Here is a 54,618-nt window from a genome sequence, read left to right as displayed (position 1 = left end):
CTGCTTCGTGCAGCGGACTTCGTTGAGGCTGGCACTGTTCGGCCCGTACCGCCACGGGTGTACTTGGTCTCCGCTGCTTCGTGCAGCGGACTTCGTTGAGGCATAGACATGCCACCCTCGACGGCCTCACAGATCAACGTCTCCGCTGCTTCGTGCAGCGGACTTCGTTGAGGCTCGTCAACGCGCACCACGGTCACCTCCTCGTCCTGTCTCCGCTGCTTCGTGCAGCGGACTTCGTTGAGGCGCCAGCAGCCGGACCGCAACCGTGGTGGTCTGTGTGGCTCCGCTGCTTCGTGCAGCGGACTTCGTTGAGGCATAGACATGCCACCCTCGACGGCCTCACAGATCAACGTCTCCGCTGCTTCGTGCAGCGGACTTCGTTGAGGCGACGCTCGATCCGGTCATCGAGGTGAAGGGCAAGGTCTCGGTCAAGTCCCCGGAAGTGGTGTAACGACCTTCAAGGCATGAGAGTCAGGCCAGGGTCGGCGTCACCTCCGTGCTCATCACGGTGCCCGGCTCCGGTGCCAAAGCCTCACGGCACCGGGCGAGCAGCTTCAGGCCGAGATACCGGCGGCCCTGAAGCCCATTCATCGGTCTGCTCAGCCAGCACCGCTCCTACCAGGCGGATGACCGCGTCTCGGTTCGGGAAGATCCCTACCGAGTCCGTGCGGCGCCGGATCTCCCGGTTCAGGCGCTCGGCGGGGTTGTTCGACCAGATCTGGGACCACACGTCCTTCGGGAAGCCAGTGAACGCGAGGATGTCCTCTCGTGCTGCATCGAGGTGCCCAGCCACCGCGGGCAGCCGATCGGTCACGTAGTCCAGCAGCCTGTCGAACTGGGCATGCACCGCTGGCCCGTCGGGCTGGTCGTACACGCTGTGGAGCATGGCCTTCACCGCCGGCCACATGCTCTTCGGGGTCACGGCCATCAGGTTGGCCGCGTAATGGGTGCGGCAGCGTTGCCAGACTGCGCCGGGCAGGTTCGCGGCCACCGCTTCGACCAAGCCACGGTGAGCGTCCGAGGTCACCAGCGCTACCCCGGTCAGGCCACGGGCCACCAGATCGGCGAAGAACTCGTTCCACGCCGCACCCGTCTCCGTGGTGGCCACCCTCAGGCCGAGGACCTCACGGCGCCCGTCCGCGTTGACCCCGGTGGCGACCATGGCCACCGCGTTGACCACACGCCCGCCCTCTCTGACTTTCATGGTCAGGGCGTCGGCGGCGCAGAACACGAACGGGCCGGCCTCGCCCAGCGGGCGGTGACGGAAAGCCTCGATGTGCTCGTCGAGCTCTTGGGCCATCCGGCTGACCTGGGACTTCGAGAGCGAGTCGATGCCCAGCTGCCGTACGAGCTTGTCCATGCGGCGGGTCGAGACCCCGGCCAGGTAGCAGTCCGCGACCACGGTGATCAACGCCGACTCGGCACGTTTGCGGCGCTCGAGGAGCCATTGAAGGGAAATATGTGCCGGTCCGGAGCTTGGGGATGGCCACGTCGATCGTGCCGGCGCGGGTGTCCAGGGGTTAGTGCCGGTAGCCGTTGCGTTGTGCGGTACGGCTCTGGGAGACCTGGCCGTACTCGGCCCCGCAGACCGCGTCCGCATCTGCACACAGCAGCGCGTTGATCACGGTCTGCAGCAGATGGCGCATCAGATCGGCAGAGGCTTGACCGAGCGCTTCGCGCAGAAGCCGTTCAGGGTCGACAATATGAGAAGCGGTCATCGTGGGATGTCCCTTTCGAGAGTGCTTTGGAAGGTTCACTCGAAGGCTCCCACGGTGACCGCGTCCGTCTCGAAGATGGTCGTGGCCACCGGGGAGGGTTACACCAATATCAGGGACTCAACTGAGCGGCCATGCTCGCGAAGACGCACCACGGGGCCGGTCACTGACTCCAGGCGGCTTTCGTTTTCCTCCATTGCCGGCTGGGGCCGGGAAGGTCTGATCGAGCACACATACTGAGGCACGCAGTACATCTGTCCGACCTATACAAGTGCGTTCTTCATCGCCATCGCCGGGGTGCACGCTTCAGCGAGCACGGTGGGCGGCTCCTACGACAACGTCCGGACCGAGAGTGTGAACGCGCTCTACAAAGCCGAACTCATCCATTCCAAGCGGAACGGGAGTCCGTTGAGGCGGTCGAGCTGGCCACCACGGGCTGGGTCCAACGGTGGAACACCGCCCGCTGTCACGAAGGGCTCGGCTACTGCGCTACGTCACGGTCGCGGCGGCCTACACTCTCGACCGAGACCTAGGGCCCGCTGCATTCTGACCTCGGAACGAAACCCGAGGCGCTTCAGTTCCTCCTGAGTCGCGTGGTGAGTGTTGTCGGGTGGGGTCAGTCTTGGTTGCTGAAAGCTGCGTCGAAGGAGGCTTCGGGGGTCTTCCAGAGCAGGGATCGGACGTACTGGACGGCTTCGGCGGCGCCGTGGAGGCGGTCCATTCCGGCGTCCTCCCACTCGATGGAGATCGGCCCGGTGTAACCGATGGCGCGCAACGCCCGGAAGGCGTCTTCCCACGGCACGTCCCCGCGGCCGGTGGAGACGAAGTCCCATCCGCGTCGAGGATCACCCCAGGGAAGATGCGAGCCCAGGACCCCGGCCCGGCCGGCGGGCGGACGCAGGCGTGTGTCCTTGCAGTCGACGTGATAGATCCGGTCAGCGAACTCGACGATGAATCCGACCGTGTCGATGCCCTGCCACATCATGTGGCTGGGGTCCCAGTTGAAGCCGAAAGCGGACCGGTGATCGATCGCCTCCAGGGCCCGGACGCTGGTCCAGTAGTCGTAGGCGATCTCGGAGGGGTGGACCTCGTGGGCGAAGCGCACGCCCTCGCCGTCGAAGACATCGAGGATCGGGTTCCACCGGGCAGCGAAGTCCTCGTAGCCAGCTTCGATCACCGAAGCCGGCACTGGGGGGAACATCGCCACGTATTGCCAGATCGATGAGCCGGTGAAGCCCACCACGGTGTCCACTCCGAGTCTGCGGGCCACCTTTGCGGTGAGTTTGAGCTCCTCGGCCGCACGAGTTCGGACGCCTTCGGCCTCACCGTCGCCCCAGATGCGGGAGCCGACGATGGCCTGATGGCGGAAGTCGATGGGGTCGTCGCAGACGGCCTGCCCCGTGAGATGGTTGGAGATCGCCCAGACCTTCAGGCCATACCGATCGAGGATTTCCTTGCGCCCGGCCAGATAGGTGTCGTCCTCAGCCGCCCGCCACACATCGAGGTGATCGCCCGAGCAGGCGATCTCCAGCCCGTCATAGCCCCACTCGGCGGCCAGCCGGGCCACCTCCTCGAAGGGCAGGTCAGCCCATTGGCCGGTGAAAAGGGTGACGGGGTGAGAGTTCTCGTGAGTCATCATGGGCTCCGTTTCGAGTACGTCAGCGAATTCTTCGCGCTCTAGACACGCGTCGGTTGGTAGGTGGGGTGTTCCCCGCAGTGGGTGGGTCAGTGGACGTCCACCCAACGGCCGGAGGCGGCGGAGGTGAGGACCGCGTCGGTAAGAACGGCTGCACGCAGGCCGTCGTCGAAGGTCGGCAGCCCATCCACTTCCTCGCCTTGGGCGGCCCGGTAGGTGTCGGCGACGAAGGAGGTGAAGGCGTCACGCCACCCTTGGGGATGTCCCCCGGGCGACTGGTCATAGGCCATGGACAAAGGTGACGCATCTTCGTCGGCTCGATGCCAGATCCGCGTCTGCTCCCGCCCGCCGATCCACAGGGTGTTCGGCTCCTCCTGGTGGAACTCGTAGGAGTGCTTGGGGGTGTCCACGGCGATGCGCAGGTCGTTCTTGTGCCCCGGGGACACCTGCGAGATCGCGGAGCTGCCCACAGCGCCCCCGTCGAGCCGGAAGACGAACACAGCGGCGTCCTCGGTGCTCACCGGCTCCGAGCTCGTCCCACGGGTGTCGTAGACGGTGGACAGGTCGGCGGTGAGCGAGGTGATGCGTTGGCCGGTGACGAACTCCATGAGATCGCACAGGTGCACTCCGATGTCGGCGAAGGCTCGGGACTGACCGCCCTGAGCGGAGTCCACCCGCCAGTTCGTGTCCCAGGGACGGGACAGCCAGTCCTGCAGGTAGTTGCCCCGCACCAGGTGTGGTTCGTCAGCGCCTGAGGCCAAGCGAGCCCGCAGTTCACGGACGGAGGAGTAGAAGCGGTAGCCGAAGGGGACCGTGGCCACAAGATCGGTGGCTCGCCATTGATCGACCATGGCCTGCGCGTCGTCCCGGCGCGTGGCCAGCGGCTTCTCGCAGATCACGTGCTTGCCGGCAGCCAGGGTGGCACGCACGAGATCGGGGTGGGTGTCGTTGGGGGAGCAGATGTGCACCACCTCGACGCGGGGATCTTCGATGAGTTCCAGGGGAGTGGAGTGCACCTCACGGGCCCCCGTCTGCAGCCCTGCGCGCTGTCCGGAAGCGACGTCGCGGCTGGCTGCGGCCAGCACCTCGTGTCCGGCGGCGCGGACGGCGTGGGCGTGGACGCGGGCGATCATGCCCCCGCCGATGATTCCTGCACGCATCGGTTACTTCTTTCGACCCAGGGCCACGGCGAGGATGATGATCACGCCGCGGACGATGTTCTGTTGACTGGTGTCCAGACCCGCCAGCACCAGACCGTTGTTGATCACACCGATCAACAGCGCCCCGATCACGGATCCAACGACAGCCCCACGGCCGCCGAACAGGCTGGTCCCGCCGAGGATGACCGCTGCGATGACCGACAGTTCGTCGCCGGTGCCCCACTGGTAGCGGCCGGATTCCAGGCGCCCGGCGTAGAGCATGCCCGCGATCGAGGCGGCCACGGCCGAGGCCATGAGGACACTGAAGATGATTCGACGCGTGCGCACACCGCTGTAGATCGCTGCCTGCTCGTTTCCGCCGGTGGCCAGCACCCGACGACCGTAGGCGGTGCGGTGCATGACGGTCGCCCCGAGGACGGTGGCGATGACGACCCAGATGAGCAGGGACGGGATCGGGCCGATGGACCCACCGCCGAAGAAGGCGTTGAACCCGGAGGAGAGGATCGGCTGGGGGGCGGAGCCGGTGATCCACATGGCCGCGCCCGCAGCGATACCCATCATTCCTAGGGTGACAAGGAACGAGGGAATCCGGGCAAAGGCCACCAGGCTGCCATTGATCAGTCCGACGAGCACGCCGGTGCCGATCCCGGCCAGGGCGCCGACGATCGGGCCACCAGCGGCTACACCCATGGCTGCCGTGACACTCGCCAGTCCTGCGACGGCGCCGACGGACAGGTCGATCTCCGCGGCGGCGATCACGAATGTGACCGCCACAGCCATGAAGGCGATCATGGCTGTCTGACGGAAGATGTTCAGCAGGTTCTCCACGGTGGCGAAGCCAGAGTCGTGCAAGAAGAGGACGCAGATTCCGTACACCAGGACCAGGCCGATGTAGATGATGTAATCGCGCCAATCCACCGAGCGCTTGCGGGCTGGAGCGCTCGCGCGTGCGGGGGCTGAAGTGGGGGCGGAGGTGGACATGGTCAGACTCCCTGAATGGTCAATTGGAGCGACTCTTCGTCTTCGATCTCGGAGCGGTCCAGGGTGGATTGGAGGTGGCCCTTGCGGAGGACCAGGATGCGGTCGCTGACGGCTAACAGCTCGGTGAGTTCCGAGGAGATCAGGATCACCGATGTGCCGGTTCGGGATAGTTCTCGAATCAGCGCGATGACCTCGCCCTTCGTACCGATGTCGATGCCGGCCGTCGGCTCGTCCAGGATGAGGATCTTGGGGTCGGTCGAGACCCAACGGCCGAGGACGACCTTCTGTTGGTTGCCCCCGGAGAGCAGCCGAATCTCGAGGTCGGGACTCGCACCTTTCACTTCGAATTTCTTCAGCACCTCGGAACCGAACCGTCGTGAGCGCCGCTCGTCTATGAGCGGGCCTCGGCGGAATCGATCCAGCAGCGGCAGAAGGAGGTTGTCGCGGACGCTGTGCGAGAGCACCAGGCCCTGTTCACGGCGGTCTTCAGGCACGAGAGCGAATCCGGCTTCGATTGCCGAGATCGGAGTCGTGATGGAGACCGGCTCGCCGTCGATGAGAATCTCTCCGCTGCGATGCTTGTCGATGCCGAAAAGAGCGTGCGCAATCTCGGTGCGGCCTGAGCCCATCAGGCCGGCTAGTCCGATGACTTCGCCGGGGTGGACGGTGAAGGAGATGTCCTCCAAACCGCGATCCGTGGACAGCCCCTTCACCTCCAGCCGTGGAGTCCCCGATCGGTCCACGTCGTGGGCCTCGTAGGTCAGCGCATTCTCCAACCGACGACCGATGATGGCCTCGACGAGATCTTCCGGGGGGATGTTCTCGGCGTAGTCCGTCAGCGCCACGGCACCGTCGCGCATGACGGTGATCCTGTCGGTGATCCGGTAGATCTCCTCCATCCGGTGAGAGATGTAGACGATGCCCATCCCCTGGGATGTCAATCTCGTGATCAGCGCGAACAGAATCTCGGATTCTTTCTTCGACAAGCTCGCGGTCGGCTCATCGAGAATGAGCACCCGGGCATCCTGAGAGATGGCCTTAGCGATCTCGGTCAGCTGCCAGTACGCCGTGCTCAGCCGGTCGAGGGAGGCTCTGGGGTCGATCGGCAACTGGAAGGTCTCGAAGATCTTCTCCGTCTCACGCTCCATGGCCTCCTCATCGATCAGCCCCAGGGAGGTTCGGGGTTCACGGTTGAGGAAGACGTTTTGGGCAACGCTCAAGGTGGGGACCAGGCTGAACTCCTGGAAGACCATGCCCACCCCCGCCTCACGGGCAGCGATCGGGGAATCGATGGTCACCGGACGCCCGTCCACACTGATCTCCCCGGCGTCGGCGCTATATACGCCTTGGAGGATCTTCATGAGCGTGGACTTGCCGGCGCCGTTCTCCCCAGCGAGGGTGTGGACCTCACCGGCCAGCACTTCAAAGTCCACTCCCTTCAACACCCGGTTCGCGTCGAAGGCCTTTTCGATGCCCTGCATTGACACGGCGACGGTCCTCGTCGCAGGTGAAGAAGGGGCCACGGCTGTGCTCGACATGATTACTTCAGCCCGTCCACGGTCACCCACTGTCCGCTGTTGGAGGACTCCAGGATTGCGTCGGCGATCTTCTCGATCTGGTAGCCATCGGCGAAGTTGGGGCTGGCTGGGGTGCCGTTGACGATGGCGTGGAAGAGATCGTGGGTTTCGATGATCTTGGTTTCGCCGTATCCGATGCCCAGGGCGGGGATCGGCCACAGTGCATCGCCGTGGGGGTGGGCGGGGCCGGTGTAGATCGTACGGAAGCCTCGCTCGGCAGGATCATCGGAGGCGAAGACCACCTGCAGCTGGTCTCGCTTCTCGTAGTCGAAGGCGATGGAGCCTTCGGTGCCGTGGATCTCGAAGGTCAGGAAGTTGTTCCGGCCCCAGCCGTTGCGGGTGGCTTCGATGCTGCCAATGGCGTCGTTGTCGAAGCGGAGCATGGTCATGACCTCGTCGTCGACGTCGACGGTGTCCTTCGGGGCCTTGGCGTCACCGCCGGCACCGAGCTTGTCGACGGTGCCGCTGGGCACCGGCCGCTCCGTGATCCAGGTGCGGGCCTGGGCGCTGACCGCGCTGACCTCGCCCACCAGGTACCGTGCGATGTCCACGACATGGGTGCCGATGTCACCCAAGGCGCCGCTGCCGGCCACGTCTTTGCGGAAACGCCAGGACAGAGGGGAGTCCGGGCTGGCCGACCAGTCCTGAAGGTAAGTGCCGCGGAAATTGAGGATCTTACCGATGCGCCCTTCGTCGATGAGCTTCTTGGCGTAGGTGATGGCAGGGGTGCGGCGGTAGTTGAAAGCGACCATAGTGGTCCGGTCCGAGGCCTGTGCCGCCTCGTACACAGCCTTGGCTTCTTCGGCACCGCGGGCCAGAGGCTTCTCGGAAATCACATGCTTACCGGCCTGAAGAGCGGCGATGGCGATCTCTGCGTGCAGATGGTTCGGAGTGGCGATGTCGATCACGTCGATGTTCGGGTCCTCGACGGCCTCGCGCCAGTCCGTGCCCGAACGGTTCCACCCGTAGCGGGCCGCAGCGTCTGCAGCGGACTCCTCGTTCACATCGATCAGCAATTCTCGCACCGGTCGGGCCGGGGCTGGCCAGAAGAACATCGGCATGGTCGCGTAGGCCATGGAGTGCGCCTTGGCCATGAATCCGGCTCCGATGATGGCGATCTTCAGCTCTTGCATTGTTGTTGCTCCGTTTCTTGGATTGACTCAGATGTCAGCTCGTGGGCGGGGTGCATTCGAGGAAGGACTCCTGGATGGCCTCAGGAACCTCCTGGTGGTAGATGTCCTGCCAGGCATCCAGCAGATTGCCGTGGTGCACCGGCAGGGCGGCGAGGGCTACGTAGGGTGGTGCATCTTTCTCGAGCAGTCCGTAGGCAGCCAAGGTTGCCTCGGCCACACCTTGGTCGTAGGGGCGTTGAGCGCCCAGCCCGGCCACGCCGCTGTTCTGGGCCATGGAGATCGCCACGTTCAAGCCGAGATCCTCAGTGGTGATCTTGACGTCACCGCGTTCGGCGGTACGCACGGCGGCCATGATCCCCTCGGTGGGCACGTCCCAGACACCCCAGAGGCCGTCGATGTCATCCTGGTGTCTCAGGAGCATCGCATTGGCGGCGTTCTGTGCCTCTCCGGCAAGGTCCGAACCGGAGATGCCTCGCTCGTCGATGATTTTGATCCCCGGGTATTCGTTTCGGATGGTTTCGGTGAACCCCTCGTAACGCTGATTCGTCACGAAGAAGTCGACCCCGTACTTGATTACCCCGATGTTCCCCTCACCCTGCAGTGCCTGGGCCATCAGATGTGCGGCGACGACCCCGTTGCCGTAGTTGTCGGCGGAGACTGCGGAGATGTAGTCCTCCCCTGCTTCGAAGCCCACCGGAATGTTGTCCATGAACACCAGGTCGATCCCGGCTTCGGCAGCCCGGCGATAAGCACCGGCCGTTGCCACGGCATCTGTGGGGATCGAGATCATGATGTCGGGCTTGCGGGCGATCATGTTCTCGATGTCCGAGACCTGCTTGCTCGGATCCTGGCCGGCGTCGGTGACTCCGATGACCTCGATGCCGAGTTCGGAGAACCGTGTTTTCAGCCCGTTGAGCTGTGCGGCCGTCCAGTCGTCGCCGGTGTAGTGCATGACGATGGCCGCGGTGGCCTTCTTCGCCTTGACCTGGTTGACCTCGTCGTCAGTCAACTCCAAGGTGTCGGCGGAGACCGGATCTTCCCCCTGGGGTCCCTTGCTGAGGACTTCACCCTCCAGGTCCGCGAGGGCTTCCTGGGCCGGGGCATGCTCGGGGAGCAGGCATGCGCTGTTCTCGGTGGCGGGGGCACATGCCGTCAGGGAGATCGTCAAGGTCACCAAGCTCGCTGTCGCCGCCAGACGGGCTCGGTGGCTCACAGTCCGAGCCCTCTCAGGTACTGGCGGCTTCGCTGAGCAGCTTCCCCCGGATCGCCGTCGTAGTAGTCCAGCTCCACGACTAGCCAGTCGTCGTAGTGTGCCTCCTGGACTGCATCGAGAATGTCCCTGAAGTTCAACTCCCCATCCCCCAGCGGAAGGAAGCGACCGCTGGTGGAGTCGTAGTCCTTCAAATGCACCAGCGTGAGGCGGTCGGAGTACCTGCGCACGGCCTCAGCCGGGTCCCCACCGCCGGCGGCCAGGTGGGCGGTGTCGGGGCAGAAGCCGATGCCTGTCTCCGCGAAAACGGTCTCCAACTGCTCGGGGGACTGCACGATCGTGCCCAAATGCGGGTGGAAACATGCGCGCAGGCCGTTGCTGGCGGCGATCTCTGCCACGGTGTCCAACGCACCACCAAGCCGCTTGTAGTCATCGTCGCGGATGCCCTTGGCCCGAATCGCGCCACCACCCAGGACAAGGTGACCGGCCCCGGCCGCCGCGGCGAGTTCGGCCGTCGAGCGGACCTTGTGCAGCTCATCCTCAAGCGCGTCCGCGTAGATGAAGCTTCCTCCGGTGTAAACGCTGACCAAGTCGAGTTCGTGGTCGGAGAGCCTGGACTGGAGCTCTCCCAGGTTGGAGGAGAAGTCGTGGAGGTTGCCCTCGAACATCTCCACCCCGGAGTATCCGGCCTGCTGGATGGGGGCGAACGAGTCGGTCACCGTCCCCGCTGAGCGGTAGTAGAGGTCCTTGATGCTCGTGACGCCGGTGGGGTCGCCGATGACTCCGCCCCACGTGATCGAGTGGTATGCCAACTTCACTGTCTGCTCCTTGAGGTGTGACCGCACTCACGTGATGTTCTCTTCGCGTGCAGACTATTGCCGCCCATAGACAGAAGTCAAGGGTGTCTACCTGCCGTTCGGCTCAATTGGGTGTTGGGTAGAAGCATGCCCAGTCGCGCTCTGTTGTCCGGCACGGACGCCAACCTCGCCCGAAGCGCTGCCCTCACCTTGGAATTCATCCGTCGAGACGGGCCTCAGAGCCGGCCAGACCTGGCGACCAAGACGGGGTTGGGCCGCACTGCCCTCACTCAGCGCCTCACCGTCCTGCAGGAAGCAGGTCTGGTGATGGAGGGCGAGTACGGGGAGTCGACCGGTGGACGTAATCCCAGGCTGTTGCGCTTGAACGCGTCAGCCGGGCTCATCCTCGGCTTGGAGCTCGGAGCCACCTCGTTCACGGTCGGCGTCACGGACCTGGATGGCAGCGTGCTGGCCCTGCGCAATGCAGTTTGTGAGATCGCATCGGGACCCGAGCCTGTGCTGTCCCGGGTGGAGAAGGTGCTCAAGGACATGCTGGCTGAGGCACGTCTTTCGCAAGGGGATGTCTGGGGCGTCGGGGTAGGGCTACCTGGCCCCGTCGAATACGCCACGGGGTGCCCGATTGAACCGCCGATCATGCCCGGATGGAACAACTACCCCGTCCGAGAGCGACTTACGGCCGCGTTCCAGGCACCCGTATGGGTCGACAATGATGTCAATGTGCTGGCCCTCGGTGAGCTCAGATCCAAGCGGGAACTCCGGAGGCAGGATTTCATCTACGTCAAGGTCGGCACCGGCATCGGTGCGGGGCTCGTTTCGACCGGACGGCTACACCGCGGTGCGCAAGGCAGCGCCGGAGACATCGGCCACGTAGCCGTGGCGGAGGCCGAGAACGTGGCGTGTCGTTGCGGCAAGTATGGCTGTCTCGAGGCCATTGCCGGCGGCGGCGCACTGGCTCTCCAAGGGGTGCGCGCCGCACAGAATGGTCGCAGCCCTATCCTCCAGAGACGATTCGCCGAGACGGGGAACGTCACAGCCCGCGATGTCACCGTCGCCGCTCGCAGTGGTGATCACTTCTCGGTGGAAGCCCTCACACGCAGCGGCAAGACCATCGGTTCTGTCCTCTCGACACTCGTCAACTTCTTCAACCCGTCGATCATTCTGATGGGCGGAGGCGTCGTTTCAAGTGGCGGGCAGTTGTTGGCGAGTATCCGTGAGACTGTCTATCAGCGTTCCCTACCCCTGGCCACGCGGGATCTGGTCATCCGCCCGGCTCATCTGAACAGCACCGGCGAAGGCGGAGTCATCGGCGCGGCCCACCTGGCACTCGACGAGCTCTTTGATCCGGCCACATTCCAACGCCTCATCACTCACGGGCCACCACGAAGTGTGGAGGAGCTGCACAGTGGGACTGGTTCCGTTTAGAGCGTGGAGCTCTCATCCTCATGGACGACGGGGCGGCGCGGATCGGCACACGAAAGTCGTGGCCTTTCGCCCAGACGCCGTGAGTAACGAACTCCTGCCGGCGCCTCCGCCCCGCACGGCCAAGGACGTCTCCCCGGCCGCCTCAGGACCTCCGCTCGTACAGGCCCAGCGCGTCCCAGGCCACCCAGCCGCCCTCGGCGAGGGTGAGCTCCACAACGTTCTCGCCTCCGGTCAGGGCCCCGGCCGGCAGTGCGAACTCGTGACGCGAGCGCACCAGCGTGGATCCAGGCAGCGTCGCGTCGCCCTCGCGGGAGCCGCGCGTCGCACCCTTCGCCAGCTCCACGGAGCGTACGTCTTGCCCGTTCACCGCCACGTCGAGACGTCCGCCCAGGCGCGTGGTGTCCACGAACCACAGGGCCAGGTCGACGTCACGCTGCGGGGCGGCGTCGAGGGGTACCGTCCACCGGGTGCGGTAGGTCTTCCGGCCGGCCCAGGCGTCGCCCGGACCCGGCAGCAGGTACGGCCACGCCTCCTCTGGGGTGTCCACGCCCTGGACGTAGTCGATCACGGCCGTCGGGTAGGCCTTCGGGATCTGCCCGTACTCGGCGGGGGAGAAGCGCAGCTCGAGGGACTTCCCGTCGAACTCGCCGATCCGCGCCAGCTCACGGCCGGTCGCGGTCACGGAGGCCTGGGACTCGCCCACCACCGCCGATGACGGACGGCCGCGCCGGCCGGCGTCGGACACCGCGACGATGACGTACCGGAAGGCCTCCCCGGCGGGGTCGAGGCCGTGGTGCACGAAGCGCGGATATACGGTCTTGCCGACCAGGTACGTCTCGTCGGGCCTTGCGTGCCTGCCGGTGGTCGGCAGGGCGTACACGCGGTAGTGGTCGATCAGCGGCTCCCACGGCAGGGGCGTCCAGGTCAGCTCGACGCGGGAGACGGCGCCGGTGGTGGCCACGCCCGTGACGGTCTGCGGCTTCTTGCTCATCGGTGCTCTCCTCAGTCCTCGATCAGGCGGCTGGTGCCGGCAGGGGTGGTGAAGCGGGCGCTGAGCTCCTTGGGCGCGGTGTCGTCCGACTCCACCCACGGCACGATCCAGAACGAGGACGTCAGCTGCTCCGGTGTGAACCTCAGGTGCAGGTAGCCGCGCCGCCCGTCGTAGTGGCGCACGTAGTCGTGCTGCACCCAGTCTGGTGTGTACTTGTCCGTCTTCGCGCCGTCGCCGTCGGAGGCCGCGGACGTCGTCACCAGCTCGACGCCGGCCGGCCCGGCCGGCAGTCCCGCCGCCTCGCCGCGCAGTTCGGCGGCCACGTGCTTGTGGATGTCCCCGGTGAGCATCACGGCGTTGCCTGCACGCCTCATCTCCGCCAGCAGACGGCGCCGGGCGGCCGGGTACCCGTCCCACTGGTCAGTGCGGTCGTCGGTGATCGGCGCGAGCACGACCCCGCCGGCCAGCACGTTCCACCGGCTCTGGGACGTGCGCAGCCGCTCGGTGACCCACCGCTCCTGGGCCGCGCCCAGCATGGTGCGGTCCTCCCGCACCCGGTCCGCCTCATCCACCGGCGGGGCGTCCCGGAACTGGCGGGTGTCCATGAGCGTGATCCGAGCCAGAGACCCGACCTCGAGCCCGGCGAGGATGTCCGACTCCGGCCCCTGCGGCAGGGCGTCGATGTCCACGGGAAGGTTCTCGTAGAAGGCCCGGTAGGCGACGGCGATGCGGTGTGCGAACAGCTCGGCGGGGATGCCGGTGGAGGAGGCGGCGCCCACGTAGTCGTTCTGCACCTCGTGGTCATCCCAGATGGCCACGGCGGCTGCGCGGGCGTGCAGCGCCTGCAGATGCGGGTCCGACTTCGTCAGGGCATACCGCAGCCGGTACTGCTCGAGGGTCTCGATCTCCACGGCGTGCGCGGGGGTGACCTCGGCTCCCTGACGCCACAGGTTCGCGGCGGTAATGCCGTACTCGTAGATGTAGTCGCCGAGGAAGATGGTGAGGTCCAGGTCCTCTTCCTGCGCCAGATGGCGGTGCGCGGCGAAGTGGCCGTGGTACCAGGCCTGGCAGGAGATCATCCCGACGGTGAAGCGCTCGGTCGCTGCCCCGGCAGCCGGAAGGGTGCGGAAGCGCCCCACCGGGCTCTTCTGCGGCCCCACCGAGAAGCGGTAGAAGTAGTCCGTTGCGGCCTTCAGCCCCTCGACCCGGGGGTGCACGGAGTGGGCCAACTCCGGCTGCGCCAGGGCCGTGCCGCGCTTGACGATCCGCCGGAAATCCCGGGTCTCGGACACCTCCCACTTCACCGGAGCGGACCGCAGCGGCATGCCGCCGTGCCCGTCCTCCGCGAGCGGCTCCGGCGCCAACCGGGTCCACAGCACGGCACCGTCCTCCCGTGGGTAACCGCTGGCGACGCCGAGACCGAACAGATTCTCCCGATGCGGCAGTGGGTCCGCGGAGGCGACGTCCGGCGCGTTGACCCCGAGGGCGAGGACGGCGGCGCTCGCTCCGCTGAGGCCGAGCAGGCGGCGACGGCTGAGGGTCGGGGAAGGAGAGGACATCGTGGCCTTTCATCCGTGCGTCTCGAGCAGCCCGGGCGGGCAACACACGGCACCGTAGGGCCCGGGTGTGAACGGCGGCGGAACATGCGGTGGCCTCCCGAGAACAGGACGGGACCGGCCTGGGCATTGCGCGGACCCCGGCTTAGGCTCGACAGCGGCGGAGTAGCACCGGCGCCCCGACGGCGTCCGCCGCCCCGCCCCCACCCGCACCGACGTTCTGGAGGACCCTGCCATGACCGCCACCGCACTGCTCGCCGGCCGCACCGCCCTCGTCACCGGAGGCACGCTGGGTATCGGCTTCGGCATCGCCACCCAGCTGAGGGAGCACGGCGCGAAGGTCGCCGTCACCGGACTCACCGACCAGGAGTGCGCCCAGGCCCGAGAGGCCGGGTTCTCCGCCCACGTCCTGGACGTCCGCGACCGTGAGGCGTGCACGCAGGTCGTCGCCGACGTCGTCGCTGAGTTCGGTGGGCTGGACGTGCTCGCCTCCAACGCCGGCGTCTACCCGCAGTCCTCGATCGAGGAGATGACGGACGAGGACATCGACCTCATCTTCGACATCAACGTCAAGGGCACCATCCACGCCGTCCAGGCTGCCCTGCCGGAGCTCATCGCCTCCGGCCGGGGTCGGATCGTGGTCACCAGCTCGATCACCGGCAACTACACCGGCTACCCGGCCTGGTCCCACTATGGCGCCACCAAGGCCGCCCAGATGGGATTCGTGCGCTCCGCTGCGATCGAGCTCGCCCGCAAGGGCGTCACCGTCAATGCCGTGCTGCCGGGCAACATCGTCACCCCGGGCCTGGAGGCCATGGGTCAGGAGTACCTGGACGACATGGCCACGTCCGTGCCCGCCGGCTTCCTCGGCGAACCCGAGGACATCGGCGCCGCCGTCGCGTTCCTCGCCTCGGACGGTGCCCGCTATGTCACCGGTCAGGGCATCGTCGTCGACGGCGGCCAGATCCTTCCTGAGGAGCCCGCGGCTCTCGAGGGCATCTGAGCATTCTCGCCGTCGCCGGGATCGCCGCGGCGGCCGTGGCCCTGCCGGCCGCGATCGTCGGGATCGCGGCGATGCTGGTCATCGCCGCTCTGGCCGGCGGTGCCCGGTCTGCTCAGTCATGGCCGACGTCTCCGTTCAGCTCGAACGCGCCCTTGCCGTCCAACGTCTCCCGGATGATGTCTGCGTGACCAGCGTGGCGGGCGACCTCCGCGGCGAGGTGCGCCAGGCACCAGCGCGCCTGCCAGTGCGTGAGGTCCTCGGGGTGCCAGGGCGCCGGCGGCACGGGGACCAGCGCGTCCAGGTCCGTGACAGCGTCGATGTTGGCCTGTGTGAGTGCCACGCACCGGTCGAAGTGGGCGACGACGTCTGCCAGGGGCCGGCGGTCCGCTATCGTCGCGTCCAGGGACAGATCCGCGCGCATCTCCTCCGGCAGCTCCGGCTGCCCGGGTGCCGCCGCCGCACTGGCGGACCAATAGACACCCACGGCGGCGGTGTGCAGCAACAGGCCGGAGAGGTTCAGCTCCGAGACGGTGGGAGCGGCGTGTGCCTGCTCGTCGGTGAGGCCGGCGACGGTGGTCCGCATCTGGGCGAGCTGCTGCAGGGCGAAGGTGCGCAGCACGGCATGCTCTCCGGCGGCGTTCGGGGTCAGGAAGCCCATGGTGATTCCTCCTGGGAACGTCGGCACCCGGCGGGCCCGGGCGATGACTCCACCGTCCCGGGTTCCGAGGACAGATCCTGTCCGCGATGTTGAGTGAGGATGGTCCCGTGACCGATCCGACCACCCGAGCACTCTCCCTGCTCAGCCTCCTGCAGGCCCGCCCCTTCTGGCGCGGCGAGGACCTCGCCGCCGAACTCGGCGTGACCGCTCGGACGCTGCGCCGCGACGTCGGCCGCCTCCGGCAGCTCGGGTACACCGTGGACGCCGGTGCCGGCTCCGGTGGCGGGTACAGCCTGGGTCGCGGCGGGGCGCTGCCCCCGCTCACCCTGGACGAAGAGCAGGCTGTGGCGGTCACGCTCGCGCTGACCCGCCTGGCCGGCGACGGCGGCAGTCCCCACGCCGAGCCCGCGTTGAGGGCGTTGCACACCATCGACGCGGTCACCCCCGCCCGCATCCGAGAGCGACTGCGGGGCCTGCGAGCGGCCTTCGAGGCAGGCGCGCCGCCCGGTCTCGATGCGGCCGAGCCCCTGGATCCGGCGGACCTGCTGACCTGCGCGGACGCCATCCGCAGAAGCCTCCGCCTCACCTTCGTCTACACGGACCGGCGCGGGGCTTTGACGCAGCGGCGGGTGGAGCCGCACTGGTTGGTCCCCGTGCACGGCCGGTGGGTGCTGGTGGCGTTCGACCTGGACCGGGAGGACTGGCGCACGTTCCGGCTGGATCGGCTGCGTGAGCCGGTGCTGGGGACGTGGCGGTTCGTCCCGCGGCCCGGGGCAGAGGAGGTCCTCGCCCGGCTCGACGAGCCCGCCCCGCCGTCGGCGTGGCGGCACGAGGTCACCGTCCGGATCCACGCCCCGTTCGAGGAGGTGGCCGCCCACCTGCCGCGCCTGGCCGGGCATCTCCGCCCCCTCGAGGACGGAACGACGGAGTTCCGGACCGGTGCGGACGACCCCGACGGCGCCGCCCGCTGGCTCGCCATGCTGGAGCACGACTTCACCGTGGTGGGGGATCAGGAGGTGGTCGACGCCGTGTCGCGGCTTGCCCGCAGGCTGACGCGCAGCGCGAACGGCGGGGTCGGGTGAGGCCGCCGCGCGGCGAGGTCAGGGGCCGCCCACTATCGTGAACGCATGTCCACGCCCTCGTTCGAGCTGGCGGCGATCGGCTGGACCATCGATCCGGACCGCGCGGGGCAGGGCTACGGCACCGAGCTCGCCGGCGCCCTACTGGAGATCGCCTTCACCGGGCTGGGGGTGCGCCGCGTGGAGGCGAATGCGTTCGCGGACAACGCGGCCAGCCGGCGGGTGATGGAGAAGGTGGGGCTGCGTCACGAGGCCACGTTCCGGGAGGAGTCGCTGCACCTCACCCGCGGGTGGATCGACGGCGATCAGTGGCGTCGTGTCTATTGAGGCAGCACAGTGACACCGGCGATGTCGATGTGTCAGTCTGATCTGTCACTATCCGTGTCGAAGTGCTCCGCCAGTCGCGCCAGTGTGAACTCCTGACGCAGTTTGCACGCGCTGTTCTGGTTGCCGAACATGCCCTTCTCCCAGTACGCCTCACTTTCGGGCCGGGTGTCGATCCACCCCACCGGCAGCACCCACTCGGTCTCGTCGTCGTCCTGGTTCCGGGCGTCGGGGTAGTCGTGCACCAGGGGGAGGTCCGCGAGCCGGCGCACCCCGTCCGACGTCGGGACGGCGGCTGAGTCGAACCGCACGGCCGGGCCCGTCGTCGTCCCGACCCCCACGTAACCGGCCTGCGGGATGTGGACCCAGATGCGGGCGCCCTCGGGTACGGACCGAAGGGTCCGCGTGTGAAACCGCCCGCCGCCGGCGGAGACGAAGCCGTACCGGCGGGCGTCCTCCCAGCCGCGGTCGAAGGCCACATACCAGTCGACGCCGTTCCATGGAGCCCGCTTGCGTCGGTCGTTGCCGGACGAGGTCGCCGTCGTCGTCTCCTCGGAGCTGACGAGCCACGAACGCGCGAGGTAGCGGCGGTCCTCATCCTCGAGATAGGTGAAGAACACGGCGTTGATGGGGACGCCGAACGTCCGCAGATAAGCGACGATCCGCTCCGAACTGCTGTCCAGGGAAGAGGCCACGATCGTCAGGCGCTGCTCCTCGTTGAGCTCGTCCGGCAGCGGCACGCCGAAGGTCTCGTCGAACGCGGTCTCCAACTCTCTGCCCAGGTGCCGCGCGGCGATCTCCCGGATCTCCTCCCGCGGGAGCTGCCCCGTCCAGGAGGCGTAGTCCAGGACCTGGGCCACCACCTCGCGGGGAGTGCGATCGCGCTTCAGCTCGAGGACGTGCAGGTTGCCCTCGCCGTCCATCGCGAGGATGTCGATGCGGGTTCCGTGCGGGGTTGGGACCTCGCGGCCGATCACCAGCAGGGGATCGCCCAGCAGCGTGGGGTCTTCCACAAGGAACCGCTGCAGCTCGGCCTCGGAGGGCATGCGGGTGTGCATCAAGGGCTGGGGCATGCCACCCTCGCCCATCCGCCACATCTTCATCTCCACGGGCATGGTGGTGTCTCCTCGGTTCCGTGCGGGGCGCGTTCGCAGCTTATCCAAGCACGGGGTGGAGTGTGGGGGGCCGGAGCGGGTGGCTGAGCTCGTGCGGGGGTTCGCGGCCTGATTGATCTGGGGCAGGATCACCCCATGGACCACAAGCAGATCCTCCACGACGGGCTGCGCCGGCAGCGTGCGGCCCTCCTGCACAAGCTCGAGGGCCTCAGCGAGCGCGACGCCCGCCTGCCGCGCACTCCCACCGGCACCAACCTGCTGGGACTGGTCAAGCACGCCGCCGTCGTCGAGCTGGAGTACTTCGGCGAGACGTTCGGCCGCCCCGCGGAGGTGCAGCTGCCCTGGGCGGCGGCGGGGCAGCCGGAGGAGGACAACGTGGACATGTTCGCCGCCGAAGGTGAGTCCCTCGAGGACGTCCTCGAGTTCGCCCGCCGCTGCTTCGCCCACGCGGACGCGACCATCACGGCCCTCGGCGCCGACGCCCCCGGGTGGGTGGCGTGGTGGCCCGACGACAAGGCGGAGGTCACGCTCGCGCAGATCATCGCGCATGTTGCCCTGGACGAGGCCCGGTACGCCGGCCATGCGGACATCCTGCGGGAGCAGATCGACGGGCAGGCCGGCCTGCGCGCCCCGGGGAACAACCTGCCCCCGTGGGACGCCGACCGCTGGGCCGCCCACGTGGGCCGTCTGACCGCCATCGCGGAGGGGAGCGGCGGGCCGGGCCGGAACTGAAAGCATAGGCCTCCCGTGCCGGCGCTGGGCCGACCGCCTGTATGAGCTCCTGCATGACGGGCCCGAGATGAACCTCCACGGGATGGGCGTTCCGGTGGAACGGGGACGGCGCGCCACGGGTGACGCGCGCGTCCGGCGGTGGGCGACCGTCTGCCCTCGAGGTCGTCCGCGGCGACCCGCCCCGGGCGGTGTCACTGCTGGCTCTGGAGCATCTCCACGACGTACCCGATGAACAGGGCGAGCGGGAAGCTGACGACGGCCAGCAGTCCGGACAGCAGGGCCAGCAGACCGCGTTGCGTCACCGCGAAGCAGACCGCAGACACGAGGTAGCAGCCGATGATCACGGCGAAGAAGGCCAGTGTCTCCCGAGGCGTCTCCGAGCCCGCGGTCAGCAGGAGGACCAGGGCGCCGGTGGAGACGGTGAAGAATGCCATGCCGGCGACGCCGGCCGTCTTCTCTCTCGTCATGACGTCCATTCTCCGTGCGGGGAAGAGGGCGGTGTGTGTGAACCGTGGCACCGGTGTCAGAAGGGGTTGCAGATGCCGACGCTGAAGGCCATTTTCACGGCGGCCGCCATCGCGCGTTCACGGGTGCCCATGCGGGAGGCGTAGCGGTCGATCTCCGCCTTCAGCTGGGCATCACATGCGCAATCGAAGTAGCCGCGGGCGGCGTAGCACTTGTCATGCCGCATGCACAGCGTGTCCAGGGTGTCGATCGGTGCGCCGGGCCCGCTGTGGCCCGGCCCGCACCAGTTGCCCCACACCGGGATGGACAGCTGGGTGGTGGCCATCGGCTCTCCGTCGGAGCCGACGGGAGGGGTGGTCCGCGCGGCATCCCGGGCCATCGCATTGAAGTTCTGCCCCGCCTGGATCACCAGCGCGGACTCGTCGGCGGCGCGGGCGGAATGGACGTCGAAGCGGTACTGCTCGCCCTCCTTGACGAGATGGCGCGAGATGCCGGCGGTCAGGGAGTCGAGATCCGTCTTCTGCTTCTTCTGGAGCGACGCTGACGTCGCGTCCTTGCCAGCGGAGGCGGAAGCCGCGGCAGCTCCCGGCGCGTGAATCAGCGTGAGGCTGAGCAGCATGGTGAGTGCGACGGTGAGCACGGCGCGAACAAGGCCCTTCACGACCCCTCCTTCATGGCGATGTGATGACAGTCACCCAAGATAGTTCAGAGGGGCCTGTGTTGAGTAGTGGCCAAAGGTATCGGAGGAACGGATGAAAGTAGTCCTGCCCTGACCGTTCGGTGGTGGCAGGCAGGGGCGGCCCCACTGCCGGCGCCTCACTACTCTGACTCCATGTCCACGACCTTCGACCATCGGCGCTCCGATGACGGCGAGCACGCCGGCGACATCGAGATGGTCGGCGAGCTCTTCATGCCGATCGATCTCCTGCACCGCCGTTGCGGGGAGCCCATGGATCTGGCCGACGCCGAGGCCGTCCTGTCCGCGGAGCGGCTGCGCCCGGCGGGGTGAAAGGGGGTGCGAGGGGAGCTACGGGGGCGTTCCGCGCGCCAAAGATGCTCAAAGTTATGGCAAGCATGCTCCAACGTTGGTTCGAGTCGTCATAACTATGGATACTTATGAGATGGACCTTGGACCCCTCCTCGCCGCGGGCGAGACCCTGGACGTCGAGTTCAAACGACGGCTGGGGAAGGACGACCTCTACCAGGCCGTCGTCTGCATGGCCAACGGCATCGGGGGACGCATCCTCGTCGGAGTCGACGACGACGGTACCGTCGTCGGGACGACGGCCGAGCACGGCGGTGCTGTGGACGCAGACCTCTTGGCTGGACGCATTCAGAACGGGATCGAGCCACCGTTGAGCGTGGACGTCGAGGTGGTTCCTTGGGAGGGCAAAGACGTGGTGGTCATCACCGTTCCCCAGGCGAGGTCGTCGTTCGTCGGAACGCGCAAGGGGTTGTTCGTCAAGCGTGTCATGGGGCCGGACGGTCGCCCCGCGTGTATGCCCATGACACCCATGGACGTCCTGCGGGCTGGGTTCGACGGCGTCGGCCTGGACTATGCCCGGGCGGAGGCGCGCGGGGCCGAGTGGGGCCACCTCGATCCAGCCGAGTTTGACCGGTTCCGGAGACTGGCCGGCCGATCGGCTGGTGACAGCGGGCTTGCGGAGCTCACGGATGCGGAACTGTTGCGGACGTTGGACCTCCTCACTCCGGACGGCGGCATCAGTCTCGGCGCGGTTCTGGTCTTCGGCACGTCGGATGCGCTGCGCAGGTGGGCCCCGACTGCGGAAGTCCTCTTCCAGGACTCCCGGCCCCAAGGTGTGGAAGCGAATGAGGACCTGCTGCTTCCCCTGTTGAACGCATTCGAGGAGATCGAGGCCCGCTTGGCTCTGCGGAACTCCGTCACACCTGTGGAGGTGGGTCTCGTCCGCGTCGATGTACCTTTGCTGTCCGAGAGTGTGCGGCGCGAGTCGATCGCCAATGCCCTTGTGCACCGTGATTACGCCGAGGTGGGGCCGATCCAGGTGACCTTCACCGAGTCCACGTTCTCCGTCGCCAGCCCTGGCGGGTTCCCTCGCGACGTTTCACCGGCCAACATCCTGAATCGCTCGGCTCCCCGCAGCCCCGCCCTGGCGAACGTGTTCAAGCGCGCCGGTCTCGTCGAGCGCAGGGGAAAAGGCGTGCAGGACATGTTCGCCTCGCAGCTCCGCGCCGGCCGTGGCGCACCGGACTACGGCCGTTCCACGCAACGGTCCGTGATCGTCGACGTCCCCTTGGGTGACGAGGACAGGGAGTTGCTGACCTTCCTTGCCCGCAGGCAGAACGAGGGTCAGCGCGCACTGACACTGACCGAGCTGCGAATGGTCCACGAGATCAAGCACGGAGGGCCTGCCAGCTCGGCGGATGTGGCGGAGTGGCTTCGACTGCCCGTGGCGGACGTGCGCGCAGCGGCCACCGCGCTCGTCGAGGCCGGCGTCCTGGAATCGCGGGGGAACGGCCGGGCACAGCGGTACATGCTGACCGCGCGGTTCTACGAGCTGGCCGAAGACCGAGCCGCCTACCTGCGCCTGCGTCCGGTCGACCGAATCCAACAGCGGCGGCTGATCGCCGATTACGTCCGCGAATACGGATCCATCACCCGCAGCAAAGCTGCGGAACTGTGCCAGATCGCGCCCACGGCCGCGCGAACGGTGCTCAAAGGCATGACGGAGGAGGGTCTCCTCGAACTGCGGGGGGAGCGGCGCGCAGCGCACTACGTGCTCCCGGACTCGTAGCGGTGTGCCCGGCCGGCGGTCAATCGAGCTCACTCCGCCGGCGTCAGGTCCCGCTTGAGGATCTTGCCGGTGGCGGTCTTGGGCAGCCCGTCCCGCACGCTCACGGTGCGGGGGTACTTGTACGGCGCCACCTGGGACTTCACGTGCTGGATCAGTTCGTCCTCCGTGGCGTGCGCGCCGGGGGCGAGCACCACGTGCGCGGCGACGTCCTGGCCGAGCTCCGGGTGGGGCACCCCCACCACGGCGGCCTCCGCGACGGCCGGGTGCTCGTAGAGCACCTCCTCGATCTCGCGCGGGTATACGTTGAGCCCGCCGCGCAGGTGCGCGAGCTCACCGACGGCCTCGGGGCGCACGGTGTCATCGAGGCCGTGGGCACCCAGGAGTCCATGGACCAGGCGCTGGCCACCGTCCGCCACGGCGGGTATGTGGGGTTCGTGGGCGTCTCCCACGACCAGACCCTCGACGGCTCCGACCTCTTCGGCCGGCAGATCCACCTCGAGGGCGGCCCCCCGCCCGTGCGCCGCTTCCTGCCGGAGCTGATCGAGCGCATCCAGTCCGGACAGATCCAGCCCGGCCGCGTGTTCACCGCTCGCATGCCGCTCGACGCCGCCGCCGAGGCGTACCGGGCGATGGACGAGCGCCGCGAGATCAAGGTGCTGCTGGAGGTCTGAGGCGGCCCCGGGCTCCGCCGACGCGCTTCCGGCCGGGGTCGGATCGTGGTCACCGGCTCGATCACCGGCAACTACACCGGCTATCCGGCCTGGTCTCACTACGGGGCCACCAAAGTGTCAGGGCAGGAGGCGCAGTCGCGACGTCAACGCAGCCAGCGCATAGCTCCAGGGGATGCGCTCTTGTTCCAAGCGGACATCGCCGGCAGTTCGAAGGCGCTCCAATGCCCTGACCTCAGCAGAGGTCAAGGTGCTGAGGGAACCGCGGAACGGCGTTGGTTCAGCGACCCACAGGTCCTTGAACTGCTCCAGGGTCTCTACGTCCATCAGCACGGTGCGCAACTGCGGCAGGCGAGCGCGATACCGGTGCAGGATCGCGAAACCCTGCGAATCGAGATCTCCCCAATACGTCAGGTCGGCCTCGGACAACCAAGGCAGAGACGCCGGCGTGGTGTCGTGACCGTGCCCCCAAACGGCGATCGTCCCGGCCGCATCCGGCAGGCACAGCAGCGTTTCGCTGTTCTCCACTATCAGCACATGCTCCGGTGTCACCGCCCACTCCGACGCCTGCTCCACCGGTACGTCCATGTCCCGGATCCCCGCCGGCCGCAGCGCCGGATCCAGGATCCGCAGCCGCACCAGGGCATGGGAATCGACGACGCCGAGCACCCCTCTCGCCGAGCCCACGACCGGATCCGAGGCCGATGGTCGAAACGGTGCAGCCAACGCCTCCAGCAGGCTCCGGTGCCGGCCGAACCACTTCGAGTCCACGCCGCGGATGGGCAGCTGCCGCGGCCGCATGCCCGCCACCGGATGCTCTTGCAGCCAGTCCAGCACCTCGACCACGGCCCGGAAGTCCGCCTCGTCCAAGTCCGTCAGCCGCTGTGCGTGGCGCCGCAGGACAGGGGTCACTGCGTCATCGGGGGATGCCTCACGGGCAGCCGCGCCGTCGTCCGGAAGGTGGAGGGAACAGGGCGCACCGTGAGCGGCGGCCGATCGTGCCCACCTTTCTGCATGACGCCGCACCGTGGCGACCCGCTGAGCGAACACGCGCTGCTCCCGAGCCGGGGCTCCGCCCACCCATGCCGCCACAGCCTCCACCGTGTGAGCCGTGAGACGGACCGGGATCTGTTGCCGGCCCACACTCCGCCAGGTGCGCTCCTGCCACTGCACCTCGATGTCCTCCGGCAGTGCGGCTTCCCGCCACTGACGCACCCAGGCCTGCGCCCTGGGCAGGTCCGCGAGCACCGCTTGCTCCGTGGGCGGCCTCAGACCGCAACTGAAGGCCGGATCAGGGCGCTCGCCGACCGTCCAGGACCGGTGGGAACGGATCAGTTTCGCCCGGGCGGACTCCCGTGCATCGGCCGGTGTCAGCATGATGGGACGGGAAGCGCTCACTTGTCGTCCTCCCACGTGATGTCCGCGAGACGGGTGAGCCTGCGGGTCGGGTTCTCCACGGTGGTGATGCCACCGACGTAGGGCTCGATCGTCTGCAGTAGCTTCTGTGGGGTCGCAAGCACCATCTGGAAGCCGAACTCCACGAACACGTCCATGGCCATACGCGTGTAGCGGGCGTCTGCCTTGTCGAAGGCCTCGTCCAGGACCACCGTGCCGTACACCGGCAGCGGATCCTCCGGGGCCGCCAGCTGATAGCGCAACGCCGCCGCGAGACAGAAGACGACCAGCTTCTGCTGCTGCCCGCCGGACATCGCGGCGCCCGAGTCGTAGGTGGCGTGGACCTCCCCGGCGGCGTCGATCTCCTCGGCCAGGAAGGTGACGTGCTCCCGCGTGTCCAGACACTGCCGGCGCCACGAGCGGTCCACGTGATCAGAGGAGGCGAGACGGTCCATGATCGATGCCAGGGCGGCGTAGCGACGCTCGGCGTCCTCCAGGGTGTCATCCTCCCACGCATGCGTGGCGGCCGTGGACAGGTCCCGCAAGAACTGCGTGACCGTCTCGGTGCGCCGCGTGCGGACCCGCAACCGCAGGAACCGACCCTCGTCGAACGGGGAGCGGCGCAGCGATGTGTTGATCCGCTCCACCCGGTCCGTGATGTCGCCCGGCGCTGAACGGATAGCGCTGTGCAGCTCACCGAAGAGCACGGAGGAGCGGTCGTGCAGCAGGGTCTGGAATCGCCCTTCGTGGTCCGGCAGGCCCTGGCCGATGATCCGTTCCAAGATCGCCAGGTAGGAGCCCCGGTCCTCGACCCCGGGGGAGGCGTCTGCAGCTGCCGAGGCCCACTGGCGCGAGAACTCCGTGGTGAGCATCGTGCAGCGCTGCGCGGCCCTGGCCGCTGCTGTCTGCGCCTGCTCTGCCTGGGCGGTCACCTCGTGGCGCACCGACTCGGCGGCGTCAGCGAGGGCATTGGGGGAGGACGAACGGCGCACCGCTCGAAAGCGGGCGTCCAGGTCGGCCCGGAGGGCGTCGTCGAGAGGCTCGTGCTGCGCGCAGACCGCGGTCAGCTCCTTGACCTGCCCGGTCAGCTCTCGTTCGGTCTTCTCGGCGAAGTCGACGGCGACATCGGCCTCTCGCGCAGTCTCGCGTGCTTCTCGCCACGCCTCCTCCGCTTCGTCGTTCCGGAGGCGGGCCTGTTCGAGGTCCGAATCGACAGAGCTGAGCTCCTTGATCCTGGCCTGCAGCTCCGCGATGCGTCGAGTCGGACCCTCCCGGTCCACGTCCTTCCACTCGGTCTCGAGGACGGCCTTGAGCGCGGCGCGACGTTGACGTTCGCTGTCGGCCAGGTGCAAGGCTCGATCGACCGCCTCCTCGGCGCGTGACAGCTCCTCGGTGCGAGCCTGCCGGGCCGCCACGAGGACCTCCAGCTTGGCCGCTGGATCTCCGAGCACCCAACGGGAGCGGTCGTCCACCCGGAAACGGTCGTCCTTCTCGAAGCGGCCGCGCCCGTGCTTGACCTGACCGGCGAGCGTGACGGCACGCTCGTGGCGTGCCAGCTCCGCAGCCGAGGTCACGCACGCCAGGTCGAACCGGTCGACCAGGCGGGCCTGCAGCCAGTCGTGGAACTCGCCGCGCTTCACCGTCACCTTGTGCACCAGCGAGTCCTGGCTGCGTGCCGGGGGAACGCTCACGGAGCGTGCGGACACCTCGTCGAACCGCAGCCGAACCCCCAGGTGCCGGCCGTCGATCCATTCCTGCGCCCGCGCCAGCAGCCGTGTGGGCACCAGCAGTGTCAGGGACAGTGGTGCGAGCACGCGCTCGATCGCGCCGGTCCATTCCCGATGCTCCTCGGAGACCTCCAGCAGCTCCGCGGCGAAGGGCAGGGACTCGTAAGGGACGGACAGATGCTCTGCAAGGGCCTTGCGGACGTCCAGAAGCCGCCGCGGTACCGAGCTGCGGACCCGACGCAGCGCGTTGATGTCCTCATCGAGTTCCGCCACCGCCTCCTTCAGGCGGCTCCGCTCGTCGAACTGTTCGTGCGTCGGCCCGGCGTGCTCCGGGTTCCGGGCCAGATCGGTCTCGATCATCGCGTGGAGCTCGCCGAACTCTGCGACGCTCCCCGGCACGGCCTCCAGCCCTGCCTCGCTCAGCCGGGACAGCAGCACGGCGTGCCGACGCTCCCGGTCCTGTCGCTGCTCCTCCTCAGCCGAGATCTGGCGTCCGAGCTCCTCGATCTGTCCGCCCCCGGCCTGGTGCAGGGCCAGCATGGTCCCGGCACGACGCTGCTCCGCTCTCTCCAGTGCTGCCCGGGCTTCTTCCTGCCGTGCCCGCAGGCCGCGCAGGGAACCGCGCACCTGTTGCACTTCCCGGCGCAGATTCTCGAGCTCTCGGCTCTGTCGGTAGGGGTGGATCGCCTCCTGCAGTCGCCGCAGACGCTCCGTATCCGAGAGCGCGGTCTCGTACTCGTCTGCCACGGTGCGCACCTGAAGCAGGTGGTCACGTTGCTGGCGCAGGTCCGTCACATGCTCGTATGCGGTACGCAGTGCCCCGAACTCCTCGACCGCCTTGTCCGCCATCTCGAACGTCTGCGGCACCTCGAGCATGTGGTGGCGGAACAGCTGGTCCAGCGAGTCCAGGCCCTTGGCGGACTGGGTCCGGTGCAGAAGCCGCAGCGCGGCGTCGTCGCGCATGCCGAACACCGACCGCAGGCGAGCGTAGAACTTGCCGTGCGTGCCGTTCGTGGTCACCACTGCCTTGGGCCATCGGTCCTGCACGCGGCGGGTCTTGATGCCGTCGTCGATCAGGGTCTGCAGCTCCGCCAGCTCAACCTCAGAACGCTCCAGCAGGCACAGGTCCCGCATGTCTGCGCTGGACATGGACGTGCCCCGTAGGAAGAACAGTCGCGCCAGAGAGACGACACCACCGGTTCCGTCCCGGTACGTCAGCACGACGCCGGACCAGGTCGCGCGGGGCCGCAGATACGCCGAGACCACACGGTCTTCCTGCTCGTCCTGCTGCCTGGTCCACGCGCCACGCACATACGAGACGACACTGCGGGTGGCCGCACGCTCGCCGCCGGCCTGCGCCGCCTGGTTGAACTTCAGCCACTTGTCCGGGGTGAGCACGGAGGCGATCGCGTCCAGCACCGAAGACTTGCCTGACCCCGACGGGCCGGTGATCAGATGGCCCCGGCGGGACACGGGGAACCGGTAGATCCGGCCGTCCATGGTGCCCCAGTTGGCGATCTGCACCGACGCGAGGCGCCACTGCCGCTGCGGAGCCGGTTCGACGGGGCGAACATCCAGCTGGGGACCGAGCTCGAAGGCCTTCTGGTCGGTCATCTGCAGGGTGCTCATGCGGTGTCCTCCTCGGTCTCGGCGGAGTCGTCGGTATCGGAGGTGGAGGTCCCTCTCTCAGCGATGCCGCGGTACAGCTCGGTGAATGACGCCGCCTGCTCGGGGCCGATCACGACCTTGAGCACCGGCGAGATCTCCGCGCGATCCTCCTCGACCTTGTGCAGCACGTTGAAGCGGTTGAGCATCCTCGTCCACGAGCCGTTGAGACGCTTGGCCCAGGCAGCGTCGTCTCCTTCCCGGTACACGGCGAGCTGCTCGTAGATCTCCTGTTTGCCGACCACCACACGGCGCTCGCCGGCGGAGGTCAGCAGGTGACCGCGGAGCACCAGCAGCATGGCGGTGTCCAGGAAGCTCATGGCCTCGGTGCGCAAGGCCGAGGGCGTGGTGAGCTCGTCGGTGTCCACGCGGCGGGTGAACGCGAACTCGTCCTGCCGGTCGATCACCACGTCCAGGAACAGCTCGTGTAGCCGGGAGCGGATGACCGCCTCGTCTGCGACGAGAGCCTGCCAGAGCTGTGGGCGCCGACGGCCCGAGAGGTACGGCCCCTTGAGCAGCTCGAGCAGGGCGCGGCGCGACTGCTCGCCGAGCGTGCCCAGGTCTCCCTCCCAGAGGGCATGCGGGTTCTCGGGGGTCTCGTGGAGCTCGTCCTCGGGGATAGAGGTCATCAGGGAAGCCTTTCGGTGAACAGGTGACGTACCACCCGGGCGGAGCGGTGGGGGAGGCCGGAGCCGGGTGTCTCGGAGTTCTCCGTCTCCACGGGCCAGCGAAGGAGGTCCGTGGCGTCGTCGTCGATCACCCCATGGCGCGCCGCCAGCGAGAGCAACCCGACGACGCTCGCGACGCCCTGCGTGGCCGGGTGCAAGGAGAGCACATCGGCCACGCTGACGGGGGAGTGATCGGCAAGGACGCCGTTGACGTTCTCGCGCAGTTCGGCGAAGTCGATCTCCGTCTCCCGTGCAAGCAGCCGGAGGGCCTCGACGTCCACGGTCTCGACCTCGGCCTCCTCGAGCGCAGCCCCGACGTCGAACTCTCGGGGGTCATGCAGAGTGAGGGTGCCCAGCGACCGCGGGGACATGCCGGTGAGCTCCATGTCCAGGCCGGTGCGATGGAACGGGCGGGTGGCAGGGGCCGCCTCGGCAGCGGCCGCGAGGGCCTCCTGGAGGGCGGTGTGGAGGCGACGGTCGCGCTGATACTCCTGCGATAGCACGTACCCACGCAGTCCACGGGCGAACTCGGTGAGGCTGTCCTGCACGGAACGGGCGCCGTCGTCCAGGGTGCGCGGCAGGGTTCGCAGGGTGCTGCGCACGGACGCCGGCAGGTCGGTGAAGAGGTCGCGGCCGAGAACGGCGCGGACGTCCGCCTCGAACGACTCGGCCATGGCGGGGTCGCGGACCAGCCGGGAGAACGCGGCAAAGGTCTGTCCCTCGTCCGAGGACTCGATGACGTCCACGCCGCGGAACACGTTCTCCAGCACCTCCTTAGGCAGGCCCTCGTCCGTGAGGATGCGCCGACGCAGCTCCTGGTTCAGCTGCGAGAAGCGAGCGCGGACCCGGGCGAAGTCCGTGGGCAGGTCCGCAGCCTGGCCGAGCAAGTCCTCCAGTCGTTCCCGGGCGCGGCGTTCGTCCAGGAGGTCATCCTCGCCGGAGGACAGGCGCCGGATCCGCTCGTCCAAGCGATCGCGTTCTGCTTGCAGGGCGGCCACGCGGCGGTCGACGTCCGGATCGGTCTCGACGGCGAGCCGGTGCAGCGCGGTCAGGAGCGCGACGAAGCGCGATTCTGTGACGCTGGCCCGTGGCTCCAGGAGCTGTTCGATCAGGCGCAGACCCTGGCGGGCTGCCGGGGTGAGCGCGTAGACCTCTTCGCGGGACTCGCCGTGAAGCCGGCGTTCCAGCAGTCCTGCCTGGCGCCAGTCCTCGCAGAAGCCCTTGGCCGTGCGGTCGGAGAGATCGAGATGGGTGCGGAGGGGGTCCAGCTCCGCATCCAGGAGGTCGTGCAGCTGATGGGTGGGCATGGTGGCGTTAGGCGCGCTGAGGTGGGTCTCGAGGACGCCTGCCACCAGCGGCAGCGAGTCCATGCGCAGCATGCGGAGGGCTGCGTCGTCCTGGACGAGCCGCCGGACCTGGAGTGCCACCGCGAGCGAATTCATGAGGTGAGTCTTTCAGAGGACGTGGACACGGTAAGCGCCATCTGACTCACTCCGGCGAGCGGCCGTCGTCGTACCCTGCCGGTCTACAGCTTCCTGCCCCGTCGGAGCGACCTGTACGGGTCGGCGGCCACGTCGAAGCGCTGGCGTGCCGACCGGCGTGTCAGCTCAACCCACTGCTGCAGCTCTGCGCTTGGAGAGTAGGCCGCGCCGCGCTTGTCCCCTTCACGGACCAGCACCCCGGCCTTCGTCAGCAGGTTCAGGTCCCGCGAGGCGGTGGGCCGGGCGACCCCGGCCGCGTCGCGGTACAGCGCATTCGTGAGGCGCCAGTCGGTGAGCACGAACTCCAGCGGTGCGGCGGCGCGTTCTGGGAGGGCGAGGGTGTCGATCAACTCGTCCACGCGCCGTGCCACCTGTTCCATCACGTCGATCCGGCGGCGGATGGTCATCGCTTGGCGATAGTGGGCGGTCAGCATGAACTCCAGCCAGGGGGAGGCATCCCGCTCAGGTGCCCACCGCCCGGCGCCCACCTCGGCCAACACCGCGTAGTAGGCCTCCGTGTTCCGCCCGAGGTATTCCTCCACGGAGACGAAGGCCGCCTCCGCCAGGCGGTCCCAGTAGAGCCGCCAGGACTGGAGGATCCGGGACATGCGTCCGTTCCCGTCGCTGAAAGGGTGGATCATCACGAGGTTCAGGTGGGCCATGGCCGCCGAGACCAGCGGGTGCTCGTCCGGGGAGTTGGAGGCGAGCGAGGACAGCAGCTCGTCCAGCAGGCCGTCCACCTCCTCCGGGGCGGGGCCGGTGTAGACCGTCCGTCCGCTGCCTTCCTGCTGCACGTAGATGTCGGTCAGGCGGAGACGCCCGGGTCGCTGCCCAAGGTCGTGGGCCGTGGTCATGAAGTGCAGGGCGAGGAGGTCGGGAAGGGTGAGGTCTCGTCCCTCGTCCGCCATGATCCGTGCATAGGTCATGGCGTCCGAATAGCCCCTTACTGCCAGCCAGTCTTCGTCCACCTCGACGAGATCGGCCGAGTCTGCCCGGATGGCCAGTGCCTGTTCACGGCTGACGTGGATGCCCTCGATCGAATTCGATCCCACCGTGTCGCGGGCGCGCTGCTGGCGTGCCAGCGTGCCGACCCAGCGATGCGGAGCGCTCAGGTTGTAGCGCATGGCCTCCCGGTGCGCGTCAATGGCGGCGAGGACGGCGCGGTCGTCGTCCGTCAGCGGAGGAGTGGAGAAGAGCATGGTGATCCAATCGACGGCGTTTGTCGCAAATTATGCGCGTGAGCGCTCGTATCTCTCAAGTGCTCTCTTTTTTGCGGTGATCCGCAGGGGCCTGCCGCGGCGAACTAGAGGAACGGCCGCGGCGAACCAGAGGAAGTGGTCACTTCACGCACGTGCGAGGTGACCACTTCCTCTGGCTCGGCGGAAGTGCGGAAGGGGGAAAGACGGAGGCGGGCCGTCGTCGTGAAGGAGGTCGTGAAGGCGAGCGAGGGTACCGGGAGGCCCTGCCCCGAACGAATTCCCCCTCTGCCGCAGATGAGACCTCGCGGTCACCGCTCAGCTCCCACTAAGGTGCCGTGAGCTCTGTCACCGACCTTGAGGACTCCATGCAGTCATTCATCGAATCTGCGAACGCGATCATGTGGGCGTTGCCCATGGTGATCATCATCCTGGCCATCGGCCTCTACTTCACCATCAGGATGGCGGTGCCCCAGCTGCGGCTGATCGGTGACATGGTGGGGCAGCTGATCCACGGCGGGCGCACCTCCGCCGGCATCAGCTCGTTCGAGGCCTTCGCGATGGCGCTGGGCGGCCGCATCGGCGTCGCCAACATCGCCGGCGTCGCGGCCGCGATGTTCGTCGGCGGCCCCGGCGCCCTGTTCTGGATGTGGATCACCGCGTTCCTCGGCGCCCCCGTGGCCGTGGCGGAGTCCTCCCTCGCCCAGCTGTACAAGCACAAGGTGAAGGGCGAGTTCCGCGGCGGTCCGGCCTTCTACATCCTCGAGGGCCTCGGCCGTAACTGGCGCTGGCTCGCGGTCGCCTACGCGGCCGCCACCGTCTTCGCCACCACCATCACCGGCCCGCAGATCCAGGCCAACGCCGTGACCGCGGCGACCACCGAGGCCTGGGGCTGGGACCCGCTCTGGGTCGGCTTGGGCATGGCCGCGTTCTTCCTGATCATCGTGTTCGGCGGCATGCACCGCCTCGGCCGCACCGTCGGCCTGATCGTGCCGTTCATGGCCGGCGCCTACATCCTCGTCGGCCTGATCGTGGTGCTCTTCAACATCACCCACGTCCCGGCGATGTTCTCCCTGATCTTCACCTCCGCCTTCGCCCTCGACTCGGCCTACGCCGGCATGATGGGCGCCGCCATCGCGTGGGGCGTCCGCCGTGCCGTGTACTCCACCGAGATCGGCACCGGCTCCGGCGCCCAGGCCTCGGCCGCCGCGAACGTCACCCACCCGGTGAAGCAGGGCCTGGCCCAGGGCTTCTCCGCCTACGTGGACACCCTGTTCGTCTGCACCATCACCGGTCTGATGATCCTGGCCACCGACAGCTTCAACGTGCAGGGCCCGGACGGCGAGCCGATCGTGGAGCACCTGCCCGGTGTGGAGGAGGGCCCGGCCTGGACCCAGACCGCTATCGACTCTGTGATCCCGGCTTTCGGCCCGTCTCTGGTGGCCGTGGCCGTGTTCCTGTTCGCGTTCACCACGCTGCTGTCCTTCGACTTCTACGCCGTCACCAACCTGGCGTACCTGGTCAAGCGCAAGCCGGTCCTGAAGGTCCTTGAGGCGATCGCCCACATCCTGCTCGCCGGTTCCATGGTCTTCGGTGCCACCCAGACCTCCGCGTTCGCGTGGGCCATGGCGGACTTCGGCGTGGGCCTCTACACCTGGGTCAACATCCTCGCCCTGGTGCTGCTGTCTCCGATCGCGATCCGCCTGGTCAAGGACTACGACCGTCAGAGGCGTGCCGGCCAGGACCCCGTCCTGGACCCGAAGGAGATCGGCGTGCACAACGCCCATCTCTGGGAGGGTATCCATGCCGAGTATCGGCGCACCGGGGACGCGGACCACGCCATGAACGAGGTCGCCGACTCCGCCCCGGACACCGCCGCCATCGCCATCGTGAACAAGGACGGCACCGGCAGGCAGTGAGCCCGATGGGGTGACGACCGGTCGCACGTCCCGCCACCGCCACCGCCGGGGTCCGGACCCCTTCTGCTGCGTCGACGGCCCGGGCTATCGTGACGGTGTGACGCCGCATCTGCCTGTCCTTGCAGTCCGTTCCGCCCCGCCTCCGACGTCCAGCCGTGCCGCCACCGTCCCGTTCCGCTCGGACCTGCTCGCCTTCGGCGTCGTCGCCTCCGGGGCCGGCTGGGCGGGGGTGGCCGTGAACCGCGCCGCAGGACGTCCGGACTCCATGGACAGCCCCGGCAGCCTGGTCTGGCTGCTGTCCCCGCTGGCCGCCGCAGCCGTGCTGCGCCGGGTCAGGCACGGGGCCTTCCTGCCGCTTCGCCCCGCGGACGCCGTGGCGTCTTCGGGCACGCACCGCACGCTCGCCTGGGGCACTGCGGTGCTGGTCTACCCGGCGGTGACAGCGGGGGCGCTGGGGCTCGGCCGGGCGGCCGGGCTCGTCGACCTCTCCCGCGCGGACGTCGCCGGCCTGGGCCGGTCGATTGCCACCGCGCTCGGGCCCGCCCTGGTCAAGAACCTGGTGGAGGAGTCCTGCTGGAGGGGCTACCTCACCGAGGAGCTCCTGCGCGCCGGCGTGGGCAGGGTGCCGCTGAACCTGACGGTCGGCGCCGTCTGGGCCGCCTGGCATGTGCCCTACTATCTGCGCTTCCTGCCGGAGGCGGACATGCGTGCCGTGCTCGACGTTCCCCGCCGCGCCTTCGCCGCCGTGGCCGCCGGGGTGATCCTGGCCTGGACCCCGCTCTACACGGAGGTCTACGCGCTCACCCGCTCGGTGTGGCCCGGGGTGGTCATGCACGCCGTGGAGGACGCGGTGGTGAATCCGTCCGCCATGGCCACGGGCATCCGGTACACCCGGGCCGGGCAGTGGCTGGTCTCTCCGGTGGTGGGCGCAGTGACCAGTGCCGCCTACACGGCGGTGGGCTGGGCGCTCGGCCGGCTCGGCCGTGCACTGCGCGGTCCGGTGCGCTGAGCGGCCGCAGGGGAAGGACCGAGCCACCCGGTCCCGCCCCTGCGGCGTCTTCGTCCCCGTTCCGGAGGCTGCCGTCGGCGGCGCCCGCACGAGAGAATGGGGGAGGCTCACACGCACCGTTGAAGGGGAGGCCATGCCAGAGACGTTCGGACATCATCCATGGACTGTCCAGGACCTGGTGGACGGGGTGGACAGCGGACGCGTGCGACTGCCGGACATCCAGCGACCCTTCGTCTGGGGCAACGCGAAGGTCCGCGACCTCGTGGACTCGATGTACCGGGGCTTCCCCGTCGGACAGGTCATGTTCTGGGAGAACAGGGCCGATGAGCACACCAAGTCCATCGGCGTCGCCGACAAGACCCAGGCCGGCTCGATGCAGGTCGTCGACGGCCAGCAGCGGCTCACCTCCCTGTACGCGGTGGTGAAGGGCGCCAAGGTGCTTCGCGATGACTACGCGGAGGAGCGCATCGTCGTCGCCTTCAACCCGAAGACCGAACGGTTCGCGGTGCCGGACAACGCCATCCGACGGTCGGCGGAGTGGATCCATGACATCCGGACGGTGTTCGAGCAGCCGATCACCGCGCGACGTGACTACATCGAGGCCCTGGAGACCGCCCAGGGTGGTGAGCGCCTGAGCCGTGATGAGGAGACCGCCATCGAGGTGGCCATCAACAGGCTCGCCGACGTCCTCAAGTACCAGTTCTATGTGGTGCAGCTGAAGGAGAGCGTCGGGCGGGAGACCGTCGCGGACATCTTCGTGAGGATCAACTCGCAGGGGGTGAAGCTCTCGTCCGGTGACTTCATCCTCACCTGGCTCTCCGTGTTCTGGGAGCAGGGGCGTCAGGAGCTCGAGGACTTCGCCCGGCACTCCCGGTTCACGCCGCAGGAGATGTCGCGCATGCTGGACCGGCCGGTCCGGTGGACGCCCAAGAACCCCTACCTCACCCTGGACGCCGTGCACATGCTCCGCGTCGCCATGGCGGTCGGCAACGGCCGTGCCCAGTTCGCGGACGCCTACAACGCCCTGCGCGGCCGAGACCCCCGCACCCGGGAGATCGTCCCGGAGAACCGGGAGCGCGAGCTCGAGAAGCTCAAGGAGGGGCACCGGGTCGCCCTGGACCCGAAGAACTGGGACAAGTACCTCAAGGTGCTGGAGCGTGCGGGCGTCCGGACCTCCTCGATGATCACCTCGAAGAACGCCGTCATCTACGGGTATGCGCTGTGGCTGATCGGCCGCACGCGATTCGGCGTCTCCGTCGACGCGCTGCGTGAGGGCATGGCCCGCTGGTTCTTCATGGTGCAGATCACCGGCCGGTTCTCCGGCAGCCCGGAGTCCAAGGCGCAGGAGGACCTGAACCGTCTCAACGCGCTCACCGAGAGGACTCCGGAGGCGTTCCTCGAGGCCATCGACGCCCAGATCGCACGCACCCTCACGGCCGACTGGTGGAGCCTGTCATTCCCGGAGGACCTGCACACGTCGAACATCTTCGGACCGGCCTACCTGGGCTACGTGGCAGCGCTGACGATCCTCGATGCCGACACCCTGCTCTCCACCCTGAAGGTCAAGGACTGGCTGGACCCCTCGCGGCGGCCGGTGAAGGGCATGGAGAAGCACCATCTGTTCCCGAAGGACCACCTGAAGCAGGACCTGGGCATCACGTCCTACTCGCACATCAACCAGGTCGCCAACCAGGCGCTGGTGGAATGGTCCGACAACATCGAGATCTCGAACGCCAAGCCCTCGGAGTACTGGGACAAGCAGGTCCGGGACAAGGCCATCGAAGGAGACCGGCTGGCGCAGCAGATGTGGTGGCACGCCCTCCCGGAGGACTGGACCGAGCTCCCCTACGACGACTTCCTGAAGGAGCGCCGTCGTCTGATCGCGGAGGTCACGTACGAGGGGTTCCGCAAACTCTCGGACCCGAACTACCAGCCCCGCACGGCCTCTTGGCCGGTGGCTGACACCACCCCGGTGCTGCCCGCCTTCGACGAGCTGGTGCGGGACGGCGCTCTGGCCGCCGGCATGGAGCTCGTGCCCGCCAGTGGCCAGACGGAGTCCATCGTGGAGATCACCGAGGACGGCACCCTTCGCCTGGGAGACGAGGAGCACAAGACTCCGGACCTCGCGGCCCAGGCGGACGGAGCCGAGGACGTCGACGGCTGGGAGTACTGGATGGTGAAGGACGACGGGCGACTCCTCGCCGAGGTGCGCCAGGGCGCCAATGCCTGAACAACGCCGCAGGGGCAGGCCCGATCCACCCGGTCCCGCCCCTGACGCGTGTCTGCGGCCCGTGCGGGCCGCCGCCGGTCAGCCCTTCTTCACCACGATCGTCCACTCGGCCGCACCGCGCTTGGTGAACTCGGTGACCTCGTGGCCGTCCTCGGCCGCCCAGCGCGGCAGCGAGTCGGTGGCCTGGGTGCAGTCGAAGTCGATGATCAGCTCGTCCCTGCTGGGGATCTGCGCCATCGCCTGCTTCGCCTCCACCAGCGGGAAGGGGCAGACCTGTCCGTCGGTCTCGAGAAGGTGGCGTGCCATGGGTGTCTCTCCTTGGTTCGTGGGTGTCGTCTCCGTCTTCCCGACGACGTTTCCTCGCCTCCGCCTGCCCGCCCACCGTGGAGGTGGGCCGGGCGGGGAAGGGGGAGTGGCCGTCGTCGGGAAGGAGGGTGTGGGGGCGGTCAGCCGACCGGGGTGAGCGTCACCGGGGAGGCGGCGGCGGCCGGGGTGGCGCCCTTGCCGCGGTGGTTGAGGATGAAGATCTTCGTGGCCAGCCCGGTGCCGAGGATCATGAACACCAGGGATGCCCAGCCCTGGAACGTGAATGTCGCGGTGTTCACCATGGCGTTGCCGATGGTGCAGCCGCCGGCCCACGCGGCGCCCCAGCCCATGCCGAGGCCGCCGAGGATCGAGCGGACCGTGGTGGTGGCGTCCGGGATGCGGATGCGGAACTCGCCGGAGGCCTTCGCGGCGATGAACGAGCCGACCAGCAGGCCGAGCACGAGCATCACGCCCCAGTCGACCAGCTCCGGGTCCCCGGTGCCGATGTACGCGCCGATGTTCGCCGAGGGGCCGGTGATGCCCAGGCCGGACTCGCGGCCGGTGGCCCAGGACAGCGGCCAGGCGAGGATCGCCAGCACACCGATGATCGCGGCGGTGACGAACGGGTGCCACGCCTTCTCGGTGAGCACGTAGGCCAGGCCCGTCTTGGTGGCCGGCAGCCGGAAACGGGTCATCCGGGACTCGCGACGCAGGTGGTGGCGGACGGCCACACCCACGGCCGCCACGAGGACCGCCACGAACACCCACGGGGACAGCCCCGTCAGCTGCTGGAACGAGCCGGTCTGCGTCTCCACGGAGCGGACGGCCTCGGTGGTGCCGGCCAGCGGGCCCTTGCGGAACGCTGCGGCGCCCACGATGTAGAAGATCAGCGCGAACCAGGAGCCCGCCAGGCCCTCGGCGGCGCGGTAGTAGGTGCCGGTGGCGCAGCCGCCGGCCAGCACGATCGAGAAGCCGAAGATCAGGCCGCCCAGGATGGTGCCCAGCCACGGGAAGGTCTCCGGGGCCAGGGTGATGACGCCGGCGGCGTCCAGGGCGAACACGCCCACGGACTGCACGGCCACCACCACCATGAAGGCGGTGAGCCAGCGGGACGAGCGGAGGGTGAACAGGTCACGGAACGCACCCGTGACGCAGAAGCGCCCGCGCTGGAACACGAAGCCCAGCACGGTGCCCAGGAGGAGTCCGGTGATGATCATGGCGGCCATGACACACCGGCCGGGGGTCTCGAAGCGAGGGATGCAGTCATGCGGGGCAACGCGGGGTCATGCGGGGACACATCCGGCTCTGGCGGGAATAGACCGCGGGGCGAGCAGGTCCGCCGGGGCGCACCCCCAGTGCGCACACCCGGTCACCGAGTAGACCGCGCGGTGAGAAGGTCCGCCGGGAGGGGGAGGCGCCGGCGTGGCAGGATCCGTCTTCCGGTGGAGGTGCGCTGTGCGGACGGTCAGTAGCGTGGGAGCCACGGCGCACCTGACGCGGGTGCGCCCGGCACCGGCGTCCGGGGCCGGCGGAGGAGCCTTCGCGGGCCGGGGCGGTGCACAGACGCAGAGGGGAACATGACCATGATGAACGGCGACGGCGGCAACACGTTCTGGCGGAAGGTCTTCGGCGACCGACGCGACCAGCGCCTCGTCCTGCGTGAGGCCGGCTTCTCCTGCGAGTCCGAGGCCGCGGCCTGGGCTGAGGACCTCGTGCCCGGTGGGACCCGTGGAATGTCCGAGCTGGACCTGATCGACCGGGTCCGCCGGGCCCGCCCGGACCTCACGCTCACCACCGCCGGGTACATCGCGCGGCACACGGCTGTCCGCAGCGCCTGAGGACGTGACAGCCTGGAGGGCATGAGCTCCTTCGACCTCACCGTGGACGCCGTGCTCTTCGACATCGACGGCACCCTCGCCGACTCCACCGCCTCCGTGGAACGCTCCTGGACCCGGCTGGCCGAGGCCCACGGCGTGGACGTGGAGCGTCTGCTCTCGGTGACCCACGGCCGCCGCGCACGGGACACCATCGAGGAGTTCTTCGCCGCCGACCAGGTGGACGCCGCCGCAGCGGAGCTGCTCGAGTACGAGACGAACGACCTGGACGGGATCGTGGCGCTGCCCGGCGCGCTGCGGATCCTGGACGGACTGCCCGCCGACCGGTGGGCCGCCGTCACCTCCGGCGGCCGCGACCTGATGGGTCTGCGCCTGGACGCCGCGGGACTGCCCGTGCCGGAGCTGTTCATCGCCGCGGAGGACGTGGCGGCGGGCAAGCCGGACCCGCAGGGCTACCGCATGGCCGCCGAACGCCTCGGCGTGGACCCCGCCCGCTGCCTGGTGGTGGAGGATGCTCCCGCCGGCGTCGGTGCCGGCCGCAACGCCGGAGCCACTGTGCTGGCCGTCGGCACCTCGCATGACCTCGCCCGGCTCTCCGCGGCCGACCACCTGGTGCCCGACCTCTCCGGCGTCACCATGGAGCCCGGTCCGGACGGCATCCGTGTGCGGGGTTGAGCCTGCGCTCGTCGGCGCCCACCCTTCGCGCAGAGTTAATGCGCACGACCCTGGTCGGTGTGACGGTGGATGCATGGACGCTCACACCCTCTTCGTCAACGGCACCATCGACACTCTCGACCCCGAACTCGGCACCGTTACGGCTCTGGCCGTGATCGACGGCAAGGTGGCCGCAGTCGGAGCCGCGGCGATGGAGCTGCGGGGACCGGATACGAATGTCGTGGACCTCGGCGACGCCTACGTCCTGCCGGGACTCCATGACGTTCACAACCACCACCTGATCGCAGGGCAGATGGACCTGTTCGAGCTTGATGCCTCGCCGACCCTCGACCTCGACGGGCTCCTGGAGGCGGTCGCCGCACACGCGGCACGGCTCGGACCCGAGGAGTGGGTCGTGGGCGGCAGCTGGGGCTCCGGCTTGATGAACCAGATCAACTCAACCGAGGCGCTTGCCCGTCTCGACGAGGCGACCGGTGGGCGGCCGGCGGTGCTCAAGGACGACTCGAAGCACAATCGCTGGGCCAACTCGGCGGCCCTTGCCCTCGCCGGGATCGGCGACACGGTGACTGATCCGGAGGGTGGCCAGTACCTGCGTGACGCGGACGGCCACGTCACCGGCGTGCTGATCGAGGCGGCGGGCAGGGACATGGAGCAGCTTCGAGAGCGCCTGCACCCCACCCGCGACGAGGACTATGCCCAGGCGGCGCGGCGCGGCATCGAGATCCTGCACTCCTACGGCGTCACCGCGTTCCAGGATGCCGCCGCCTCTCTGCAGCTGATGAAGGCGCTCAAGGTGCTGGACGATGCCGACGAACTGACCGCCTGGGTGGTCACTTCCATGCAGGCCAACGACTTCATCTTCGGCACGGCCCCGCTGGGAGAGGGGATTATCGCCGGGCGTGAGGGCACCCGCAGTCCGCACCACCGTCCGGACTTCATCAAGATCTTTCTGGACGGCGTGCCCCCGGCCGGCACCGGCGCATTCATCGAGCCCTACCTGGCGGAGGCCGGGTTCGGCGGCTGCCACCACGGGCAGACCACCATGGACCCCGCCGAGCTCGAGGGCTGGCTCATGGGCACCGCTGAGCGAGGCATCTCAGCGAAGATCCACTGCACCGGCGACGCCTCGGTGCGCCTCGTCCTGGACACCGTGCAAAAGGTCCGCGAGGCCGGCCACACCGACGTCCGGTATCACGTGGCGCACGGCCAGTTCGTGGACCCGGAGGACGTGCCGCGTTTCCGTGAGCTCGGTGTGGTCGCGGACATCTCTCCGGCCCTGTGGTTCCCCGGCGTGATCGCCAATGCCATCAAGGACGTGCTCGGCGAGGAACGCGGCTCCCGCCTGCAGCCGAATCGCTCCCTCGTGGACGCCGGCGCCATCGTCGCCGGCGGCTCGGACTGGCCGGTCAGCGAGATCCCGAACGCGTTCGAGGCGATCTACGGCCTGGTCACCCGCAAGGACCCGACTTGTCAGTTCCCCGGCGCCCTCTGGCCCGAGCAGGCGCTCACCCTGGAGGAGGCGTTGCACGTCTACACCACGGCTCCGGCTGAGGCGATGGGGCTGGCCGAGGTCACTGGGACGCTCTCGCCCGGCAAGTCTGCGGACCTTGCGGTCCTCTCCGCCAACCTCCGGGAGGTGGACGTGGAGGAGATCCCTTCTGTGCAGGCGGTGCAGACCTGGTTCGCCGGCCGGAAGGTCTTCGACCGGGACATTGCGCAAGGGTGCTCGGCCCTGACGGCATCCGCGTGCGCGGCTGAGGCGGGGCAGAGCACCTGTCCTCCACAGATGGACTAACTGTATTGACTAACCTCTGGCGGGTCCGTATCGTCGAGCTATGGAGACGGTGAAGGTGCACCAGGCGAAGACACATCTGTCGGCATTGCTCAAGCGCGTCGAGGCAGGCGAGGAGATCCTCATCGCCCGGGGCGATCGGGGTGTCGCGCGCCTGGTTCCGGTGGAGCCCGCCCGGCGGGAGCTCGGGTTCGGCTCCTACCGGCTGCCGGACGGCTTCTTCGATGAGCTGCCCGAGGACGAGCTCGAGGTCTGGGAGGCCTGATGACTGGCCGAGAGCAGGCGGCCGTCCTCCTCGACACACATGCATTCATCTGGGCAGTGAACGATCCGGACCGCCTGGGAGCACAGTCGCGCGGGGTACTCGAGGACGCCTCGGTCGACCTGTTCGTTTCGGCGGCGAGCGCGTGGGAGGTTGCCACGAAGAGTCGCCTCGGAAAGCTGCCCGGCGCCGATGCCTGGCTGCCGCAATGGGATGTGCAGGTGGCTCGCCTGGGTGCGCGTCCGTTGCCCGTCGACTCAGGCCACGCACTCCTCGCCGGAGGCCTCGACTGGACCCATCGAGACCCCTTCGACCGGATGCTGGCAGCCCAGGCGATGCGTGATGGGCTGGTCCTGATCACCAGGGACGCGGCATTCTCCACGCTCGCTGTCCGTGGAGAGGAGGCGGCGCTCCGCCTGCTCTGGTGAGGGGGCGCGGCCCGGGGAGAGGCTGTCCTGCCCGGCCCGGCCCCGCACGCGACGCGGCCGCCTACCGGAAGGTGGGCGGCCGTCGTCGTGAAGCGGAGGAGGAGAACCGTGCCGAGGAGGCTCCGGTGCGGGAGGAGGCCCTGTCAGGCGGCCCCTGTCAGGCCGCCGTCTTCCGCGCCGGTCACGTTCCAGCCCACGAAGGAGCGGTAGGACATGCCCGCGGTGCCGGCGGCGACCGGCATGCAGGTGTGGACGATCGGCACGAAGCGGCCGAGCACCAGGGCCAGCGGGCCGCGGCGTGGCGCGGTGCGAGCGGGGAGACGGTCATGGGCACGGGCCTGTGCCTGCGGCTCCAAGACGCGGCCCGGAATCCGCGGCTCCCCGGGGAACTCCCGGGCTTGAACTGCGAAGCGTTCGCAGTAGAGTGCCGGGCATGAGCACTCCCACTCCCGCGGACATCTGGGCCAGTTCGGACTACGCACCCACCGCCGCCCGGCTGAGGCCGGCGGCGCTCGCCGTGGCGGAGGAGGTCGCCGCCCGGGTGCGGTCCGGCGCCCACGTCCTCGACCTCGGTGCCGGCCATGGACAGGGCGCCGCGAAGCTGGTTGCACGTGGGTTCCGGGTCACCGCCCTGGACCCCACGCCGGCCATGGTCGAGATCGGGCGGGCACGCGTGCCGGAGGCCGACTGGGTCCTCGCGGACGGCGAGCACACCGGGCTGAAGGGCGGCGCCGTGGACGCCATCGCCTCCTCCTTCGCGGCGATGATCTGCGACCCCTGCGCCGGACCCGCCGAATGGGCGCGCGTGCTCGCCCCGGGCGGGACCCTGGTGATGACCGCCTGGGACGGCCGTGGGTTCCTCGCCGAGATGACGGACCGCATGACGGCTGCCGTGGCCCCGGCGGGCCAGGCGCCGCACACCCCGCCGCACATGCGGTGGGCGCAGGACGGGGTGGCTGCCGAACGCCTGGGCCCGTGGTTCGCGGACGTGCGTGTGGAGCACCGTGACCTGACCTGGGACTTTCCGAGCGTGGAGGCCGGCATGGAGCTCTACCTCGAAGGCAGCCCCACCCACACCTGGTCCCTGGCCATGGCGGGGGACCGGCGGCAGGCGCTGCTGGAGGCGCTGCGCGGGCACCTCGAGGAGTGTGCCGGCCAGGACGGGGCGATCCGGTCGAGCGCCGGCTACGCCATGATCACCGCGACACGCAGGTGAGGAGCACCGAGGAGAGACGATCGTCGCCGCCGCCTGGCACCTGAGTCCATGCCGCCCGGCACCTGAGTCCATGATGTTCCTGAGCCCATGGACGGGCCGTTGTCGGCTTCCCTAGCGTCGTAGACGTCACCGTGATCCACGCGTTGGCATGTCCCCAGATCACGCTCACCGTGAGGAGACCAGTCCCATGCCGAAGAACACCACGACCCTCCGTTCCCGCCGACTCCTCGGCACCGCCGCCGCCGTGCTCATGGCCGGCGGGCTCACCGCCGTGCAGGCTCCTGCCGCCTCCGCTGCCGCCGGAGGCACCACCACCGACGCCGTGAACATCCGCGCCGAGGCCACCACCGGCTCCGCCGTGCTCGGCTCCATCCCGGGAGGCACGGACATCACCGTGGAGTGCCAGACCGAGGGCGAGCAGGTGGAGGGCACGTACTCCACCCATCACTGGGGCAAGGTCACCTACAACGGCCAGACCGGCTACGTCTCCCGCGCTTATGTGACCATCCCGGACGCCGCCGGCCTCGGCGCCTGCGACACCGCGGAGGACCCCGCCCCGGACCCGGGCGCCGACCGCCAGCAGGTGTTGGACCGTGCGAACCACTGGGTGAGCCAGGGCCTGCCCTACTCCATGGAGGGCTACGCCCCCGGCCCTGACGCGGACGGCTACAAGTTCCGCACCGACTGCTCCGGCATGGTCGCCATGGCCTACAACCTGCGCGACCAGTCCTACTCCACCGTGAACCTGCCGGAGAAGTTCAGCCCGATCGCCAAGGAGGACCTGCAGCCCGGAGACATCATCGGCAACCTCGGCCCCGGCAGCGCCGGCGCCGCCGGCCACGTGGTGATCTTCAACGGCTGGGTGGACGACGCCAAGACCCAGTTCCGCACCCTCGAGCAGAACGGGAGCCACGGCGCCGTCGCCCTGACCCACACCTGGGGCAACGCGTTCTGGAGCCAGCAGGCCTACCGCTACAACGGCTTCTGAGCCGCAGCCGGGCCATGAGGCCGGCGGCCCCGGGGAGGGGTCGCCGGCCTCAGCCACGCGGAGTCTGCGGACTGAACGGCGCAGGCCGAGCGGGCCTGTTGCCGCAGGCTGACCTCCGGATTCCGGAGAACGGAGGGGCCGGGGCCGCCGAGTGTGGTCCCGGCCCCTCCGCTGTGCCTACAGTTCCGGGGTGAGCTACAGCGTGGTGGCCGTCACCCGGTGCCGCCGCGCGCCCATTCCGTTCCCGACCCACGAAGGAATGCCACCGCGATGAGCACCGCATCGTCCGAACCCTCGCCCGTCCTCGCCAACGCGCATGCCCAGTTGGCGAAGGCCATCGAGACCCTCGGCTACGACGAGGGCATGCACGAGACCCTCAAGAGCCCCCGCCGAGAGATGTCCGTGTCCATCCCGCTGCGCCGCGACTCCGGCGAGATCGAGGTCCTCCACGGCCACCGCGTGCAGCACAACTTCTCCCGCGGCCCCGCGAAGGGCGGCACCCGCTTCGCCCCCACCGTGGACCTGGACGAGGTCCGCGCACTCGCCATGTGGATGACGTGGAAGTGCGCCCTGCTGGACGTCCCCTACGGCGGCGCCAAGGGCGGTGTCGCCATCGACCCGCGTGAGTACTCCCAGGCCGAGCTGGAGCGGGTCACCCGCCGCTACACCTCCGAGGTCATGCCGATCATCGGCCCGGACAAGGACATCCCCGCCCCGGACGTGGGCACGGACGAGAACACCATGGCCTGGATGATGGACACCTACTCCGTGTCCGTGGGGCATACGGTCCCGGAGGTCGTCACCGGCAAGCCGGTCGCCCTCGGCGGCTCCCAGGGCCGCGCTGCGGCGACCTCCCTCGGCGTCACCCAGATCGCCCTGGCCGCGCTGGAGCACAAGGGCATCGAGCCGACGCAGGCCACCGCCGCCGTGCAGGGCTTCGGCAAGGTCGGCGCCGGCACCGTGGAGTTCCTCGCGAACGCCGGCGTGAAGGTCCTCGGCGTCGGCGACCAGTACGGCGCCGTGCAGAACGAGGACGGCCTGGACTTCTCCGCCCTGCAGAAGCACGTCGCGGAGACCGGCTCCGTGGTGGACTGCCCGGGCACCGAGAAGCTCGAGGCCGCCGATCTGCTCACCATGGACGTGGACCTGCTCGTCCCGGCCGCGGTGGAGGGCGTGCTCACCGAGGACAACGCCGCGGACGTGAAGGCGAGGATCATCGTGGAGGGCGCCAACGGACCCACCACCGGCGAGGCCGACCGCATCCTCAACGAGGCCGGCGTCATGGTCGTCCCGGACATCCTCGCCAACGCCGGCGGCGTGATCGTCTCCTACTTCGAGTGGGTGCAGGGCGGCCAGGCCTACTGGTGGACCCTGGACGAGGTGAACGAGAAGCTCGAGAAGCGCATGACCGGCGCCTGGAACCGCCTCATCGCCACCGCTCAGAAGCACGGCACCTCATTGCGCGAGGCCGCCATGGTCACCGCCGTCGAGCGCGTCGCCGAGGCCCACGTCCTGCGCGGCCTCTACCCGTGACCTGAGCCGGCGGCGCCGCCTCGGGGATTCCCGACGACGGCCCCTCGCCTCCGGCGCGCATCGGCCCCTCGCCTGCGGCGCGCATCGGCCCAGTGCCGTTGCGCGCCCGGCGTCACGGCTCAGCTGAACAGGTCCCGCCGCAGCAGGGTGAGGTGGTCGTCGTCCCCGCCGCGCAGGGTGGGCTCCGGGACGTCCACCACCACGAGGTCCTCGCCGTGCTCGGCGCCCCAGTGCGCGGTGCCGTCCGGGGCGGCCACGACGGACAGGCCGCAGTAGTCCTGCTCGCCCTCGGCGCCCACCCAGTTCGCGTACGCCACGGTGAGGCCGTTCTCGATCGCCCGTGCCGGCACCAGCACCCGGTTCACGGACTCGAAGCCGCGCATGTTGGCGGTCGGCACGAGCACCAGGTCTGCCCCGGCCTCGGCCGCGAAGCGCACGGTCTCCGGGAACTCCACGTCGAAGCAGATCAGCAGGGACACCGCCCGGCCGCGCAGGTTCACCACGTGCGGCACGGACGGCCCCGGGGTGAACCGTGCCCGGTCCAGGTCCCCGAACAGCTGCATCTTCCGGTGGGTCAGCAGCAGCTGGTCCCCGTCGACCAGGTTCGCGGAGTTGTAGACGGGGGCGACCCCCGGCTCCGGCGAGCCGTCCTCGGCGGGCGAGCGGCCGTCGTCGGGAAGCCCGGCCTCCGGGAAGCCGTAGGCGACCGCCACCGCGTGCCGTGAGGACAGCTCCCGGACCCGTTGTGTGGTGGGGCCGTCCGCCGGCTCGGCCAGGGCACGGGTGTCCGCGGCGGAGATGTCATAGCCGCTGGTCAGCATCTCCGGGGCCACGAGCACGTCCGCGCCCGCCTGCGCGGCCCGGCCCAGGGCCTCGTCCAGGCGCGCGAGGGCGCCCTGCGGATCCAGCGGATGCGGGGCGGGCTGCCACAGGGCCACACGCATGGCGGTCAGTCCTCGAGCTGAACGGGCGCCAGATCGGCGAACACGTCACCGGGACCCGGGTTGGACTCGTGGCAGGCCCCGCCGAAGTGGGTCATCACGCCCCACACCGCGTTCAGGCCGGTCTGCACGGCGCCCTCTGCCCAGGCGGGGGTGAAGGAGACGTCGTCCCCGGCGAGGAAGATCCCCCGTTCGGACTCCGGCAGGTCCTGCTGCATGAAGTGCGTGTACATGCGGTGGTTGTACCGGTAGTGGCCCGGCAGGGCGCCCTTGAATGCGCCGAGGAAGTACGGGTCGTCCTCCCAGGAGACGGTCACCGGCTCGCCCACGATGTGGCTGCGGATGTCCAGGTCCGGGTAGATCTTCTCCAGCGCCGCCAGGGCCAGCTCCACGCGGCGGTCCACCGAGTGCGGGAGCATCTTCAGCGAGTCGGACATCCAGGAGTAGGACAGACAGATGGCCGCCGGCTTCCCCGGGCCGTCGTCGAAGAGGTAGGTGCCACGGGTCAGGCGGTCCGTCAGCGTCATGGACATGCGGTCACGGCCGGTCTGAGGATCCTGCTCGAGCCAGAACGGCTCGTCCACCATCACGAAGGTCTTCGAGGACTGCATGTAGCGGGTGCGGTCCAGTGCCATCCACAGGTCCTGGGAGAACAGGGACTCGTCGCAGTCGATTTCCGTGGTGAGCAGCCAGGAGTGGCAGGTGGCCAGCACGGCGTCATGGGTGCGCGCCACGCCCCAGCGGTCCGTGACCGTGAAGCGTCCGGCCGGGTCCTTCTTCACCGCGGACACCGCCGGCAGGGTGGAGCCGCCGTGCAGCGAGGCCAGGGTGGTGCCCTCCGGCCACGGAGAGGTGCTGCGGGCCGGCAGCGTCCACAGGCCCTTGGGCAGCTGGTCCACGCCGCCGTCCACCAGGCGCTGGTCCTCGTCGCAGTTGGTGAGGACCACGCGGAGGATCTCCAGCATGGAGTTCGGGAAGTCCGAATCCCAGCCGCCCGTGCCGAAGCCGACCACGCCGAAGACCTCGCGGTCCCGGAACTTCAGGTTCTTGAACGCGGTGGAGGAGGCGATGAAGTCGTAGAACGTGCGGTCGTCCCACTCCGCCACGATCGCGTCCCAGCGGCGCTTGAGCTCCGCGGTGTCCCGGTTGCGGATGGCCGTCTGCAGCTCCGGGAAGCCGATCTCCACCAGGGCCTGTGCCCAGGCGTCCGAGATGGCGGTGAAGGACTCCGGCAGGTCCTCGGCGGTGCGGGCGTAGTGGGTCTCGCCGCCGATGTCGATCACGGTGGAGCGTGCCGTCTGCGTCAGCGGGTTCGGGAACGGGCGGTGCGTCAGGCCCAGCCGGTCGACGTAGTGGAAGAAGGACGTGCCGGAGATGGGGAAGCGCATGCCGCCCAGCTCAGCGGTCACCCCGGCGTCGCCCGGGAAGCGGTGGGTGCGCAGGCGGCCGCCGATCTGAGTGGCCTCGTAGACCACCGGGCGCAGGCCCAGGGACATCAGCTCGTACGCGGCGACCATGCCGGACAGGCCCGCCCCGATGATCGCGACCTCCTTGCCGTGCGCCTCCTCCGGGATCGAGCCCAGGCCGTCCGGATGGGCGATCCAGTCGTCGAAGCCGAACGGGAAGTCCGGGCCGAAGATCGTGACCGGGCGCTCGCCGGTGGTCTCGTCCTCGGTGGGCGCAGGGAAGATCGTCATGGTGGTGGCGTCCGCCTCTCGTGTGCCGGACCGCCAGGGGGTGATGGCGGTCACATGTCTGATGGGTCGGCAACACAGTAGCGGCAGGTCCGCATTCTGGACAGCCGCCCACGTGAAAGAGAGGACGAAGGTCCACGGGAGGCGCCGAGCCAGAAGATGTGGCGCGCCGAACCAGAGGAATCGCACACTTCGCGGGGCCGGGAAGTGCCCACTCCCTCTGGTTCGGCGCAGGGGTGATGACAGGATCGGGGGATGCGTCCCCACGTCGCCTCCTTCCCGACGACGGCCCCCTCGCACTCCGCGGAGTCCCTCACCTCCGGCGCGGCGTCCTCATCGTGCTCTCCGGGCTGCCGGGGGTCGGGAAGACACGATCGCCCAGGCCGTCGCCCGACGCCCCGGCGCCCGCAGCCCGGACCCCGGCACCCCGAACACCCCTCGGACAGCCCCGGAACGCAGCGAGCGGGCAGGCGGTCCTCAGGGGATCGCCTGCCCGCTCGCCGTCGTGAGAGGTGCGGGATGGGTGCGCGGAGAGGCCGGGGGATCAGCCCTTCACGCCGCCGGCGGTCAGGCCGGACACGATGTACTTCTGCAGGAACAGGAACAGCGCCATCACGGGGAGCGCCGCGAGCACGGCGCCGGCGGCGAACACGCCCCAGTTCTCGGAGCGGGTCTCGGACACGTAGCCGAACAGGCCCACGGCCAGGGTCTGCGTGCCCGGGTCCGTCAGCACCACGGAGGCGATCACGAACTCGGACACCGTGGAGATGAAGGACAGCAGCGCCACCACCGCGAGGATGGGGGTCACCAGGCGCAGGATGATCTGGAAGAAGATCTGCACGTGGGAGGCGCCGTCCAGCTTCGCCGCCTCGTCCAGGGACTGCGGGATGGTGTTGAAGAAGCCGTACATCAGATACGTGTTCACGCCCAGCGCGCCGCCCAGGTACACCAGGATCAGGCCCAGCTGGGAGCCGATGCCCAGCACCGGGACGATGTCCCCGATGTAGGTCAGCAGCAGGAAGATCGCCACCACGGCCAGCAGCTGCGGGAACATCTGCACCAGCAGCAGCGTCAGCAGGCCCACGCGACGGCCGGCGAAGCGCATGCGGGAGAACGCGTAGGCGGCCAGGGCGCCGAGGAACACGGTGGACACCGAGGTCACGATGCCGATGATCATCGTGTTCATGAACCACTTGGCGTAGGGGCGGGCCTCGTCGTTGAACAGGTCCACGTAGTTCTGCAGGGAGAACGAGCTGAACAGGCTGTTCGAGGACGCCATGGTGCCGGTCGGGTCGAAGGACGCCGAGAGCACGTAGAGCAGCGGGAACAGGGAGAACGCGGAGGCCAGGACGCCCACGATGTGGCGCCAGCCGTTCTCCTTGAACCACTTGCCGAAGGAGCGGCGCGAGCCCGAGGGGCCGTCCGTCTCCTCCCAGCGGATCGGATCCTTCTCCTGCGCGGCCAGGGCCGCGGCCATTCCCGACGGCGACGGGCCGGCGGGCACGGTCGGCTCGCCCGGGCGCGGGGTCCCCTGAGGGGTCGATGCGGTGCTCACGAGTCGATCTCCTCCAGGGCCTTGGTGCGGTTGAAGCTGATCGCCGAGATGGTGGCCACGATCAGGAAGATCACGATCGACAGCGCCGAGGCCAGGCCGTAGTCGATGCCCGTGCCGGAGAACGCCGTCTTGTAGACCACCGTGATGAGGATGTCCGTGGCGCCGATGTTGCCGAACGCGTCCGGGAACTGCGGGCCGCCGCCGGTCAGCATGTAGATGATGTTGAAGTTGTTGAAGTTGAACGCGAAGGACGAGATCAGCAGCGGGGCCACCGAGACGAGCAGCAGCGGCAGCTTGATCGAGCGGAAGATGCGCCAGGCGCCGGCGCCGTCCATCTTCGCGGCCTCGTCCACGTCCTCCGGCAGGGACTGCAGCGCGCCGGTGGTCACCAGGAACATGTACGGGAAGCCGAGCCAGAGGTTCACCAGGAGCACCGAGAACTTCGCGAGCCACGGGTCCGTGAGCCACTCGATGTGCGCCCCGCCGAAGAGGGTCGCGTTGACGAAGCCGAACTCCGGGTTCAGCAGGCCGGACCACACGAGGCCGGACAGGAACGCCGGGAACGCGTACGGCAGGATCATCATCACGCGGTAGACCTTCTTGCCGCGCAGCGACGCCTTGTTGAAGGTGATCGCCAGCAGCAGGCCCAGCACGAACGTGGTGAGCACGGACAGGAAGGCGAACGCGAAGGTCCAGACGGTGACGCGGATCAGCGGGTCGCGCAGGTCCGGGTCCGTGACGGTCTTCGCGAAGTTGTCGAAGCCCACGAACACGCGCCAGCCGTTGCGCAGCTCCTCGCCGGAGTCGTTGGCGTACTTGCCCTGGCCGTTGTCCCGGAACACGTCCCCGGTCTCCCGGTTCGTGAAGGTGTCCGCGGCCTCGTCGTAGTCGTAGGTGGGGATGTAGGCGTAGGCGACCGAGCCGTCGCTGGTCTCCAGGGTGCCGTCCTCCGGGTTGTCAGAGACCGGGACCTTCAGGGAGGACATCTCGTCCTGGCGGGAGAGCAGGTCCGCGAACTGCAGGGTCTGGTAGCCGTCCACGGAGATCGGGCGGTCGCCCTCCATCGCGGCGTCGACCGACTCGAGCGGGTGCTCCGCGTTGCCGACCACGGCCTCGCCGTTGCGCTCGGTGAGCATGTACAGCTCGCCGTCCTTCTCCAGGACGGTGACCGGGTAGGTCGGAGAGCCCTCCACGCGGGTGGACTCCTCGCGCTGGATCGCGGCGATCGCGTGGTCCTTGTCCGAGATGTGGCCGCCGCCGTAGTTGGTGAACGCGATGTAGGAGGAGTACACGACCACGAACACCTGGAACAGCGCCAGGAAGAAGACGCCCGGCGCCAGGTACTTGGCGGGCAGGCCGCCGCGGCGCAGGTAGATCCAGTTGATCAGGACGGTCACGGCCAGCGTGACGCCGAAGACCAGCCAGTCGCCCATCGCGACCAGCTGGAACATCACGTAGACGGCGAACGCGTCCACCAGTCCGAGGAGGACGATCTTGGACAGCGTGCCGAGCAGGCCGTCCGGCCCGCGGCGCTCTCCGCCGAGGCCGCGACGGCGGCGTGGTGCGGTGCCGGTGTCCCCGGCCTGCGCGCCGGTGGTCTCCGGCGCGGTGGAAGACGAGCTCATGGTCCCTCATCCGGCCCGAAGGCCTGCCTCATGGTGCGGTGGTCCCCGCTGTGCCGCGGGGCTGCGTCGGTGGCACCGTGCGCCGCCCGGACGGATCCGGACGGCGCACGGTGCGGACGGCTCAGATCACTTCTTGATCTTGCCCTCGATGTTGGACACCATCTTCTTCCAGTCGGCGGCCGGGTCGGCCTCGCCCTTGATGACGCGCATCTCGGTGCCGCCCCAGAACTCCCAGACCGCGCCCATCTCCGGGTCGGCCGGCATGGGGACGCCGTTCTTGCCGATCTCGCCGAAGGCCTTCACGACTTCGTCCTTCGCCGCCTTGTCGAAGGAGGCGGTGAGGGCCGGGGCGCGCTTGCCCTCGGTGTAGAGGGCGTCCTGGGCCTGCTCGGAGGACAGGTAGTTGATGACGAACTCGTTGGCGGCGAGCTTGTTCTTCGACTCGGAGGAGACGAAGAAGGCGTTGACGCCGATGAACGGCTGCGCGTCCTGGTCGCCCATGGCCGGGATCGGCTCCACGGCGAAGTCGATGCCCGCCTTCTCGGCGTCCTCGACGTTCCACGGGCCGGTCAGGAAGTAGGCGGCCTGGCCCTTGAAGAACTGCTCCTTGGCGATGTCGCCGGTCATGTTCGGGTTGAAGGCGCCGGTGCCCTTCGGGCCGTGCTCGGCGAGCTTCTTGGCGAAGGCCTCGCCCTTCTCGCCGCCCATGGCGACCTGGGAGGCGTCGTAGGAGCCGTCCTCCTTCTGCTCGAACACCGGAGCGCCCATGGAGGTCTGGAACGGGTACAGGTGGTACGGGTCGCCGGCCACCGGGTCCAGGCCCACGACGAAGCCGTACTTGGCCTTGCCGGAGTCCACGACCTCCTGGCCCTTCTTGACCATGTCGTCGAACTTCTCCGGGGTGGAGTCCACGAGCTCGGTGTTGCGCAGCAGGGCGATGTTCTCGACGGAGTAGGGCACGCCCCAGGTCTTGCCGTCGTAGGTCACCGCGGCCACGGCGGCCTCGGAGAAGTCGCCGGACTTGTCGCCGAGCTCGAGCGGCTCCACGACGCCGTTCTGCACGAGGGCGCCGATCCAGTCGTGGGCGCCGACGATCACGTCCGGGCCCTTGCCGGTGGGGGCCTGGGTGATGAAGTCGTCGCGCATGGAGGAGTTGTCCTTCACGACGAGCTTGACGGTGATGCCCTTCTCCTCCTTGAACTTCTTCGCCACGGCCTCGAGCGGCTTCTGGCGGTTCTGGTCCACCCACATGGTGATGGTGGTGGCGCCGCCCTTGGTCAGGTCCTCGGAGGAGGACGAGCCGCCGGCCGAGCCGGTGGCGGAGGACGACGAGCCGGAGTTCGAGCCGGAGCCGCCGCAGGCGGTGAGGGCGAACGCGGCGATCGCGCCCGACATGGAGAGGGTGAATGCGCGACGGGAGACGTCGCGGGAGCTGTTCGCGGCCATGGCCTGCCTTTCGGGGTTCAGGGGGACCTCGTGGGGGGTTGCTGCCCGGGTGGGCGGCCATGGGGCCGCTGCGCCGTTGCAGCCGTGGTCCGCCGGGTCCGCGTCAGGCCTGCTGCACAGTGCGGGTGCGGTCGGACGAGGACGTCGGCGTCACTGAGTGTAAACGCTTCCACTGAGATATTCCACACATCCGCTGGAATCAGCATGTACGCGGGCCGCTCCGGGGGTGATGCGGTATGTCGGGCGCTGAAACGGCCGGTGGAACCGCTTTCACAATTGCATCCGGTGCGCCTAGGATGTCGCTCGTCCCCATCACGCCGATGAGCAGCGGCGCCCGCTGCAGAACAGAGACCACCATGGCCGGCATCAAGGACGTCGCGCGCATGGCCGGCGTCTCCACTGCGACCGCCTCGCGCGCCCTCAGCGGCTCCGGGCCGGTCGCCGACGCCACGCGCGTCAAGGTCCTGGCCGCCGCCGAGTCCCTCGGGTACGTCGCCCACGCCTCCGCCGCGTCGCTGGCCTCCGGCCGCACCCGCAGCATCGGGCTCGTGGTCCCCACCGTGGACCGCTGGTTCTTCTCCGCCGCCCTCGAGGGCGCCGCCCAGGAGCTCATGGCCCACGGCCTGGACCTCACCCTCTACGACGCCGGCCTGTCCGCCGAGCGCCGCTCCACGATCTTCACGGACCTGCTCCGCCGCGGCCGCCTGGACGGGCTGGTGACCATCTCCTTCAAGCTCAGCCCCTTCGAGCTCGCCGGCATGGAGCGCATGGGCCGGCCCGTGGTGGCTCTCGGCGGCCGCGTGCAGTCCCGCGCCCAGCTGCCCGAGTGGTTCACCGCCCTCCAGGTGGACCACTTCCGGGCAGCCACCCTGGCCACCGAGCACCTCACCGCCCTCGGCCACCGGGACGTCGCCTACCTCGGCCGTGTGCCCGAGGACGTCGAGTTCCAGGTCTCCACCGAGCGCACCCGCGGCTTCCTGCAGGCCATGGCCGCGGTCGGCGTGCAGGTCCCGGACGAGTGGATGGTGGAGGCCGACTTCACCACCGGCGGCGCCTTCCACACCGTCCGCGAGCTCCTCTCCCGGCCAGGCCCGCGCCCCACCGCCATCCTCTGCATCTCGGACGAGATGGCGATCGGCGCCTACACCGCCGCGCTCTCCCTCGGCCTCTCCGTGCCCGGCGACGTCTCCGTCATGGGCATCGACGGCCACCCCGACGGCGCCCGCCTGGGCATCTCCACCGTCGACCAGTCTCCGCGAGAGCAGGGCCGCCGCGCGGTCCGGCTCATCGTCGAGGCCCGCAAGGGCAACCCCGCACCCCGGCAGATCCTGCAGCACCTCGCCGTCCGACCCCGGGCGAGCACAGCGGCACCGCCGGGCGTCCCGAGGACGGACGTGCCGTCGTCGGGAAGGATCTCCGCCGCCGGCTGACGCCGAGGCGCACAGCGGAACCACCCCCCTCTTTCACTACGGATCGTCGGGCACGTGCCTGCCCGTGAAAGGACCCCCATGGCCTCCGTGACGTTCAAGTCCGCCACCTGCCAGTACCCCAACGCCCCGCGCCCTTCCGTGGACGGGCTCGACCTCGAGATCGCCGACGGCGAGTTCCTCGTGCTCGTCGGCCCCTCCGGCTGCGGCAAGTCCACCTCCCTGCGCATGCTCGCCGGCCTCGAGCCGCTCACCAAGGGCCGCGTGTTCATCGGCGACCGCGACGTCACCGACGTGGAGCCCAAGGATCGCGACATCGCGATGGTGTTCCAGAACTACGCGCTCTACCCGCACATGACCGTGGCGGACAACATGGGCTTTGCCCTCAAGATCGCCGGCGTCCCCGCCGCTGAGCGCCGCCAGCGCGTGGAGGAGGCCGCCAAGCTCCTCGACCTCGAGCAGTTCCTCGACCGCAAGCCCAAGGCCCTCTCCGGCGGCCAGCGCCAGCGCGTCGCCATGGGCCGCGCGATCGTCCGCAACCCGCAGGTCTTCCTCATGGACGAGCCGCTGTCCAACCTGGACGCCAAG

46 protein-coding genes, 3 pseudogenes and 1 CRISPR repeat array are annotated in these 54,618 nt (G+C 68.9%); of the genes and pseudogenes, 21 read left to right on the top strand and 28 right to left on the bottom strand.

The window, feature by feature from the left end; translation table 11 throughout:
• Position 1: 1 nt before the first annotated feature.
• Positions 2 to 387: direct repeats of the CRISPR family, unit length 28 nt; unit sequence TGCTTCGTGCAGCGGACTTCGTTGAGGC.
• An 84-nt stretch (positions 388 to 471) separates the two neighbouring features.
• The 8 genes and pseudogenes from HMPREF2863_RS09050 to HMPREF2863_RS09015 all read right to left on the bottom strand — a co-directional run bounded on the left by HMPREF2863_RS09050 (position 472) and on the right by HMPREF2863_RS09015 (position 10,230).
• Positions 472 to 1,718, bottom strand: a pseudogene (locus HMPREF2863_RS09050) (IS256 family transposase).
• A 613-nt stretch (positions 1,719 to 2,331) separates the two neighbouring features.
• A complete protein-coding gene (locus tag HMPREF2863_RS09045; RefSeq protein ID WP_067191024.1) occupies positions 2,332 to 3,351 on the bottom strand; it encodes a sugar phosphate isomerase/epimerase family protein in 1,020 nt (339 codons plus the stop codon).
• A gap of 89 nt (positions 3,352 to 3,440) precedes the next feature.
• Complete coding sequence (locus HMPREF2863_RS09040; protein ID WP_067190988.1) at positions 3,441 to 4,511, bottom strand: Gfo/Idh/MocA family protein; 1,071 nt, start codon at positions 4,509 to 4,511, stop codon at positions 3,441 to 3,443.
• Between the two features lie 3 nt (positions 4,512 to 4,514).
• The gene (locus HMPREF2863_RS09035) at positions 4,515 to 5,492 is read right to left on the bottom strand and encodes an ABC transporter permease (protein ID WP_067190990.1); all 978 of its coding nucleotides are present in this window, start codon (positions 5,490 to 5,492) and stop codon (positions 4,515 to 4,517) included.
• 2 nt (positions 5,493 to 5,494) lie between these two features.
• Positions 5,495 to 6,973, bottom strand: a complete 1,479-nt coding sequence (locus tag HMPREF2863_RS09030) for a sugar ABC transporter ATP-binding protein (RefSeq protein WP_082739855.1) — start codon at positions 6,971 to 6,973, stop codon at positions 5,495 to 5,497.
• Positions 6,974 to 7,032: 59 nt separating this feature from the next.
• A complete protein-coding gene (locus HMPREF2863_RS09025) occupies positions 7,033 to 8,202 on the bottom strand; it encodes a levoglucosan dehydrogenase (RefSeq protein ID WP_070639562.1) in 1,170 nt (389 codons plus the stop codon).
• Between the two features lie 34 nt (positions 8,203 to 8,236).
• Positions 8,237 to 9,376, bottom strand: a complete 1,140-nt coding sequence (locus tag HMPREF2863_RS09020) for a substrate-binding domain-containing protein (protein WP_246828869.1) — start codon at positions 9,374 to 9,376, stop codon at positions 8,237 to 8,239.
• A gap of 35 nt (positions 9,377 to 9,411) precedes the next feature.
• Positions 9,412 to 10,230: a sugar phosphate isomerase/epimerase family protein gene (locus tag HMPREF2863_RS09015; protein WP_070639560.1), complete on the bottom strand. Its 819-nt coding sequence runs from the start codon at positions 10,228 to 10,230 to the stop codon at positions 9,412 to 9,414.
• A gap of 126 nt (positions 10,231 to 10,356) precedes the next feature.
• Here HMPREF2863_RS09015 and HMPREF2863_RS09010 point away from each other — a divergent pair, with 126 nt between their 5' ends.
• On the top strand, positions 10,357 to 11,652 hold the full coding sequence (locus tag HMPREF2863_RS09010; RefSeq protein WP_067191000.1) for an ROK family transcriptional regulator: 1,296 nt from the start codon (positions 10,357 to 10,359) through the stop codon (positions 11,650 to 11,652).
• 142 nt (positions 11,653 to 11,794) lie between these two features.
• On the opposite strand, the gene HMPREF2863_RS09005 is transcribed toward HMPREF2863_RS09010, so the two are convergent.
• The gene (locus HMPREF2863_RS09005) at positions 11,795 to 12,643 is read right to left on the bottom strand and encodes a polysaccharide lyase family protein (protein WP_070639558.1); all 849 of its coding nucleotides are present in this window, start codon (positions 12,641 to 12,643) and stop codon (positions 11,795 to 11,797) included.
• Positions 12,644 to 12,654: 11 nt separating this feature from the next.
• Positions 12,655 to 14,202: an alkaline phosphatase D family protein gene (locus HMPREF2863_RS09000; protein WP_067191004.1), complete on the bottom strand. Its 1,548-nt coding sequence runs from the start codon at positions 14,200 to 14,202 to the stop codon at positions 12,655 to 12,657.
• A gap of 232 nt (positions 14,203 to 14,434) precedes the next feature.
• Between HMPREF2863_RS09000 and fabG the strand changes: the two genes are divergently transcribed.
• Entirely contained in the window at positions 14,435 to 15,202 is a 768-nt protein-coding gene (gene fabG, locus HMPREF2863_RS08995) for a 3-oxoacyl-ACP reductase FabG (protein ID WP_067191006.1), read from the top strand.
• Between the two features lie 112 nt (positions 15,203 to 15,314).
• Here the strand turns inward: fabG and HMPREF2863_RS08990 are convergent, their stop codons facing one another.
• A complete protein-coding gene (locus HMPREF2863_RS08990; RefSeq protein ID WP_070639556.1) occupies positions 15,315 to 15,860 on the bottom strand; it encodes a mycothiol transferase in 546 nt (181 codons plus the stop codon).
• Positions 15,861 to 15,967: 107 nt separating this feature from the next.
• On the opposite strand from HMPREF2863_RS08990, the gene HMPREF2863_RS08985 reads away from it, so the two are divergent.
• Both HMPREF2863_RS08985 and HMPREF2863_RS08980 read left to right on the top strand, forming a co-directional pair.
• Positions 15,968 to 16,942 (top strand): helix-turn-helix transcriptional regulator, encoded by a 975-nt coding sequence (locus HMPREF2863_RS08985; RefSeq protein ID WP_070639676.1) that lies wholly within the window; start codon positions 15,968 to 15,970, stop codon positions 16,940 to 16,942.
• A gap of 45 nt (positions 16,943 to 16,987) precedes the next feature.
• Positions 16,988 to 17,266 (top strand): GNAT family N-acetyltransferase, encoded by a 279-nt coding sequence (locus HMPREF2863_RS08980; RefSeq protein WP_083315344.1) that lies wholly within the window; start codon positions 16,988 to 16,990, stop codon positions 17,264 to 17,266.
• A 32-nt stretch (positions 17,267 to 17,298) separates the two neighbouring features.
• On the opposite strand, the gene HMPREF2863_RS08975 is transcribed toward HMPREF2863_RS08980, so the two are convergent.
• A complete protein-coding gene (locus HMPREF2863_RS08975) occupies positions 17,299 to 18,378 on the bottom strand; it encodes an endonuclease NucS domain-containing protein (protein ID WP_070639554.1) in 1,080 nt (359 codons plus the stop codon).
• Positions 18,379 to 18,513: 135 nt separating this feature from the next.
• On the opposite strand from HMPREF2863_RS08975, the gene HMPREF2863_RS08970 reads away from it, so the two are divergent.
• Positions 18,514 to 19,110 carry a DinB family protein gene (locus HMPREF2863_RS08970; protein ID WP_070639549.1) on the top strand — a complete coding sequence of 199 codons (597 nt, stop codon included), beginning with the start codon at positions 18,514 to 18,516 and terminating at the stop codon, positions 19,108 to 19,110.
• Positions 19,111 to 19,301: 191 nt separating this feature from the next.
• On the opposite strand, the gene HMPREF2863_RS08965 is transcribed toward HMPREF2863_RS08970, so the two are convergent.
• On the bottom strand, positions 19,302 to 19,577 hold the full coding sequence (locus HMPREF2863_RS08965) for a hypothetical protein (protein WP_070639547.1): 276 nt from the start codon (positions 19,575 to 19,577) through the stop codon (positions 19,302 to 19,304).
• Between the two features lie 56 nt (positions 19,578 to 19,633).
• On the bottom strand, positions 19,634 to 20,236 hold the full coding sequence (locus tag HMPREF2863_RS12200) for a phospholipase A2 family protein (RefSeq protein WP_070639546.1): 603 nt from the start codon (positions 20,234 to 20,236) through the stop codon (positions 19,634 to 19,636).
• Positions 20,237 to 20,407: 171 nt separating this feature from the next.
• Here HMPREF2863_RS12200 and HMPREF2863_RS12095 point away from each other — a divergent pair, with 171 nt between their 5' ends.
• Positions 20,408 to 20,584: a hypothetical protein gene (locus HMPREF2863_RS12095; protein ID WP_157531281.1), complete on the top strand. Its 177-nt coding sequence runs from the start codon at positions 20,408 to 20,410 to the stop codon at positions 20,582 to 20,584.
• A 97-nt stretch (positions 20,585 to 20,681) separates the two neighbouring features.
• Entirely contained in the window at positions 20,682 to 22,349 is a 1,668-nt protein-coding gene (locus tag HMPREF2863_RS08955; protein WP_246828868.1) for an RNA-binding domain-containing protein, read from the top strand.
• 29 nt (positions 22,350 to 22,378) lie between these two features.
• On the opposite strand, the pseudogene HMPREF2863_RS11590 reads toward HMPREF2863_RS08955, so the two are convergent.
• Positions 22,379 to 22,669: pseudogene (locus HMPREF2863_RS11590) on the bottom strand (long-chain fatty acid--CoA ligase); the annotation flags it as partial.
• Between HMPREF2863_RS11590 and HMPREF2863_RS08950 the strand changes: the two are divergent.
• A pseudogene (locus tag HMPREF2863_RS08950) lies at positions 22,655 to 23,020 on the top strand (zinc-binding dehydrogenase); the annotation flags it as partial. The pseudogenes HMPREF2863_RS11590 and HMPREF2863_RS08950 overlap by 15 nt on opposite strands.
• A 117-nt stretch (positions 23,021 to 23,137) precedes the next feature.
• On the opposite strand, the gene HMPREF2863_RS08945 reads toward HMPREF2863_RS08950, so the two are convergent.
• The 5 genes from HMPREF2863_RS08945 to HMPREF2863_RS08925 all read right to left on the bottom strand — a co-directional run bounded on the left by HMPREF2863_RS08945 (position 23,138) and on the right by HMPREF2863_RS08925 (position 31,152).
• Complete coding sequence (locus tag HMPREF2863_RS08945; protein ID WP_246828867.1) at positions 23,138 to 24,415, bottom strand: Wadjet anti-phage system protein JetD domain-containing protein; 1,278 nt, start codon at positions 24,413 to 24,415, stop codon at positions 23,138 to 23,140.
• A complete protein-coding gene (locus tag HMPREF2863_RS08940) occupies positions 24,412 to 27,768 on the bottom strand; it encodes an ATP-binding protein (RefSeq protein ID WP_246828866.1) in 3,357 nt (1,118 codons plus the stop codon). Before HMPREF2863_RS08940 ends, HMPREF2863_RS08945 begins: the two co-directional genes overlap by 4 nt.
• Positions 27,765 to 28,433 carry a DUF4194 domain-containing protein gene (locus HMPREF2863_RS08935; RefSeq protein WP_070639542.1) on the bottom strand — a complete coding sequence of 223 codons (669 nt, stop codon included), beginning with the start codon at positions 28,431 to 28,433 and terminating at the stop codon, positions 27,765 to 27,767. The genes HMPREF2863_RS08940 and HMPREF2863_RS08935 overlap by 4 nt, the downstream gene beginning before the upstream one ends.
• Positions 28,433 to 29,914 carry a DUF3375 domain-containing protein gene (locus HMPREF2863_RS08930; RefSeq protein ID WP_070639540.1) on the bottom strand — a complete coding sequence of 494 codons (1,482 nt, stop codon included), beginning with the start codon at positions 29,912 to 29,914 and terminating at the stop codon, positions 28,433 to 28,435. Before HMPREF2863_RS08930 ends, HMPREF2863_RS08935 begins: the two co-directional genes overlap by 1 nt.
• Positions 29,915 to 29,997: 83 nt before the next feature.
• Entirely contained in the window at positions 29,998 to 31,152 is a 1,155-nt protein-coding gene (locus tag HMPREF2863_RS08925; RefSeq protein ID WP_070639538.1) for a Fic family protein, read from the bottom strand.
• Between the two features lie 335 nt (positions 31,153 to 31,487).
• On the opposite strand from HMPREF2863_RS08925, the gene HMPREF2863_RS08920 reads away from it, so the two are divergent.
• The 3 genes from HMPREF2863_RS08920 (at position 31,488) to HMPREF2863_RS08910 (ending at position 36,307) form a co-directional block, all read left to right on the top strand.
• Positions 31,488 to 33,068 carry an alanine/glycine:cation symporter family protein gene (locus tag HMPREF2863_RS08920; RefSeq protein WP_371327628.1) on the top strand — a complete coding sequence of 527 codons (1,581 nt, stop codon included), beginning with the start codon at positions 31,488 to 31,490 and terminating at the stop codon, positions 33,066 to 33,068.
• A 97-nt stretch (positions 33,069 to 33,165) separates the two neighbouring features.
• Complete coding sequence (locus HMPREF2863_RS08915; RefSeq protein ID WP_141756404.1) at positions 33,166 to 34,077, top strand: CPBP family intramembrane glutamic endopeptidase; 912 nt, start codon at positions 33,166 to 33,168, stop codon at positions 34,075 to 34,077.
• A gap of 133 nt (positions 34,078 to 34,210) precedes the next feature.
• Positions 34,211 to 36,307 carry a GmrSD restriction endonuclease domain-containing protein gene (locus tag HMPREF2863_RS08910; RefSeq protein WP_070639534.1) on the top strand — a complete coding sequence of 699 codons (2,097 nt, stop codon included), beginning with the start codon at positions 34,211 to 34,213 and terminating at the stop codon, positions 36,305 to 36,307.
• A gap of 78 nt (positions 36,308 to 36,385) precedes the next feature.
• Here HMPREF2863_RS08910 and HMPREF2863_RS08905 read toward each other — a convergent pair whose 3' ends face one another.
• Both HMPREF2863_RS08905 and HMPREF2863_RS08900 read right to left on the bottom strand, forming a co-directional pair.
• A complete protein-coding gene (locus tag HMPREF2863_RS08905; RefSeq protein WP_070639532.1) occupies positions 36,386 to 36,613 on the bottom strand; it encodes a sulfurtransferase TusA family protein in 228 nt (75 codons plus the stop codon).
• Positions 36,614 to 36,753: 140 nt separating this feature from the next.
• A complete protein-coding gene (locus HMPREF2863_RS08900; RefSeq protein WP_070639665.1) occupies positions 36,754 to 37,830 on the bottom strand; it encodes a YeeE/YedE family protein in 1,077 nt (358 codons plus the stop codon).
• Positions 37,831 to 38,190: 360 nt separating this feature from the next.
• On the opposite strand from HMPREF2863_RS08900, the gene HMPREF2863_RS08895 reads away from it, so the two are divergent.
• From HMPREF2863_RS08895 to HMPREF2863_RS08875, 5 genes are all read left to right on the top strand, one after another.
• Positions 38,191 to 38,451, top strand: a complete 261-nt coding sequence (locus HMPREF2863_RS08895; RefSeq protein ID WP_067190515.1) for a hypothetical protein — start codon at positions 38,191 to 38,193, stop codon at positions 38,449 to 38,451.
• A 21-nt stretch (positions 38,452 to 38,472) separates the two neighbouring features.
• Positions 38,473 to 39,123: an HAD-IA family hydrolase gene (locus HMPREF2863_RS08890; protein ID WP_070639530.1), complete on the top strand. Its 651-nt coding sequence runs from the start codon at positions 38,473 to 38,475 to the stop codon at positions 39,121 to 39,123.
• Between the two features lie 73 nt (positions 39,124 to 39,196).
• The gene (locus tag HMPREF2863_RS08885) at positions 39,197 to 40,918 is read left to right on the top strand and encodes an amidohydrolase (RefSeq protein WP_083315342.1); all 1,722 of its coding nucleotides are present in this window, start codon (positions 39,197 to 39,199) and stop codon (positions 40,916 to 40,918) included.
• A 40-nt stretch (positions 40,919 to 40,958) separates the two neighbouring features.
• Complete coding sequence (locus tag HMPREF2863_RS08880; RefSeq protein ID WP_067190511.1) at positions 40,959 to 41,180, top strand: type II toxin-antitoxin system Phd/YefM family antitoxin; 222 nt, start codon at positions 40,959 to 40,961, stop codon at positions 41,178 to 41,180.
• Positions 41,180 to 41,605 carry a type II toxin-antitoxin system VapC family toxin gene (locus HMPREF2863_RS08875; protein ID WP_067190508.1) on the top strand — a complete coding sequence of 142 codons (426 nt, stop codon included), beginning with the start codon at positions 41,180 to 41,182 and terminating at the stop codon, positions 41,603 to 41,605. Before HMPREF2863_RS08880 ends, HMPREF2863_RS08875 begins: the two co-directional genes overlap by 1 nt.
• 143 nt (positions 41,606 to 41,748) lie before the next feature.
• On the opposite strand, the gene HMPREF2863_RS12475 is transcribed toward HMPREF2863_RS08875, so the two are convergent.
• On the bottom strand, positions 41,749 to 41,961 hold the full coding sequence (locus tag HMPREF2863_RS12475; protein WP_067190506.1) for a DedA family protein: 213 nt from the start codon (positions 41,959 to 41,961) through the stop codon (positions 41,749 to 41,751).
• A 77-nt stretch (positions 41,962 to 42,038) separates the two neighbouring features.
• On the opposite strand from HMPREF2863_RS12475, the gene HMPREF2863_RS08865 reads away from it, so the two are divergent.
• The 3 genes from HMPREF2863_RS08865 (at position 42,039) to HMPREF2863_RS08855 (ending at position 45,342) form a co-directional block, all read left to right on the top strand.
• The gene (locus HMPREF2863_RS08865; protein ID WP_067190504.1) at positions 42,039 to 42,821 is read left to right on the top strand and encodes a class I SAM-dependent methyltransferase; all 783 of its coding nucleotides are present in this window, start codon (positions 42,039 to 42,041) and stop codon (positions 42,819 to 42,821) included.
• A gap of 187 nt (positions 42,822 to 43,008) precedes the next feature.
• Positions 43,009 to 43,809: an SH3 domain-containing protein gene (locus HMPREF2863_RS08860; protein ID WP_070639528.1), complete on the top strand. Its 801-nt coding sequence runs from the start codon at positions 43,009 to 43,011 to the stop codon at positions 43,807 to 43,809.
• Between the two features lie 270 nt (positions 43,810 to 44,079).
• Positions 44,080 to 45,342: a Glu/Leu/Phe/Val family dehydrogenase gene (locus HMPREF2863_RS08855; protein ID WP_070639525.1), complete on the top strand. Its 1,263-nt coding sequence runs from the start codon at positions 44,080 to 44,082 to the stop codon at positions 45,340 to 45,342.
• Between the two features lie 119 nt (positions 45,343 to 45,461).
• Here HMPREF2863_RS08855 and HMPREF2863_RS08850 read toward each other — a convergent pair whose 3' ends face one another.
• From HMPREF2863_RS08850 to HMPREF2863_RS08830, 5 genes are all read right to left on the bottom strand, one after another.
• Positions 45,462 to 46,286 carry a carbon-nitrogen hydrolase family protein gene (locus tag HMPREF2863_RS08850; protein WP_070639523.1) on the bottom strand — a complete coding sequence of 275 codons (825 nt, stop codon included), beginning with the start codon at positions 46,284 to 46,286 and terminating at the stop codon, positions 45,462 to 45,464.
• Positions 46,287 to 46,291: 5 nt separating this feature from the next.
• Positions 46,292 to 47,980, bottom strand: coding sequence for a flavin monoamine oxidase family protein (locus HMPREF2863_RS08845; protein WP_070639663.1), 1,689 nt, complete (start codon positions 47,978 to 47,980; stop codon positions 46,292 to 46,294).
• A gap of 541 nt (positions 47,981 to 48,521) precedes the next feature.
• Positions 48,522 to 49,532 carry a sugar ABC transporter permease gene (locus HMPREF2863_RS08840; RefSeq protein WP_245232152.1) on the bottom strand — a complete coding sequence of 337 codons (1,011 nt, stop codon included), beginning with the start codon at positions 49,530 to 49,532 and terminating at the stop codon, positions 48,522 to 48,524.
• Positions 49,529 to 51,157: an ABC transporter permease subunit gene (locus HMPREF2863_RS08835; protein ID WP_067190493.1), complete on the bottom strand. Its 1,629-nt coding sequence runs from the start codon at positions 51,155 to 51,157 to the stop codon at positions 49,529 to 49,531. The genes HMPREF2863_RS08840 and HMPREF2863_RS08835 overlap by 4 nt, the downstream gene beginning before the upstream one ends.
• A gap of 126 nt (positions 51,158 to 51,283) precedes the next feature.
• Complete coding sequence (locus HMPREF2863_RS08830; protein ID WP_067190491.1) at positions 51,284 to 52,603, bottom strand: sugar ABC transporter substrate-binding protein; 1,320 nt, start codon at positions 52,601 to 52,603, stop codon at positions 51,284 to 51,286.
• 320 nt (positions 52,604 to 52,923) lie between these two features.
• Here HMPREF2863_RS08830 and HMPREF2863_RS08825 point away from each other — a divergent pair, with 320 nt between their 5' ends.
• Positions 52,924 to 54,033, top strand: a complete 1,110-nt coding sequence (locus HMPREF2863_RS08825; protein ID WP_246828864.1) for a LacI family DNA-binding transcriptional regulator — start codon at positions 52,924 to 52,926, stop codon at positions 54,031 to 54,033.
• 78 nt (positions 54,034 to 54,111) lie between these two features.
• Positions 54,112 to 54,618: ABC transporter ATP-binding protein (locus HMPREF2863_RS08820; protein WP_141756411.1), on the top strand; the 507-nt coding region annotated here is incomplete at its 3' end.

This window comes from Micrococcus sp. HMSC067E09 (assembly GCF_001812555.1).
Taxonomy (GTDB): domain Bacteria; phylum Actinomycetota; class Actinomycetes; order Actinomycetales; family Micrococcaceae; genus Micrococcus; species Micrococcus lylae.
Note: the sequence above shows the minus strand (reverse complement) of the source record. Positions and strands in the feature narration are given on the sequence as shown.

Bases quoted from the DNA above. Each gene is read 5' to 3' on its own strand.
- HMPREF2863_RS09045 (WP_067191024.1), bottom strand. From the start codon at position 3,351: ATGACTCACGAGAACTCTCACCCCGTCACCCTTTTCACCGGCCAATGG.
- HMPREF2863_RS09040 (WP_067190988.1), bottom strand. From the start codon at position 4,511: ATGCGTGCAGGAATCATCGGCGGGGGCATGATCGCCCGCGTCCACGCC.
- HMPREF2863_RS09035 (WP_067190990.1), bottom strand. From the start codon at position 5,492: ATGTCCACCTCCGCCCCCACTTCAGCCCCCGCACGCGCGAGCGCTCCA.
- HMPREF2863_RS09030 (WP_082739855.1), bottom strand. From the start codon at position 6,973: ATGCAGGGCATCGAAAAGGCCTTCGACGCGAACCGGGTGTTGAAGGGA.
- HMPREF2863_RS09025 (WP_070639562.1), bottom strand. From the start codon at position 8,202: ATGCAAGAGCTGAAGATCGCCATCATCGGAGCCGGATTCATGGCCAAG.
- HMPREF2863_RS09010 (WP_067191000.1), top strand. From the start codon at position 10,357: ATGCCCAGTCGCGCTCTGTTGTCCGGCACGGACGCCAACCTCGCCCGA.
- HMPREF2863_RS09005 (WP_070639558.1), bottom strand. From the start codon at position 12,643: ATGAGCAAGAAGCCGCAGACCGTCACGGGCGTGGCCACCACCGGCGCC.
- HMPREF2863_RS09000 (WP_067191004.1), bottom strand. From the start codon at position 14,202: ATGTCCTCTCCTTCCCCGACCCTCAGCCGTCGCCGCCTGCTCGGCCTC.
- fabG (WP_067191006.1), top strand. From the start codon at position 14,435: ATGACCGCCACCGCACTGCTCGCCGGCCGCACCGCCCTCGTCACCGGA.
- HMPREF2863_RS08990 (WP_070639556.1), bottom strand. From the start codon at position 15,860: ATGGGCTTCCTGACCCCGAACGCCGCCGGAGAGCATGCCGTGCTGCGC.
- HMPREF2863_RS08980 (WP_083315344.1), top strand. From the start codon at position 16,988: ATGTCCACGCCCTCGTTCGAGCTGGCGGCGATCGGCTGGACCATCGAT.
- HMPREF2863_RS08975 (WP_070639554.1), bottom strand. From the start codon at position 18,378: ATGCCCGTGGAGATGAAGATGTGGCGGATGGGCGAGGGTGGCATGCCC.
- HMPREF2863_RS08970 (WP_070639549.1), top strand. From the start codon at position 18,514: ATGGACCACAAGCAGATCCTCCACGACGGGCTGCGCCGGCAGCGTGCG.
- HMPREF2863_RS08965 (WP_070639547.1), bottom strand. From the start codon at position 19,577: ATGACGAGAGAGAAGACGGCCGGCGTCGCCGGCATGGCATTCTTCACC.
- HMPREF2863_RS12095 (WP_157531281.1), top strand. From the start codon at position 20,408: ATGTCCACGACCTTCGACCATCGGCGCTCCGATGACGGCGAGCACGCC.
- HMPREF2863_RS08955 (WP_246828868.1), top strand. From the start codon at position 20,682: ATGGATACTTATGAGATGGACCTTGGACCCCTCCTCGCCGCGGGCGAG.
- HMPREF2863_RS08940 (WP_246828866.1), bottom strand. From the start codon at position 27,768: ATGAGCACCCTGCAGATGACCGACCAGAAGGCCTTCGAGCTCGGTCCC.
- HMPREF2863_RS08935 (WP_070639542.1), bottom strand. From the start codon at position 28,433: ATGACCTCTATCCCCGAGGACGAGCTCCACGAGACCCCCGAGAACCCG.
- HMPREF2863_RS08930 (WP_070639540.1), bottom strand. From the start codon at position 29,914: ATGAATTCGCTCGCGGTGGCACTCCAGGTCCGGCGGCTCGTCCAGGAC.
- HMPREF2863_RS08925 (WP_070639538.1), bottom strand. From the start codon at position 31,152: ATGCTCTTCTCCACTCCTCCGCTGACGGACGACGACCGCGCCGTCCTC.
- HMPREF2863_RS08910 (WP_070639534.1), top strand. From the start codon at position 34,211: ATGCCAGAGACGTTCGGACATCATCCATGGACTGTCCAGGACCTGGTG.
- HMPREF2863_RS08905 (WP_070639532.1), bottom strand. From the start codon at position 36,613: ATGGCACGCCACCTTCTCGAGACCGACGGACAGGTCTGCCCCTTCCCG.
- HMPREF2863_RS08900 (WP_070639665.1), bottom strand. From the start codon at position 37,830: ATGATCATCACCGGACTCCTCCTGGGCACCGTGCTGGGCTTCGTGTTC.
- HMPREF2863_RS08895 (WP_067190515.1), top strand. From the start codon at position 38,191: ATGACCATGATGAACGGCGACGGCGGCAACACGTTCTGGCGGAAGGTC.
- HMPREF2863_RS08890 (WP_070639530.1), top strand. From the start codon at position 38,473: ATGAGCTCCTTCGACCTCACCGTGGACGCCGTGCTCTTCGACATCGAC.
- HMPREF2863_RS08885 (WP_083315342.1), top strand. From the start codon at position 39,197: ATGGACGCTCACACCCTCTTCGTCAACGGCACCATCGACACTCTCGAC.
- HMPREF2863_RS08880 (WP_067190511.1), top strand. From the start codon at position 40,959: ATGGAGACGGTGAAGGTGCACCAGGCGAAGACACATCTGTCGGCATTG.
- HMPREF2863_RS08875 (WP_067190508.1), top strand. From the start codon at position 41,180: ATGACTGGCCGAGAGCAGGCGGCCGTCCTCCTCGACACACATGCATTC.
- HMPREF2863_RS08865 (WP_067190504.1), top strand. From the start codon at position 42,039: ATGAGCACTCCCACTCCCGCGGACATCTGGGCCAGTTCGGACTACGCA.
- HMPREF2863_RS08860 (WP_070639528.1), top strand. From the start codon at position 43,009: ATGCCGAAGAACACCACGACCCTCCGTTCCCGCCGACTCCTCGGCACC.
- HMPREF2863_RS08855 (WP_070639525.1), top strand. From the start codon at position 44,080: ATGAGCACCGCATCGTCCGAACCCTCGCCCGTCCTCGCCAACGCGCAT.
- HMPREF2863_RS08850 (WP_070639523.1), bottom strand. From the start codon at position 46,286: ATGCGTGTGGCCCTGTGGCAGCCCGCCCCGCATCCGCTGGATCCGCAG.
- HMPREF2863_RS08845 (WP_070639663.1), bottom strand. From the start codon at position 47,980: ATGACGATCTTCCCTGCGCCCACCGAGGACGAGACCACCGGCGAGCGC.
- HMPREF2863_RS08835 (WP_067190493.1), bottom strand. From the start codon at position 51,157: ATGAGCTCGTCTTCCACCGCGCCGGAGACCACCGGCGCGCAGGCCGGG.
- HMPREF2863_RS08830 (WP_067190491.1), bottom strand. From the start codon at position 52,603: ATGGCCGCGAACAGCTCCCGCGACGTCTCCCGTCGCGCATTCACCCTC.
- HMPREF2863_RS08825 (WP_246828864.1), top strand. From the start codon at position 52,924: ATGAGCAGCGGCGCCCGCTGCAGAACAGAGACCACCATGGCCGGCATC.